This window comes from Pedobacter folensis (genome assembly GCF_056490665.1).
In genome coordinates, this window is the sequence record NZ_JBWJIF010000005.1 from 288,357 (window position 1) to 336,947 (window position 48,591).

At 38.7% G+C, this 48,591-nt stretch carries 38 protein-coding genes; 14 read left to right on the forward strand and 24 right to left on the reverse strand.

What is annotated here, in order from left to right:
* Positions 1-356: 356 nt before the first annotated feature.
* The 12 genes from AC04QZ_RS23835 to hemA form a co-directional block, all read right to left on the reverse strand.
* Complete coding sequence (locus tag AC04QZ_RS23835) at positions 357-1,514, reverse strand: hypothetical protein (RefSeq protein ID WP_478359738.1); 1,158 nt, start codon at positions 1,512-1,514, stop codon at positions 357-359.
* A gap of 190 nt (positions 1,515-1,704) precedes the next feature.
* Positions 1,705-2,265 (reverse strand): CopD family protein, encoded by a 561-nt coding sequence (locus tag AC04QZ_RS23840; RefSeq protein ID WP_478359739.1) that lies wholly within the window; start codon positions 2,263-2,265, stop codon positions 1,705-1,707.
* Positions 2,262-3,005, reverse strand: coding sequence for an ATPase (locus AC04QZ_RS23845; protein ID WP_478359740.1), 744 nt, complete (start codon positions 3,003-3,005; stop codon positions 2,262-2,264). Before AC04QZ_RS23845 ends, AC04QZ_RS23840 begins: the two co-directional genes overlap by 4 nt.
* Positions 3,005-3,238 (reverse strand): hypothetical protein, encoded by a 234-nt coding sequence (locus tag AC04QZ_RS23850; protein ID WP_478359741.1) that lies wholly within the window; start codon positions 3,236-3,238, stop codon positions 3,005-3,007. The genes AC04QZ_RS23845 and AC04QZ_RS23850 overlap by 1 nt, the downstream gene beginning before the upstream one ends.
* Positions 3,239-3,283: 45 nt before the next feature.
* On the reverse strand, positions 3,284-4,309 hold the full coding sequence (gene hemE / locus AC04QZ_RS23855; RefSeq protein ID WP_478359742.1) for a uroporphyrinogen decarboxylase: 1,026 nt from the start codon (positions 4,307-4,309) through the stop codon (positions 3,284-3,286).
* Positions 4,310-4,534: 225 nt separating this feature from the next.
* Entirely contained in the window at positions 4,535-5,050 is a 516-nt protein-coding gene (locus AC04QZ_RS23860; protein WP_478359743.1) for a hypothetical protein, read from the reverse strand.
* Positions 5,050-5,754, reverse strand: coding sequence for a response regulator transcription factor (locus AC04QZ_RS23865; protein WP_025146905.1), 705 nt, complete (start codon positions 5,752-5,754; stop codon positions 5,050-5,052). The genes AC04QZ_RS23860 and AC04QZ_RS23865 overlap by 1 nt, the downstream gene beginning before the upstream one ends.
* Before the next feature lie 8 nt (positions 5,755-5,762).
* Positions 5,763-6,629, reverse strand: coding sequence for a sensor histidine kinase (locus AC04QZ_RS23870; RefSeq protein WP_086547589.1), 867 nt, complete (start codon positions 6,627-6,629; stop codon positions 5,763-5,765).
* 90 nt (positions 6,630-6,719) lie between these two features.
* Entirely contained in the window at positions 6,720-8,090 is a 1,371-nt protein-coding gene (gene hemL, locus AC04QZ_RS23875) for a glutamate-1-semialdehyde 2,1-aminomutase (RefSeq protein WP_478359744.1), read from the reverse strand.
* A gap of 148 nt (positions 8,091-8,238) precedes the next feature.
* Complete coding sequence (gene hemB / locus AC04QZ_RS23880; protein WP_086547591.1) at positions 8,239-9,207, reverse strand: porphobilinogen synthase; 969 nt, start codon at positions 9,205-9,207, stop codon at positions 8,239-8,241.
* Positions 9,208-9,397: 190 nt separating this feature from the next.
* Positions 9,398-10,978 (reverse strand): hydroxymethylbilane synthase, encoded by a 1,581-nt coding sequence (gene hemC, locus AC04QZ_RS23885; protein ID WP_478359745.1) that lies wholly within the window; start codon positions 10,976-10,978, stop codon positions 9,398-9,400.
* A 350-nt stretch (positions 10,979-11,328) separates the two neighbouring features.
* Positions 11,329-12,555, reverse strand: coding sequence for a glutamyl-tRNA reductase (gene hemA / locus AC04QZ_RS23890; RefSeq protein ID WP_086547593.1), 1,227 nt, complete (start codon positions 12,553-12,555; stop codon positions 11,329-11,331).
* A gap of 139 nt (positions 12,556-12,694) precedes the next feature.
* Here hemA and AC04QZ_RS23895 point away from each other — a divergent pair, with 139 nt between their 5' ends.
* From AC04QZ_RS23895 to AC04QZ_RS23905, 3 genes are all read left to right on the forward strand, one after another.
* A complete protein-coding gene (locus AC04QZ_RS23895; RefSeq protein WP_478359746.1) occupies positions 12,695-13,075 on the forward strand; it encodes a DoxX family protein in 381 nt (126 codons plus the stop codon).
* 246 nt (positions 13,076-13,321) lie between these two features.
* Positions 13,322-14,149: an alpha/beta hydrolase family protein gene (locus tag AC04QZ_RS23900; protein WP_478359747.1), complete on the forward strand. Its 828-nt coding sequence runs from the start codon at positions 13,322-13,324 to the stop codon at positions 14,147-14,149.
* Positions 14,150-14,176: 27 nt separating this feature from the next.
* Positions 14,177-14,710, forward strand: a complete 534-nt coding sequence (locus AC04QZ_RS23905) for a hypothetical protein (RefSeq protein ID WP_478359748.1) — start codon at positions 14,177-14,179, stop codon at positions 14,708-14,710.
* Positions 14,711-14,721: 11 nt separating this feature from the next.
* Here AC04QZ_RS23905 and AC04QZ_RS23910 read toward each other — a convergent pair whose 3' ends face one another.
* The 6 genes from AC04QZ_RS23910 to AC04QZ_RS23935 form a co-directional block, all read right to left on the reverse strand.
* On the reverse strand, positions 14,722-15,996 hold the full coding sequence (locus AC04QZ_RS23910; RefSeq protein WP_478359749.1) for a mechanosensitive ion channel family protein: 1,275 nt from the start codon (positions 15,994-15,996) through the stop codon (positions 14,722-14,724).
* A gap of 259 nt (positions 15,997-16,255) precedes the next feature.
* Entirely contained in the window at positions 16,256-18,235 is a 1,980-nt protein-coding gene (gene ispG / locus AC04QZ_RS23915) for a (E)-4-hydroxy-3-methylbut-2-enyl-diphosphate synthase (protein ID WP_478359750.1), read from the reverse strand.
* A 302-nt stretch (positions 18,236-18,537) separates the two neighbouring features.
* Positions 18,538-19,149, reverse strand: a complete 612-nt coding sequence (locus AC04QZ_RS23920) for an RDD family protein (protein WP_478359751.1) — start codon at positions 19,147-19,149, stop codon at positions 18,538-18,540.
* Between the two features lie 104 nt (positions 19,150-19,253).
* On the reverse strand, positions 19,254-20,237 hold the full coding sequence (locus tag AC04QZ_RS23925) for a LiaF transmembrane domain-containing protein (protein ID WP_478359752.1): 984 nt from the start codon (positions 20,235-20,237) through the stop codon (positions 19,254-19,256).
* Positions 20,238-20,242: 5 nt separating this feature from the next.
* Positions 20,243-20,938, reverse strand: coding sequence for a PspC domain-containing protein (locus tag AC04QZ_RS23930; protein ID WP_478359753.1), 696 nt, complete (start codon positions 20,936-20,938; stop codon positions 20,243-20,245).
* A gap of 19 nt (positions 20,939-20,957) precedes the next feature.
* Positions 20,958-21,647, reverse strand: coding sequence for an SDR family oxidoreductase (locus AC04QZ_RS23935; RefSeq protein ID WP_478359754.1), 690 nt, complete (start codon positions 21,645-21,647; stop codon positions 20,958-20,960).
* Between the two features lie 146 nt (positions 21,648-21,793).
* Between AC04QZ_RS23935 and AC04QZ_RS23940 the strand changes: the two genes are divergently transcribed.
* From AC04QZ_RS23940 to msrA, 7 genes are all read left to right on the forward strand, one after another.
* Positions 21,794-22,528 carry an MlaE family ABC transporter permease gene (locus AC04QZ_RS23940; RefSeq protein WP_029275780.1) on the forward strand — a complete coding sequence of 245 codons (735 nt, stop codon included), beginning with the start codon at positions 21,794-21,796 and terminating at the stop codon, positions 22,526-22,528.
* Positions 22,528-23,280 (forward strand): ABC transporter ATP-binding protein, encoded by a 753-nt coding sequence (locus AC04QZ_RS23945; RefSeq protein WP_086547603.1) that lies wholly within the window; start codon positions 22,528-22,530, stop codon positions 23,278-23,280. The genes AC04QZ_RS23940 and AC04QZ_RS23945 overlap by 1 nt, the downstream gene beginning before the upstream one ends.
* Positions 23,281-23,300: 20 nt before the next feature.
* The gene (vapB, locus tag AC04QZ_RS23950) at positions 23,301-23,543 is read left to right on the forward strand and encodes a type II toxin-antitoxin system VapB family antitoxin (RefSeq protein ID WP_086547604.1); all 243 of its coding nucleotides are present in this window, start codon (positions 23,301-23,303) and stop codon (positions 23,541-23,543) included.
* On the forward strand, positions 23,543-23,926 hold the full coding sequence (locus AC04QZ_RS23955) for a type II toxin-antitoxin system VapC family toxin (protein WP_086547605.1): 384 nt from the start codon (positions 23,543-23,545) through the stop codon (positions 23,924-23,926). Before vapB ends, AC04QZ_RS23955 begins: the two co-directional genes overlap by 1 nt.
* Before the next feature lie 4 nt (positions 23,927-23,930).
* On the forward strand, positions 23,931-24,812 hold the full coding sequence (locus tag AC04QZ_RS23960; protein WP_086547606.1) for an RsmD family RNA methyltransferase: 882 nt from the start codon (positions 23,931-23,933) through the stop codon (positions 24,810-24,812).
* 96 nt (positions 24,813-24,908) lie between these two features.
* Entirely contained in the window at positions 24,909-25,958 is a 1,050-nt protein-coding gene (locus AC04QZ_RS23965) for a hypothetical protein (protein WP_478359755.1), read from the forward strand.
* 204 nt (positions 25,959-26,162) lie between these two features.
* Complete coding sequence (msrA, locus tag AC04QZ_RS23970; RefSeq protein ID WP_478359756.1) at positions 26,163-26,705, forward strand: peptide-methionine (S)-S-oxide reductase MsrA; 543 nt, start codon at positions 26,163-26,165, stop codon at positions 26,703-26,705.
* Here msrA and AC04QZ_RS23975 read toward each other — a convergent pair whose 3' ends face one another.
* Positions 26,706-27,797, reverse strand: a complete 1,092-nt coding sequence (locus AC04QZ_RS23975) for an acyl-CoA dehydrogenase family protein (RefSeq protein WP_478359765.1) — start codon at positions 27,795-27,797, stop codon at positions 26,706-26,708.
* 25 nt (positions 27,798-27,822) lie between these two features.
* Positions 27,823-28,443: a nicotinamide riboside transporter PnuC gene (gene pnuC / locus AC04QZ_RS23980; RefSeq protein ID WP_478359757.1), complete on the reverse strand. Its 621-nt coding sequence runs from the start codon at positions 28,441-28,443 to the stop codon at positions 27,823-27,825.
* A 454-nt stretch (positions 28,444-28,897) separates the two neighbouring features.
* Between pnuC and AC04QZ_RS23985 the strand changes: the two genes are divergently transcribed.
* Complete coding sequence (locus AC04QZ_RS23985) at positions 28,898-30,760, forward strand: Xaa-Pro dipeptidyl-peptidase (protein WP_478359758.1); 1,863 nt, start codon at positions 28,898-28,900, stop codon at positions 30,758-30,760.
* 172 nt (positions 30,761-30,932) lie between these two features.
* On the opposite strand, the gene AC04QZ_RS23990 is transcribed toward AC04QZ_RS23985, so the two are convergent.
* The 3 genes from AC04QZ_RS23990 to AC04QZ_RS24000 all read right to left on the reverse strand — a co-directional run bounded on the left by AC04QZ_RS23990 (position 30,933) and on the right by AC04QZ_RS24000 (position 37,607).
* Positions 30,933-33,830 (reverse strand): DNA gyrase/topoisomerase IV subunit A, encoded by a 2,898-nt coding sequence (locus AC04QZ_RS23990; RefSeq protein WP_478359759.1) that lies wholly within the window; start codon positions 33,828-33,830, stop codon positions 30,933-30,935.
* A 973-nt stretch (positions 33,831-34,803) separates the two neighbouring features.
* Complete coding sequence (locus AC04QZ_RS23995; RefSeq protein ID WP_478359760.1) at positions 34,804-36,489, reverse strand: PNGase F N-terminal domain-containing protein; 1,686 nt, start codon at positions 36,487-36,489, stop codon at positions 34,804-34,806.
* Between the two features lie 629 nt (positions 36,490-37,118).
* A complete protein-coding gene (locus tag AC04QZ_RS24000) occupies positions 37,119-37,607 on the reverse strand; it encodes a cytidine deaminase (RefSeq protein ID WP_086547614.1) in 489 nt (162 codons plus the stop codon).
* Between the two features lie 148 nt (positions 37,608-37,755).
* Between AC04QZ_RS24000 and AC04QZ_RS24005 the strand changes: the two genes are divergently transcribed.
* The 3 genes from AC04QZ_RS24005 to AC04QZ_RS24015 are packed head-to-tail and all read left to right on the forward strand — an operon-like array spanning position 37,756 to position 46,076.
* Positions 37,756-42,747 carry a translocation/assembly module TamB domain-containing protein gene (locus AC04QZ_RS24005; RefSeq protein WP_478359761.1) on the forward strand — a complete coding sequence of 1,664 codons (4,992 nt, stop codon included), beginning with the start codon at positions 37,756-37,758 and terminating at the stop codon, positions 42,745-42,747.
* Positions 42,731-45,046, forward strand: a complete 2,316-nt coding sequence (tamL, locus tag AC04QZ_RS24010; protein WP_478359762.1) for a translocation and assembly module lipoprotein TamL — start codon at positions 42,731-42,733, stop codon at positions 45,044-45,046. The genes AC04QZ_RS24005 and tamL overlap by 17 nt, the downstream gene beginning before the upstream one ends.
* 7 nt (positions 45,047-45,053) lie before the next feature.
* A complete protein-coding gene (locus AC04QZ_RS24015; RefSeq protein WP_478359763.1) occupies positions 45,054-46,076 on the forward strand; it encodes a YihY/virulence factor BrkB family protein in 1,023 nt (340 codons plus the stop codon).
* A 155-nt stretch (positions 46,077-46,231) separates the two neighbouring features.
* On the opposite strand, the gene AC04QZ_RS24020 is transcribed toward AC04QZ_RS24015, so the two are convergent.
* Complete coding sequence (locus AC04QZ_RS24020) at positions 46,232-48,103, reverse strand: DNA topoisomerase IV subunit B (protein WP_086547617.1); 1,872 nt, start codon at positions 48,101-48,103, stop codon at positions 46,232-46,234.
* Between the last annotated feature and the right edge of the window lie 488 nt (positions 48,104-48,591).

The window sequence follows — 48,591 nt, forward strand, 5'->3', positions numbered from 1 at the left end:
TTGCATGAGGAGAGAAAAAAAGTTAAATAAAGTTAAAATCAGAATCACATCTATTGATTATCAAATAGATATGATTAAAATATTTTCCAAGAAAGATATAGATTTTTGTTTTGGAAAGCAATGGCAGGCGCATTTTTGAAACGTTAGTCCTGCTATTCGTTACAATCTTTTTTATACTGCTGTCATGCTGAGGCACGAAGCATCTGTTTCATTGGTTGCGGATGCTTCGTACCTCAGCATGACACCATATTGAAGGTTGCTGCAGAAAAAAAGATTTTCACTGCTATCAGGTTTAGGAATTTGAGTTAGTGCTTAAAATTTATTATGAGTTTAATCACCCTCAACCTTTCTACCTTCTACCTTCCCTCCTTTTTCACTTTAAACAATTTAAAATCCTGTTTGTAGGTTAAGAAAAATGAGTGATTAAACTGAAGTTGTTTATCGGTATGATCTAAATCGATATGTGGTTCGAAACGCACATCAAGATATAAATGCGGAATTAATTCTTTTTGGTAAGCATAACGCAGCGAAACAATGTTTCTGGCGCTTTGCTTCAAGCCTGGACTATATAGATTATCAGATACCGATTCGTATAATGGCATCCCTTTAATTGAAATAAAATTATTACCCTTCCAGTAAGAAGCTACCAGGCTTCCCCATTTACTTTCTATACCGGCGTTTAGCCATAAGCCAAAACCACCCTGGTAGGCTCTTCTTTTATCCGGTGAAAAATCTTTATAAACCGCTATGTAGTTATCGGTATATACCTGTTTAATATTGCTATTGATATCTTTATGCAGTTTTATACCCGTTGCGCCATTAAACATGGTCGTAATCGGGATTTCTTTAAGTACATCAATCTGTCCACCCTGGTGGAAAGCCAAAAACTGTGCTGGAATACTCAATTTCCAGTCATCATTTTTAATTAAAAAGCTTTCAGTTGATAAACCTCCGATAATTTCTTCTTTTGCCGGATCGCCTTTATAAATCATTTTCTGCCAGGCTATCCAGGCATCTAAAGTAAATTTTTCACGCTCCACCAATAACTGTGTTCCATATTCAATCGGTGTGGTTATGGTTCTTTCGAAATCATACAGCGGCTCAATATATTTGTGTTGAATGTTGCCTTCTAAACTTCCAAAAATTAAGGTGAGGTTTCTTTTATGGTATTTTACGCTAAACAAAGGTTTCGCATCTGAGACCCCGTTCCGGCCAAAGTCCTTTCTGATAAATGCACCCGCGGTGATGGCCAGATTTGGATGCGCATAATAAACAATTTGTGGCTGCAACTGCGTGCCGTACAAAGTATAACCATCATGAAAATCGTTGGTATACTCGTAATTACGAACGTAGTTTAAATTGTAAAAATTGAAGTGAACCTCGTTGGTTAAGCTGCTATCGGGGCGGATTCTATTTTCAAAAGCCAATTGATTAAACTGAGCCGAAGCGAAATAAGTACTAAAAAGAAAAGATATGAAGAGTAAGGTCTTTTTCAGACCTGTAGATGTAAACATGCGCTTTGATTTTATCGCCCAAATTTAGAATAGTTTTTGGTTTATTTAACCGCAAAGAACGCGAAGTTTACGCAAAGGAAACAAAGTTAATAGGGGTTGATCACTAAGGCACAAAGAACACAAAGCTTTTTTTAATACCTTTAATTAAAAATAATATTCTTGGTGGCTTAGTGACTTTGTGGTACAGAGATTATTCTCCACGTTTCTTACGATAGTTCTTGTACAGTTTAACTGCAATCATAATGGCCATCGCTACCCCCATAATACCAATTAAACCATAAATCCAGTTAATGGCATTTTTAAGAATCACCACAAATACAATAGCAATCATAAATATGGTCGCCAGCTCACGCCACAACCTCAATTGAAAACTGCTTAGCTTATATTGATTGTTTTTAAGCTGTTTAACGAGGTTTTGACAGATGAAATGATAGATGAGTAAGCCAACAACAAAAGCAAGCTTCACCCACATCCAATCGGCCTGCAGCAAGCCCTGATTTAAAGTTAACATAGATGCGCCTGCCAAAACAGAAATAATCATGGCAGGAGTGGCAATAATTTTCCATAAAGTGGCCTCCATTTTAACAAACTGCTTTTGAAGAATACTTTTTTCGGGTTCGGGTTTATCGTTCGCTTCTGTATGGTAAATAAAAAGGCTCAGGATATAAAACAATCCAGCCATCCAGCTAATTACAAATACAATATGCACTGCTTTGAAATATTGGTAATATGGCAGTAAGGCTTCTATCATTTAATCTTATTCAAAATATAATTGTCCAACCAATTTGGAACATTAAGAACTTCCAGATTCAAAATTCCATCTTTAATGTTTCCAACAAAGTCATGTTTTATTCCTGAATTGTCCCAAAGATAAGTTTCATCTGCCTTTTTAAGCATATCGATTAATAAGTCCATTGTCAAAAAGTAACGCTTCTCAATCTTTTCTGCCTCAACTAAATGGCCGCCTTTCAAAATCCTATCCTTTACACGCTCTAAATTCATCTTTGGCGTTTCAGTACCTATAAAATAAAGATAGACCTTATAATTATTACGATGAGCAAAATCAATAAGCTCTAATTTTGAAGGATGTGAAAATACGGTTTCGAAGCTGAATGATTTTTTACTTCTGATTAATGAATATCGAATAAAATCTGCTATAATCGCAAAATGATAAGAATTGTAAACCGTTGCAAATGTTATATTTTTAACAACAACATTTTCTCTAACAATTAAATTCCAACTGTCTTTACTGAAACCTGCTTTTGTAAAAAGTCCACTTTGAAAACAAAATGACTCAAAATCCTCGTTCTTAGCATCTATTTCAAAATCAGATAAGTTGAGAAAATTTTTCTTCTTAAACTCTTCTTCCAATAAATCTGCATTAACAAAAATTCTGGTAGAAAAATAGCTCGATTTTATAGAATCAAATAAAGTAGTTTTACCCGAGCCATTAGGACCGGCAAAAATTCTCAATTTCGGCTGTTGGGGCATTAAAAAAGTTTAATTCTCTTTGCAGAAACCCTTCTTCTATTAAAATTACCTTCTGCTACCTTAACTGTATCACCGTTATTGAATGTTCTATAAACACCATCCGCTTTAACTTCGGTTCTACCTAAATTTAAGGCATCAACAACCCTAAGAACATCTTCCATCTTCTTATTAACTGCTCTAATTAATTGTTTAATCGGCAGCTTATCCTCATCACTTAAAGATTTAACAGTCATATTATTGGAGTTATATAGCTAATATACAAAAATCAAATGATTCGTTTAATACCTAAACTCCTTCACCACCTCAATTGCATACTTCACATTATCGAAAGGAATATCTGGCATAATACCGTGACCTAAATTGAAGATAAAACCTTCCGTACCGCGCATGCGTTCGAATAATTTATGAATCTGTGCTTTAATTACCGCTTTATCTGCGTATAAAATATGTGGGTCTAAATTTCCCTGAACGGCAATACCAGCTGGCAAAGCATTTTTAATGTTCAATAAATCAGCGTTCCAGTCAACTGAAATCACATCTGGTTTAGCTTCTGCCATAATCGGTGCAAAAACCGAACTTCCTTTACAGAAAGAAATCACCGGGATATCTTTTCTGTTCAAGTTAGCAATGATTTCCTGGATGTAGCGGTGAGAAAATTCCTGGTAATCATTCCATGATAAAGCAAGCGCCCAACTGTCGAAAATTTGAACAGCGTTAACACCAGCAGCAATCTGAAGATTCAGGTAATCAGCCGTTACTTTGGCAATTTTAGCTAAAAGTTTATGAGCCAGCTCTGGTTGATTGTGAATAAATAGTTTGGTTAATTTAAAATCTTTAGAAGAACCACCTTCAATTAAATAACTCATTACCGTAAATGGTGCACCTGCAAAACCGATTAATGGAATTCTGCTATCTAATCGTTGTTGAATTACTTTAATCGCATCAGCAACATATTGCAATTCATCTAAACAATCAACATTTAAGTTTTCGATGTCTTTAGCCGTACGTACAGGATTGGCAAACTTAGGTCCTACACCTTGGGTAAAACTCAAATCGCCACCCATGGCCTCACCCGTTACCAAAATGTCACAGAATAAAATCGCAGCATCAATATCCAACAAATCAACAGGTAACATGGTCACATCTGCTGCAATTTCAGGGGTTTTGCACATCTCTAAAAAAGAGTATTTGTTTTTAATTTCCCAATATTGTGGCATAAAACGACCTGCCTGACGCATCATCCATACTGGTGGGCGTTCGGTTTGTTTTGAAAATGCTGCGTCTAAAAATAAGTTATTCTTCATGATTTGTATTTGGTATCTCACTAATCGTCACCCTGAATTCAGTTCAGGGTCTTAATAATAAACAAATGCTGAACTAAATTTACTGCGTAGTTTTCGGCTTCGCGACAGGTCAGCATGACGAGTGGGCTAAAAATTTTAATTTTGCAAAGGTATAAATAAAAAAAAAACGAAGTACCTTTTTATCAAAAACTGGTGCTTCGTTTGTTCAAAATGACAATACTAATATTATAATTTGCTTATTTCTTTTTCAATTTTAACGATAATGTCTTTCGAGCGTTGCGTTTCGGCAAGTTCTTTGGCCAATTTGGTATACGCTTCTGCCCTTTCCTTATCTTTCTTCCGCAAAGCCAGGTTAGCTAAATGGATCAGTACATATGATTTTTCATTTTTACCGCCCACCGGAAAACGGCTGGCCAACTGAAAATGATACTCAGCTTTATCGTAATCTTCTTCCTTTAAAGCCATATTGCCCTGCATAAATTCGTAATAACCTCTTCGGCTTTTGGCCAGGCGTTCTGGCTTAACCACCTCAGCCAATAAAGCTTTGGTTTTGCCGAATTCGTTATTCTTAAAATGCTTCGATGCCATCAAAACCGAACTGTGCTTAAAATGGCTCCAAACAACAAAGGCAAATAACAGCCCTGAAACAGCAGCCAGCTGGTATTGATGATAAAAAACACAAACCAATCCAGCAAGCACAAAAACGGCCATTAAAGCATATCTGCCCTTATTATTGTACATTAATGACTATCAGTAAATTTATAGCCTACACCACGGATAGAGTGGAAATAAACAGGATTTTTTTGATCTGGTTCGAAATACTTACGGAACGTTAAAATAAAGTTATCAATCGTTCTGGTTGATGGATAAACATCATAATTCCAAACGGTTTCTAAAATCTGCTCTCTAGAAACCGCATCGTTTTTACGCTCGATTAATAGTTTCAGCAACATCGTTTCCTTTTTGGTTAAAGGTGTGATGGTACCATCATCATGTTTCAGTTCGAAAGAGTTAAAATAGATTGTTTTATCACCGATCTTGTAAGAATTTAATTCTTTTAAATCATCAGATTTTAAACTGCGTTTAACTAAGATACCTACACGAAGAATTAATTCCTCTAAGTTGAAAGGTTTAACCAAATAATCGTCAGCACCTTTTTTCAAACCTAAAACACGGTCTTCTGAAGTGTTTTTAGCTGTTAAAAACATAATTGGAACTTCTGCATTCTCTAAACGGATTGTTTCGCAAACCTGGAAACCATCCATTTCAGGCAACATTACATCTAAAATAATTAGATTGAAGCGTTCTTCTTTAAAAATTTTAAGAGCGGTTTTGCCATCTTTAACGGCGTGAACTTTATAACCCTCAAGTTCGAGGTTTAATTTGATAGCATCTAACAAGTGATCCTCGTCTTCTACCAATAGAATTCTTAATTTTTGTGACATAATTGAGATTAACTAAATGTTACTTCAAAAATACTTCCTTGAGGCAGATTGTCTTTTACTGTAATATCTGCATCATGGTATTGTAAAACCTCTTTCACAATAAACAAGCCTAAACCTGTTCCTTTCGCTTTTCTGACATTCTCGTTACCAACGCGGTAAAACTTATCAAATATCAACATTTTTTCGGCATCTGAAATACCCGGTCCCTGATCCATCACACTTAATTGAATATGCCCATCAACCTTGTTTAAATGCACATTTATCTCATCACATGGGTTAGAATACTTCACCGCATTCTCAATTAAATTGGTTACTACTGACGATAAGGCAAATTTGTCACCTACCACCTGCAAATTTGGCTGAATTTTGGCATTGATAATCTGTTCGCATCCACAAGAATGAACCTGTAGTCTATCTGTAATTTTATACACTAATTCGGAGAAGTTAAATTCCTCTTTAGGGAAAGTATAGGAACGGTTTTCAATCTTGGTGGCCAGCAACATATTTTCGACCAGATCATCCAAGCGTTCAATATCTTTTAACGAATTGTTCAGCAATGAAGTTTGGCGCGCTTTATCCAAATCCCGTTTAACAATGGTTTGGATAGAAAGTTTTATTGCCGCCAAAGGTGATTTCAACTCGTGTGTAATCGACATCAGGAAGTTCTGCTGCTGTTCCCTTAATTTATCTTCACGTTTTAACGATTGGTGAAGAAAATAACCGCCAATACAGAGCAAAAACAAAAATACCGAACCTTCGCCCATAATCATGGTCATGCGGCTTGGCTGCAAACGCACCACCAATGTTCCCCACGAAATGAGTTGAATCAGTGCATAAAGCAATAATGCGTAAAATATGATAATGGATTTCTTCATTCCCTTCGGTTGATTACACAGATTTTTGGATGACACAGATTATTTTCTCGTCCGTCATTGCGAGGAGGAATGACGATCTTTCAAACAAACTTATTTCTTAAATACCAGATCTAACGCTTCAAAAATAGCACGTTTCGCTTTCTCTAATTCGATCTTAGTATGTGCTGAAGATACGAAACCAACTTCATATCCCGATGGCCCTAAATAAATTCCTCTATTTAATAACTCCCGGTGCATAATTTTAAATTTCTCCATGCTGCCTGCATCAATATCATCAGCCGACTGGATTTTATCTTTATCCGTAAAAGCAAACCAGAAGATAGAACCAATGGTAAATACTTTAAATTTATAATTACGTGCGGTTGCAAAACGCTGAATACTGGCCACAAATTCTTGCGCTTTGGCATTCAAATCTTTGTAAAAGCTTGATTTGTTCAGTTCTGTTAAAGTGGCAATGCCCGCTGCCATGGCCACCGGATTTCCAGATAGTGTTCCGGCCTGATAAACCCCGCCATCAGGAGAGATATGTGCCATAATTTCAGCACGTGCACCATACATCCCAACAGGTAAGCCACCGCCTATAATTTTGCCATAAGTAACAATATCAGGTGTAACACCGTAATGGGCAGCTGCGCCTTCAAAACCTACCCTGAAACCGGTAATCACTTCATCAAAAATCAGAAGGGAACCGTTATCCGTACAGATTTTACGCAAGAAATGAATATATTCTTCATCCTGGATAATTAAACCATTATTTGCCGGAATACCTTCAATAATTACCGCAGCAATCTGATCTTTAAACTGGGCAAAAGCTTGCTCGATAGCCGTTTTATCGTTTAAAGGCACAACAATGGTTTCTTCGGCAAAAGATTTTGGCACACCTGCAGAAGAAGTTTCGCCAAAAGTAACCAAACCTGAACCTGCTTTAACCAAAAGCGAATCGCTATGACCGTGGTAACAACCTTCGAATTTTAAAATTTTATCACGACTGGTAAAACCTCTTGCCAAACGTATCGCCGACATTACCGCTTCGGTACCAGAACTCGTAAAACGGATTTTCTCAACAAAACGGTTGTTTTTGATAATCAGCTCAGCCAATTCATTTTCTAAAGCTGTTGGTGCCCCGAAGCTCATTCCGTTCTGCATTACCTCGGTAACTTTCTCGCGGATTTTAGGATTGTTATGTCCCAAAATTAATGGTCCCCAGCTGCCACAGAAATCGATAAACTGATTGCCATCAGCATCCCATATATAACAGCCGTCACCTTTTTCAATAAAAAGAGGTGTACCGTAAACCGATTTAAAAGCTCTTACCGGCGAGTTTACCCCACCAGGGAAATACGTTTTTGATTTCTCGTATAACTCGGCAGATTTTACCCTCGAAATATCAGGTTTACTTCCTGTATTTACCGGAATATCGGCTTCGTTGCCTGAAAACATTTTTTTTAATGAATCTAACATCTTTTGTTAAGGTATGAGGCAAAAGGTTTAAGGTTTAAGGCACAAAGCCTAAGCTTATAAAACACTAAATACCTATTTATTGTGTATGAAATGGAAATATCGGATTAGCAAGGAAAACCCTAAGCCTTAAACCCTCTACCTTCCACCTCTATAGCCAATTGTTATTTAAAATATCTTTAATGTGATATGTAGTAATAATACTTGCGCCAGCACGGGCAAAGGCATGCATGGTTTCCATCACTACTTTTTGTTCGTCTATCCAGCCACGTTCGGCAGCTGCTTTTACCATTGAGTATTCACCCGAAACGTTGTAAACTGCAATTGGTAAATTGGTATCTTGTTTTAACCGTTGGATAATATCCAAATAGGCTAAACCTGGTTTCACCATTAACACGTCAGCACCTTCTTGTTCATCTAAAGCAGCTTCGCGCAGCGCCTCCAACGGGTTTCTGAAATCCATTTGATAAGCCTTTCTGTCGCCTTTACTTGGCGCACAGTCTGCAGCCTCTCTAAAAGGACCATAATAGGCAGAAGCAAATTTTGTAGCGTGGCTCATAATGGCTGCATTTACAAAACCGTTTTCATCTAAAAGATTACGCATCGCTTCAATCCGGCCATCCATCATATCCGATGGAGCAAACATATCCGCACCAGCTTCGGCATGCGTTAAAGCCATTTTTGCAATTACTTCAACCGTTTTATCGTTTTGAACATAATCGTTTTCTAAAATACCACAATGACCGTGCGTGGTATAAGAACAAACGCAAACATCGGTAATGACATATAAATCATCTCCGAATTGTTTTTTGAGCTCACGAACCGCCGTTGGCACCAAAGAATGATCGTGATAAGCAGACTTCGCATCTTCCGATTTTTCATCACCAACACCAAAAAGCATAATTTTGTTAAGGCCTTTTTTCATTCCAGCCTCAACATCTTTTACCAGCGTATCAACCGAATAGTGGTTCACCCCTGGCATGGCATCGATAGCGTGGGTTACATTATTGCCTGGCACCACAAAATAAGGGTACACAAACATATCTTTCGATAACCGTGTTTCGGCTACCATCTCTCTCACTAAAGGATTTTTCCTTAATCTGCGCGGACGATTTAACATTTTTTCAAGTATTTAGTATCAAGAGCTGAAGTATCGACATTTTTGTATCGAGTATCAAGACTTGAATATCCTATATTTTTTTCTTTCGGATTGATTACACAGATTAGATAATTACACAGATTTTTGGATTTCATAAATGGTTTCCGCTGATTTGTGCCTTTTACCTTACACCCTAAACCTTCTACCTCAACTATCTCATCTCTATCCCAAAAACTGCTTCAGCCAATCCAATTTCATCAGGCGAATATGGCAATGCATACTTCACGCCCATTTCATCAAATTTCTTACCGGTAGAATTTCCGATGGCGATTACCTGCTGGCCGGGTTCTAATAAATTATCAGCGAAATAAGCATCAACATTTGATGGACTGGTAAAAATCAATACATCTGCATAACTTTGATCAATATCATCTTCTATTACCGTTTCGTAAATTGGCAGATCGATTATTTTAGCATCAGCCGGTAATGATTTTTGAATCGATTGTAAAGAATCCTGTGCTCTTGGAAACAATATTTGCTGACCGCCAACCAATTGCGCAAAATCTTCTGCAACTTCGGTAATATCGCCACTCTCGCCAACAAAATCGGCAAAATGACCAAACTTACGCAAAGCATCTTCCGAACCTCTTCCCACTACACCAAATTTCGTTTTCTTTGGCAATACTGGTTTTAAGTTGAAAAAATATTCTACACTATTGCGGCTACTGAAGAAAACCCAATCCACATGTCTTAAGATAAACTGATCTAAAACAGTTACGATCGGGAACGTACGGATTAACGAACGTCCTTCTATTTCAATATTATTATTTTCTAATGCCCTACGGAAATAACTGTGTTCGCCAATCTCGCGCGAGATGAAAACCTTTGCGGGTTTCTTTCTTTCTACATTAAATTTGGCTACAATTTTTTCTGCCAAACCTTCGGTACTTTCTGCACGTAAAAACAAACGCTCAGGAAAATGATCAGCAGTTTCGGCCTTTGAAGTCCAAATTTCGAATTTTCCGTTTTCCTTTTTACAATAACAACCTAAAGGCATGTGGCAACCACCTTCGAAAAGGTTTAAAACCTTACGTTCTACAGTTACAGTCTCTGCCGTTTCCGGATCATGCAGTTTTTGTAGTGCATCAAAAAGTTCGGTATCGTTTTCCCTGATCTGAATAGCCAAGGCTCCCTGTGCAGGTGCCGGTATAAACTCAGTGGTTTCCAATTCTTCCACATGTAAATCGCTCACATCAAGATTTAAGCGCTTCACACCAGCCTTAGCAATTAAGATGGCATCGTAATCTTCATCACGAAGTTTTTGGATACGGGTAGGCACATTTCCACGTAGATCTTCAACTTCTAAATCGGGGCGTAAGCCCAATAACTGCGCTTTACGGCGATTAGATGAAGTACCAACCATCGCTCCTTTTTTTAACGAAAGCTTCTGCGAAACATCTACACAATCTTTTAAAATCAAAAGATATTCACTTGCTTCTTCACGTGGTGGTAAGGCAGCAATAATCAATCCTTCGGGATGTGCAGTGGGTAAATCTTTAAGGCAATGTACAGCCAGGTCAATTGTTCCACCCAAAAGCTCTTCTTCCAGTTCTTTGGTAAAAAAGCCTTTGCCTTCCAGTTTATCTAATCTTAAATTCAGGATTTTATCGCCCTGCGTTTTAATGATTTTTATTTCTGCTTCTATTCCAATTGCAGCCAATTCATCTTTTATATGATTTGCTTGCCATAAAGCCAGGTCGCTACCGCGTGTTCCAATGGTTAATTTCTTCACTATAAAGGTTAAATGAGTTGCAAATTTAATTTAATTAGTGGTTTATACCATGAATTGTTTAAAAATGAGACAGTGAGGTTACAGAATAGGGAATTTAAAGGATTTCTGTGACATTACGCAATCGGTTTGTCATTCTGAGCGCAGCGAAGAATCGCTAAGCGACACACGTTCCCCATAAATAAAATTTAAATGTTATTTATGTTATATGGCAGTTGAACCATATCAAGAATGTAAGATGATTGCAAGAAAGATGCTGAAACAAGTTCAGCATGACGACAAGGGAATTGGTTTCAGGATTTAGCTAAAAGACACAAAAGATATTTGGACTTAGCGTTCTTTGCGGTAAAACCTTAAGATTGATTGACCAGAATTTCTTTGGCCATCACCATCGGAACGCTGATGTATTTTTTCTCCATGTAGTTCATCACACGTTCTAAAACTTCGCGCGAGGCCTCATCCATCTGACTAATTTCGTCGGCAAACACACCGTTTATGGCTGTATTCTTGATTTCTTTAATCTTTCTTGGCACTTCCTGCATCGCCAGTTCGATACGACGTTGTTTTAAAACAGAGAAAAATTCGGTAATGTTGTTGCTTATAATTTCTTCGGCATGCACCAGTTCGTTATAACGTTCCTGGATGTTTTTGCGAGCCACCTCTTTCAGCGATTCTACTTCAATATAATGTACCGGGTTGTTATGGATCACCGCAGGGGTAACATCATTTGGGATCGCCAAATCTACAATTACCTTTTTACCTTGATCGCCATTTAACAGTTTAGCGTATAACGCTTCGGTAATAATCGCCTCGGTAGAACCGGTACAGGTAATGATTACATCAAATCCTTCGTTAAAATCTTCAAGTGCGGCTAAAGGATAAGCCTTACCACCCAGCTCTCCTGCCAAAGCTTCGGCTTTAGAAAACGTACGGTTGAAAATCGAGAAATTAGAGTATTTATGTTTGTTAAGGTATTTTGCAATATTTTGGTTGGTTTCGCCAGCACCAATAATCAAGATACGTGAGTTGCCACACATATTTAACTCTTTTAACTTACGGTACGCCAATGAAACAACAGAAACCGGATTTTTTGAAATATTGGTGTGCGTATAAACTTCTTTTGCGGTTTTAACCACGCGGTCCATAATCATACGCATGTAATCGCCTGTAAATCCTGCATCACGACAGTTTTCGTAAGCTTTACGGATCTGAGCAAGAATTTCCTTTTCACCTACCACCAAACTCTCTAAAGAGCACGATGTTCTCAGTAAATGGTTAAAAGCCTCCTCATTTTCGTAAACAGAAACATTATCAAGAAAACGCTCCATAAATTCAGGAGGCAGTCCCATGTCTAAAACAGTCAGGAATCTGGTTACAAATTCCTTGTCGGTTTTCTCTTTGGTAAGGAAAACAAACTCTACACGGTTACATGTTCCAATATAAAAAATTTCGCTAACGGGAAGTTCTGCTTGAACATTCTTCAACCTGCTATCTAAACTCTGATCACAAATAACTAATTTCCCTAAAGATTTCAGGTCGATGTGGTGATGCGTAAAAGCTATTACTTTTAAATATTCCAAGTGCTTCCGTTATTAACTATTATCGGGATACAAAAGTAACATGGTGAAGGCATGTGACTGTCATTAACCTGTAATTTACATCAATTTAGAACGGTTTTAAATAAAGGACTTAAAGATTAATCAAAGCATATTGATTTACATGAACAAACCAATCCGCATCATTTTTCTTTGGATTTACGCCCTCTTCTACGTTCTGGCTGGATGTAACCACTTTTTATCCACTGCAGTATATTACGTAATTATGCCAAAATGGTTGCCTGCTCCTGGCTTTTTAATTTACTTTTCGGGGATATTGGAAATTGTTTTTGGGCTTTTATTGTTGATTAAGAAGACCAGAAAGCTAGCAGCACTGTTAATTATACTGATGTTGATTGCCTTTTTACCCGCGCATATCTACATGATCCGGATGGCGCCGTTCATATTGGGTAAAATACTGGTCACGCCGCTTATTGCATGGGTAAGATTGCCTTTGCAGTTCCTCTTTATCAGCTGGGCATGGTATTATTACGCTAAAGAATAATTTATAATGTATTCTTTTTTGAAGCGCAATGTCAGTGAGAATAGGAAAGGTTTTGTCCTGCTGTACATTCCAATCCTTTTGGATAAACCTGGCGAAACAACAATTTACCCTATCCAAAAGGGATTTCCATTTCCATCAGGGCTATTATTCTCACAGTTGTGGTCAATATGCTTCTGTTTTAAACACAAAAAATACACAACAAAATAAGATTTCGTAGGTTTATAATCTATACCAATTCCTTAAATTATGATTACACAAAGCAATTTTAGCCTGAGTGGTGCTGACGGAAAATTAATTATCGGCGATATTACTTTCGATGAGAAAAACCCTAATACCCCCATTGTACTTTTTGTACATGGCTTTAAAGGCTTTAAAGATTGGGGTGCACACAATTTAGTGGCCCGGTATTTTGCCAGCAACGGTTATCGCTATGTTAAGTTCAATTTATCGCATAGTGGAGTTCCGGTTGATGATCCGAAAGATGTAACTGATATGGATGCTTTTGCCAGCAATACCGTATCGAAAGAACTATTTGACCTCAATGCGGTGCTCGATTTTATCGAAAAAGCCTATGGTAGAGACACCAAGGTGAACCTGATAGGCCATAGTCGTGGTGGTGGATTATCAATCATCGAGGCTGCTAACGACTTAAGAATTAACAAACTGATTACCTGGAGCGCCATTGGCGATTTTAGCAGTCTGTGGAAAAAAGAACAGGAAGCTGAGTGGAAAAAGAATGGCAGAATATTCGTTACCAATGCCCGTACCAAAGAGCAGATGCCATTAAATGTTACCTTACTGGAAGATTTTAAAGAAAATGCAGCAGCACTGAATATTTTAGATGCAGCAAAACGTGTAAACATTCCCTGGTTAATTGTTCATGGCGATGATGATGTGAATGTGCCTTTTGAAACTGCACAAAATTTGGCAGAGGCCAACCCAAATAGCAGACTAGTTAAAATTGAAGGTGCCAATCACGTTTATGGTGCTACGCAGCCCTACACCAACGAAACTTTGCCATCGCTTTTATTTAAGGTTTGCGAAAAGGTAATCACTTTTATAAACGAAGAATAAATTAATTATCTTGGGCTATTATAAATCATGGCTCAAGATAAAATTAACCTCTCAGGCTTTAATCAAGCCATATTTAAGCAGATCTTAATTGGATTAACGTTATCTTTCTGTTTTATTATTTCTTTTGATAGTAATTTTTCACCTGTCAAATTAAAAGCCGAGCTTATTAATGATTCTGAAGGGCATCGCTCAAAAAACGGAAGAGCACATATTTTTACCGCACAAACCTCTAATAAAAAATACAAAATCCCAGCCCAGCTTTTTAATATCATAAACGAAAATGATTCGCTGTTAATCTATAGGTCAAAAATAACCGGCATTATCTTATATTATGGTTTGCGGAAACCTGATGTAATTATTGTTTGTAAAGCTCGGTTTTTTAAGGATGATTTTTTTGGACTAATCACCAGTACTTTGGGCATTTTACTTGCGATAATTCTTTATTTCAATAATAAATTAGCACAAAACGTTACACTTCAGGGAATTTTAGTCTTTTTGATTATCATTTCTTTGGTTTTCCTAAGAAACTACTTCGGTGGAAATTATTTATGGGAGTTCTAATTTTTTCAATGTTAATCATCCCCTCTTCTCACAAAATTACGCATATCACTTCCGCTTGGGCTTTGGAAGATTTCGAGATCAAAATAAGGCACCGCAGCCAGCAAGTGATCAAAGATATCCGCAGCAACTTCTTCAAAACGTTTTAAGCCTTTTTCTTTTGAGAATACATAAATCTCAATGGGAAGACCGTTTTCTGTAGCCTGTAACTGACGCACCATGAAGGTTAAATCGGTATTAATATGCGGATTGCTCTCCAGGTATTTTTCTGCATACACCCTGAAAGTCCCGATATTGGTCATGTGGCGACCGTTAACCAAATTGTTCGGGTTTACCGTATTTTCAGCATTGTATCGCTCTATAAATTGCTGTGTTTCTTTCAGGTAATCTTTCAGAAAATCGATGCTTTGCAGCCTCCCAATCAATTCTTCATCGCAGAATTTAATGCTCGAAATTTTAATATTGATGTGGCGTTTAATCCTCCTCCCCTCACTTTCTTCCATCGCACGCCAGTTTTTGAACGACTCACTTACAATGGCATAACTCGGTACAATGGTTACCGTTTTATCCCAGTTTCTTACTTTAATGGTAGTTAAATTAATTTCGGTTACCTCGCCATCGGCACCATATTTTTCTACGGTAATCCAGTCGCCTACCCTCACCAGATCGATAGCACTCATCTGTACTGAAGCCACAAAACCTAAAATCGGATCCCTGAAAATCAAAATAAAAACAGCTGTAACGGCTCCAAATCCGCCGAAAACATATAACGGCGATTCGCCCAGGATAATCGACAGGATGAGCACAAAACCAACAATGTAAAACACAATTTTGGCTACCTGTTTGTAACTCCGAACAGGTTTATCGGCATATTTCTTTGATGATTCCATGATGGAAACCAAAGCATTCAGAAATGCATTTACGGCAAACATCACCGCTAAAACCATGTAGATTTTAGCAAATATTAAAGCATAAAACAGCCAGTTTTTAAAATCGATAAAAAGATAGGGAACAACATTATAAATGATGTAGGCCCCAAATATTAAAGCAAAAGCCCTGAAAACCCTAAACTCAAACAAAGCTTTTTGCCAGTCTGACTTTGTTTTGGCACTTTTTACCACACCGATAAAAACCTGCCGGGTTAAAAATATGGTGATGAACAGAAATAAAACAACCCCAATAAGGCCTATAAAAAAATAAGAATAAATGAGTTCGCCACCGGCAAGGCCTTTGCCAGCGAGCCAGTTTCTAAGTTCGATAAAAAGGGATTGAAACTCCGGGATATTCATTAAGGCAATTTAGGATTTATTGGTCAGAAATTAAACGGCATAGCATTGATTGCTTTTCGAGTGTCATGTTGAGCTTGTCGAAACACATTTTACAAAACTTAAGGTTCTTCGACAAGCTCAGAATGAGATATAGCATCATTATACGAAACTCCTCGATCTGTGTCCTCACAGATCAAGGAATAAGTGTTTCTACAGATTCTTCGCTGCGCTCAGAATGACAATATTGTGGTTTGTGGGAACACAAACCACGGCATGCATTTTAAACTTTTTCTACCCAGTTGCCGTCATCTTTGATAATGTCGATCAGTTCGTCTAAGGCATAGGCAGTCGTTACATTTTTCTTTACCACTTCTTTACCGCGGTATAAAGTAATTTTATCGGGGCCAGTACCCACGTAACCGTAATCGGCATCAGCCATTTCGCCCGGACCATTGACGATACAGCCCATGATACCGATTTTTATTCCTTTTAAGTGGTCGGTGCGGGAGCGGATCAACTGTGTGGTTTCCTGCAAGTCGAAAAGTGTTCTACCACAGCTTGGACAAGAGATGTATTCCGTTTTACTGATACGGGTACGCGTAGCCTGCAAAATTCCAAAACTGGTTGAATTAATCAGCGAAAGGTTTTGACCTTGTGCATCAATCCACACGCCATCTCCAAAGCCATCAGTAAACAAAGCGCCGATATCAGTTGCAGCATAAAGCATTAAATGATCGGCATCTACATCCTGGTAAGTTCTTTTTACTATAACCGGAATCTGGATGTTTTTCTCCTGTAAAGCAACAAAAAATGTTCTTTGCTCGGCCATGCCGTGTGTTGCAGAAGTCTCTAAAATTAAAACAACCGTACTATCTAACTGTGCAATTGTTGCATTGCTAAATTGTTTTGCATCAATCTGGATGAAATTCAAAAATTCATCTTTATGATCAGCGCTGTTAAACTCTTCAAAAGAAAATAAAGGGTGGCAGTTATTTTTATCTTGAAGTTTTAACCAGGTTTGGTAATTGTAAATTTGCTTTAAATTCCCCGGAAAAGAAAAAGATGGCAAATTATCTCCTAAAAAGGCTAAATCGCAAGCCTGATCAGCCAAATTATACTTGTCTAAACCTGCGCTGTAATTGTAACCGACAGCACTTAAAAAGTAAGGGTCTTTTAAATTTTCCTTCGAAACATCGATCATCACTACCGGATGATGATGGCCGCCAATGTGCTGAACAGGGCTAGTAATACGGCGGTTGTATTCGTAAGGATTGTAAGTTGGGCGTGGAGCGTTTAGTGTAAGGCGTATATTATTCGACTCCGGACTTCCGACTTCAGACTTCGGACTCCTTAAAGCATAACGGTCTGCCAAAGCCTTAGCTACTGGTGCTTCAAATTCAGGATCTTCGGTTAACGAAACACGAATGGTATCGCCCAAGCCATCTTCTAATAGGGTTCCAATACCAACGGCTGATTTAATACGGCCATCTTCTCCATCACCGGCTTCAGTAACGCCTAAATGCAAAGGATAATTCATCCCCTCTTTAGCCATGGTTTCTACCAGCAAACGATAGGCCTGAACCATCACCTGGGTATTGCTGGCTTTCATCGAGATCACCAGGTTATAATAATTCTGGTCTTCGCACATGCGGATAAATTCCATTGCCGACTCAACCATTCCGCGCGGCGTATCGCCATAATGGCTCATAATCCTGTCTGAAAGCGACCCGTGGTTGGTGCCGATGCGCATGGCAGTGCCATACTCTTTACAAATTTTTACTAAGGGAATAAACTTTTTGTAAATCCGGCTTAGTTCTGCATTATAGGCATCCTGCGTATATTCTATATTCTCGAATTTCTTTTTATCTGCATAATTGCCTGGGTTAACCCTTACCTTTTCTACTATACGCGCGGCCATTTCGGCTGCATTAGGCGTAAAATGGATATCGGCAATTAATGGCACATTATAACCTCGGAAGCGTAGTTCTTTTTTAATATTGGCCAGATTTTCAGCTTCTTTAATGCTTGGTGCAGTGATGCGCACATATTCGCAACCTGATTCTACCATGCGGATCGTCTGCTCTACGGTACCCAAAGTATCCATGGTATCGGTAGTCGTCATCGATTGGATCCGGATTGGATTATGCCCACCTAAGGCGATATCACCGATGTTCACTTCACGGGTTAAATACCTCGAATAAGCGGTTAAACTGTTGCAATATCCGCCAGCCAGATCATGTTTTGCCAATATATTTTCCATCTGTTTGCAAAGATAAGGATTGTTGGAATGTTTTAATGTTGGAATGTTGTAATTAAATCGACCTGATCTTATAACAAAAAATCAAAGTTTTTTTTTGGAAATGAAAGAGTAGCAGTACTTGGCAATTGCAGTCCCGCTCCCGCTTTGATCGGGTTTATTTTTTAGCGGTAGATGGGTTTGGCACCATTGCACCAGCCCAAGTTTAATAAACGGGATGGCAGCGGCATCCTCCGATTTTTCATCGGAGATAAAGCGTACAGCCCGACTAACGAAAATAACTGCATTGACTTTGCTTTTCTAACTTAGATCAACCTGTCTTTGATCACCAAAGTATTGGCAGCAATATCGTGCCAGCACTGGTTTTTCTTATTCAAAAAGCTATACAAATAACCAAAGAAAACAGGAATTACAGATAATATTTTAGAAAAATTCCTGACCAGAGAAATACCAAACGAAACCCGGCTGCCCTCTAAATCGGTTACTTTAATATTGAGGAGTTTTTTACCAATGGTGGCCTGACTGGCTGATGCTTCGGCAATACTGCCATAAATAAGTTTAATGATAAATATGGATGGGAACGGAATGAGAAAAGCCATAATCCGCTGATCTTTGCCTTCGATAAAAATATAGCTCGTTAAAATAATGATGCTATATATTCCAAAAATAATAAAGTGATCTATCACCGATGCCAGCAGCCTTTGATCGAAAGCGGCAAAATATTGAGGCGCAGTTTTTTGATAGCTAAAACCCAAAAGCTCACGCAATTCGGGAATTGCATGAGCTTCTTTATAATCGTCCATTCCGGGTTTACGTATAAAAGTATTCGCACTGATGTTTAAATCTTTCAGTTCGGTTAAATTATACGGGCCTTGTGGCTTTCCATTAATTACTACAATATATTGATCAGGATTCATTAGATTGGATCAGGATTATGAGATTCTAGGACGGTAAGATCAGCATTTTATAAAGATTCCGTTAATGAAGCCTTACGCCTTCTACCTTCTAACCTTCAACCTTTCTAGTATCTGCTTACTTCAAAGTTACTCAATCCACCATCTAAATTAATAAAGATTTTTTTTGTCGAGGCTTTATAATTCGAGGTTTCATAAACACCATCGCTCAATTTTTCGAAACCATCGAAATCTTTAGCTGATAAACCGGTTTTGGTTTTAATCCGGCAACCTGAGTTGGCAGGCACCTTAATTTTTACATCGGCCACACCAGATTTCACTATTACATCGGTTATGGGCAATAAATCTCCGAATTTAATATCTAAAGCTGCTGCTCCCCCATCAAAACGGAAGGTGCGTACTTTGTAACTGGCAAAATCGAAGTTTGCTTCGCCAGCGCCCAGTTTCATTAAAATATCCCAGTTGGCCTCTTTATTTAATTTAAAGTTAACATCGTTATCACCATCGCCAAAGTTCCATTTGTTCTTTTTATCATCCATCTGGAAAGTAAGCACGGTAGCGCTATCCGTAAGCAATTTCTTTAAAGAGAAGTTACCATGTTTTTTCTTTACATCGGCATTGATCAACTCAGTGGTTTCGCCATCCAGATTAAATGAGATGCCTCCTCCAGAAATATTTAATACCGTTTTTTTCGCATTATCTGCAGCTACAAAGGGCTCGGATAAACTCAAATGATTATACGAAGTGTCGTTATCATTATTGTCATCATCGTTGTCGCCATTATTGTGTTCGATATTAATGTCGACATCTTTTTTAAAATGACGTCCCCACCAATTGCCACGCTCCGGAACCTGCTGTCCTTTATAAAAAAGAAACGACAAGGCCACCACTAAAACGCCAATAGAAATGATACTGCCTGTTTGCGAATTGTTTTTATTGAACAGGATATTTAAGCCTGCAATAATTAAGAATACCGGCCAAAAGCTCCAAACATTGCGCCAATAAAAATTGATTACGCCAAAGTTTTCGAGTAGAAGTACACCGCCAATAAAAAGCAGGATAATACCCCAAATTAATCTATCTAATTTCATTTTATTTATACTTGAGGGTTAGCGGATGTTGAATTATCGTCTTTATTAACAGGTGTTGCAGGTTCATTTTCTACAACAGTTTCTGTAAAATCGGCAGTTTTTTTCTGCTCAGCTTCCTGTTGGTTCTGAAAGGCCGCCCAATCGTTTTTTCTTTTTGATTTGGCAATAATACTTACACCCAGTGCAATAAATATCAATGGCCACATGTACCTGAATAAATTGCGGATACTAAACCAATCGGGTATAAAATCCATTTCGCGCATTAGGAAAAAACAGCCTATTACTAACAATACTAATCCACCTATCGTGCGGCCAGTATCACTAGATTTGTTGAATTTATCGAAATTGGGCTGGGTTTCGAAAGGTGTTTTCTGCCCGCCATCAACAGGTTGCGTCCAATTTTGATTTCCTGCATTAGCAGGTCCGGCAAAAGGATCGGCCGTTCCAAATGGTTGTGCATTTGGATTTTTATTACCGAAGTAATCGTTAAACTTTGAGAACCTTGCTGCCGGATCGTTATTAACCGGAACAATAATCCACATAATTATATAGGCTATTAAGCCGCCGCCAGCCATAAATATAGCCGATAATGCAAACAATAATCTAATTATGGTAACCTCCACCTGCATGTAATCTGCAAGTCCTGAAGCTACACCGGCAATCATCTTATCGTGTTCGTTTCTAAAAAGCTTCTTTTCCATAACGTTGTTCATTTTGTGTTTAAAAATCAAGCGGAGTAATCAAAACCTCATCTACATTTACCCCTTTACTTAAGTTTAAAATGGTAAATAAAGTTTCTGCAATATCTTCAGGCTGTACAAATTTTTCATCCGGAATTGTTGTTCCTTCCCACGATGAAGTTTTGGTAGAGCCTGGCAAAAAAGCAGTGACTTTAACATTGTGAGGTGCTAACTCTTGCCGCAATACATGATTAAGACTTAACATCGCTGCTTTTGTTACACTATAACTGCCTCCATTTTTTACAGGTGCTTTACTGGCCACCGAACAGATGTTGAATATATGGCCCCGCTTCGCTGAGCGCATTTTTCTGCCAAAAAATTTACTGATGTAATAACCGGCATTCGTATTTAAATGTTGTTGCTTTTCGAATGTTTCGTCATCCTCATCAAGCAGGCAGCCGGGTAAAAAGATCCCCACATTGTTTACTAAAACATCTACCTGATCTAAATTTATAGCTGTAGAATTTAAAAAAGCATACACTTCTTCTTTAACTGAACAATCGGCTGCCTGAGTAAAAACAGCATTCCCATAAGGGGTTAGTTCTTGTTTTAACTTTTCAAGTTCGTTTAAACCCCTTGCTACCAAAACTAAATCGTATCCATTTTGGGCAAATTTAATCGCAATAGCTCTACCAATTCCTTTAGTTGCTCCGGTTATTACAGCTTTCATTATTTATGGTTTAATTTTTGTTAACAAAAAACCATATTTATATTCAAAACCACGAATATTTTTGCAATTAGCAAAGAGCGACAAATTTTTATCGTTTCTTTGTAGTAGTATAGAACGATCATTTAAATTAAGCAAATACATACGGAATGAATTTTACCAATTTCGGCAGATACATCCTGCTACTCAAGTCTGTATTCAGAAAGCCGGAAAAACTGAAAATATACCTGAAAGAAATCGCCAAACAAATGGATTATGTTGGTGTAGGCTCTTTAGGTTTAATTGCGATTATCTCTACTTTTATCGGTGCGGTAATGACTTTACAAATTGCTTTCCAACTGGTTAGCGATTTTATTCCAAAAACAATTATTGGTTCTGTAAACCGCGACTCCAGTATATTGGAGTTAAGCCCAACCATTAGTGCAATTGTACTGGCAGGAAAAATCGGATCGGCCATTTCATCAGAAATTGGTTCAATGCGTGTTACGGAACAGATTGATGCCTTAGAAATTATGGGTATAAATGCACCTGGATATCTCATCCTCCCTAAAATTATTTCAGGCATAACGATGGTACCCATGTTGGTTATCATTTCTATGTTCTTAAGTATTACCGGTGGATATATTGGCGGTTCTATTTCTGGTGCTGTTACTCCGGCTGAATATATTCAAGGTATAACTACTGATTTTAATCCTTACACCATTACCGTGGCTTTGGTGAAGGCATTTGTATTTGGTTTCATTATTACCTCAGTTCCGGCTTACGAAGGTTTTTATGTTCGTGGTGGTGCTTTAGAAGTTTCGCAGGCCAGTACCAGAGCAGTTGTAATTAGCTGTATCTCTATTCTTGTTTGCGATTATTTAGTTACTCAACTTTTATTGTAATGATCGAAATTAAAGATATTTATAAATCGTTCTCCGGAAATGATGTATTACAAGGCATTTCCGGAAAGTTTGAAGAAGGTGTAACCAATTTAATTATCGGTGGTTCCGGATCAGGAAAAACAACTTTACTGAAATGTATGGTGGGTTTGCATCAGCCAGATTCGGGCTCGGTACTTTACGATGGTCGTGATTTTACACCCATGACCTACGAGCAACGTATCGAGGTACGTAAAGAAATTGGCATGTTATTTCAAGGCTCTGCCTTGTTCGATAGTATGACAGTTGAAGAAAACATCATGTTTCCTCTAAATATGTTTACTGATCAAAGCAGAAAAGAAAAGCTTGAAAGAGTTGATTTTTGTTTAGAACGCGTAAATCTTGCAGGTAAAAACAAATTGTTCCCGGCAGAGTTATCGGGTGGAATGAAAAAACGTGTAGGTATTGCGCGTGCCATTTCGATGAACCCGAAGTATTTGTTCTGTGATGAGCCAAACTCGGGTTTAGATCCAAAAACTTCAATCGTAATTGATGAGTTGATCCAGGAAATTACAGAAGAATATAAAACCACTACAATTGTAGTAACACACGATATGAACTCGGTAATGGGTATTGGCGATTATATTTTGTTCCTGCATGAAGGAAAGAAATTCTGGGAAGGCAGCAACAAGGAAATTGCACATACCGACATTAAAGAATTAAACGATTTCGTATTCGCCAGCCGCTTCATGAAAGCTGCAAAAGATAAATTTTAAGAAAATTCTTATATTTGTATATGACTACGGCCACAAAAAATATCATTCACAAATTGGAAACCTTACCAGAAAGCATGGTAAACGAGGTAGAAGATTTTATTGATTTTTTAAAAGCTAAACATTCGAAGAGTTTTCCAAAGTCAAAAAGCGAACAAAAAAACATTGTTGAAGAACCAAAAAGCTTATACGGCGCTGCAAAAGGCCTTTTTATTATCCCTAAAGATTTTAACGAGCCATTAGATGACTTAAAAGAGTATATGTAATGCGGCTTCTGCTAGATACTCATATTTTTATCTCCTTAATTAATGAAGATAATGGTCTTGAAGTATCAGTAATAAACAGCATTGAAGATACTAAGAATGATAAGTTCATAAGCATTGCCAGTTTATGGGAAATCATTATTAAACTTAATATAGGAAAGCTAATTGTTACCAGAGACTTGGATGAAATGTATGCAGTAATAGATCAATTTAACCTGTCTGTTTTAAACATACAAAAACACCACTTCGACAAATATTTAGCCTTACCGCTAATTCACAGGGACCCTTTTGACAGATTGATTATTTCACAAGCATTAGCAGATAAGCTAATCCTGATAACTGATGATCAATACATCAAAAATTATCCTAATTTAAAGCTATTTTAAATACATGATACAATTACTTGCCCCAACCCACTGGAAAGATTATGAACTGATAGATTGCGGGGATTTTGAAAAATTAGAACGTTTTGGAAATGTAACCCTTATCCGTCCTGAACCTCAGGCCGTATGGAAAAAAACATACTCCGAACAGGATTGGAAAAAAGCGGCCAATATTACTTTCAGGGGGCGCTCGGCTACTTCTGGTGAATGGGTTAAAAAAAATCAATCAATCCCAGATCGCTGGCATGTAGAATATAAAAACAACGAAGTGGGTATTAAACTCCGCTTAGGCTTAACCTCTTTCAAACATGTAGGCGTATTCCCTGAGCAGGCTGTAAACTGGGACTTTATTTCTGCTTCGATTAAAAAATTTAAAACGCCACAGCCTAAAGTTTTAAATCTTTTTGCCTACACTGGTGCGGCATCACTAATTGCCAATGCGGCAGGTGCCGAAACTACTCACGTAGATTCAATTAAACAGGTGGTTACCTGGGCAAATGAAAACCAGGAACTTTCGGGATTGAAAGATACCCGGTGGATGGTAGAAGATGCTTTAAAATTTGTTAAAAAAGAGCTTAAAAGAGGCAAAAAATACAACGGAATCATATTAGATCCACCTGCTTACGGCCACGGGCCTAATGGCGAAAAGTGGAAACTCGAAGATCATATCCAGGAAATGATGCAGGATGTAGTACAACTGCTGGATGAAAAAGAACATTTCTTAATCTTAAATACTTACTCTTTAGGTTTTTCGTCGGTAATTGTAGAAAATTTAATCCGCACATCATTCCCATCTGTTAAAAACCTCGAAACAGGAGAACTGTTTTTACAGGCCACATCGGGCATTAAATTGCCTCTGGGTGTTTTTGGCAAATTCTGCAATGTGTAAATGTTGATTACTTTATTTTAAACTACCAGATTTCCACCCTACTTTCATCAAAACAGATTCGGAAAACTGTTTAAACTTTAATTACTTATAATATCTATGAAATTCCCTCAATTAGCAGGCACACTAATACTTGGTTTTGCCGCAATCAGCTTATTTGCCAACTGTAATTCAGATGGTAAGAGCAGTGGCGGTATCGGTAAAATCTTTTCATCTGATTCAACCAAAAAGAAAACAGACTCAACGGTTAACGTAATGAAACCGGTTGATCCAAAGCTTTACGATTCGCTGGTAAAGAAACTGGCAAACGGAGATACTACCGGAAGATGGCCGGTAAAAAAACAACCTTATCCTTTAGCCGGAGCGATTTTACCTTTTAAACGCATTGTTGTTTATTACGGAAACCTGCATTCGAAAAAAATGGGTGCACTTGGCGAATATGCACCTAAAGAAATGTGGCAGCGTTTAAATGCTGAGGTTAAACATTGGGAAAAAGCTGATCCTTCTACGCCGGTACAACCAGGCCTGCACTATATTGCTGCAGTAGCCAGCGGAACACCAGGTAAAGATGGAAAATACATCAACAGAATGGGTAATAAACAGATTGATTCTGTTTTAAAAATTGCCAAAATGCAACCTAACACCATTGTATTCCTGGATCTTCAGGTCGCTTTAAGTACCATAAAAGCTGAGTTGCCACACATTGCAAAATACCTTGAACTGCCATATGTTCATTTGGGTATTGATCCGGAATTTTCAATGAAAGACGGATCATTACCAGGTAAAAAAATTGGCACCTACGATGCTGCCGATGTTAATTATGTAACCGGCTATTTAGCAGATATTGTTAAAAAATACAATTTGCCTCCAAAAGTTTTTGTATTGCACCGTTTTACAAAGAAGATGGTAACCAATTCGCCTAATATTAAATTACGTCCTGAGGTGCAGGTGGTAATGCATATGGATGGATGGGGCGAACCGGAATTAAAAAAAGGTACTTATCGCCACTTTATACAGAGCGAACCAGTACAGTTTACCGGCTTCAAGCTATTTTATAAAAATGATTTAAAGAAAGAGCCTAAGCGTTTGATGACTCCTGAAGAGCTATTAAGGCTTACGCCAAAACCGATATATATCCAATATCAATAAATTTGAAAGCCTGTAATAACCATTACAGGCTTTTTATTTGCCTTCTGCATAGATACATTTCTTAATGTATTATCCTAAATGGTTATCCAAACAGCTTCTACTTAAAACTTACAGGAATAATCGGTAAGCAACCAATCTTTAATATCAAAAAAATGTCTTTTTTTGATTGATTAAAAATTGGATTAGATTTTATATACGTAGGATATGCAAACAGCAACATTTGGCGGAGGCTGCTTTTGGTGCACCGAAGCCGTTTTTCAGACGTTAAATGGGGTAAGCCAGGTTACATCGGGCTACATGGGGGGAGATTTAAAGCATCCTACCTATATGGAAATTTGTAATGGCGATACCGGTCATGCAGAAGTGATTCAAATCGAATTTGATGAAAATGTCATTTCGTTCAATGAACTTCTATTGGTATTTTTTAAAACCCATAACCCAACAACCTTAAACAGGCAGGGAAATGATGTTGGTACACAATATCGCTCCGTGGTTTTTTACGAAAATGAAGATCAGAAAAAGCAGACGGAAGAAATGATAGCAGATTTAACCCGCCAGCAGATTTTCGACAAACCTATTGCAACAGAAGTTTCGCCCGCAGTTGAATTTTATGAAGCTGAAGACTATCATCAGAACTATTTCAACCACAATCAGGGGAAACCTTATTGCGCATTTGTGATACAACCAAAACTGAATAAGTTCGCTACTGATTTTAAAGATAAAATTAAGCCAGAGCTTTTGGAATAGTTAAATTTCGAAGGTAAGTAAGGCATGCTGACTTGCAGTATGGATATCTCTCCAAACCCTATTAATTTCTGATTCTTTTTTTGCTGCCTCTAGACCGCAGTATGGAAATAAAGTAGCTGCCGACTTCCAGCAGGCATGGGCCAGTTTACGACTAATTGAACTCACCTCAATTAGCTTGTCTTCATCGATTTCGCCATCATCCATTAACTGATCCCAGGATTCATCAAAGGTATGGTAGAATTTTGTACGAAGATTTAACACTTCTTCTTTACAACGGTTAAGCTCACCGTTAAAAAACAAAATTTGTGCATCACTATATCTCCCTAATCCAGAACGCGAATAAAAAGATTGTTCTACCAGTTTAATAAAATGATTGGTCATGCCTAAACTATTTACCGTTAAAGTAGTTTCTGCCAGCTGTAAAAAGGGATAATCAAAGCCGGCATCTTTCACCTCGATGTGCTGGTTAATTTTAAAGGTCCTGTTTTCATCAACATTCAAATCGCAAACTTCGAAAGCATGACTTCCTGTGGCTATTAAACCGAAGTACGACCAACCCGGCAAAATATTTACTTCCTCTTTTTTAAGGATGAATGATGTAATTTCAGGTTCTCCGTTTTCATCCAAAATATCATCACCATTTTCATTTTTAAGTGTGCAGTTGGCAGTAAATATGGTTGCGTGCAATGCACCGCTGGCATAACTCCATTTTCCGTTAAGCAGATAACCCGCTTGTGTTTTAATGGCTACCCCACCCACAGCACCACTCCCCGCAAAACAAACTTCACGGTCGGCAAAAATCTCTTCAGCCAGTTCAGGATTTAAGAAGCCGGCAAACCAACCTGCACCGGCACAAAGTGTGATGGTCCAGCCTAAACTGCCATCGGCTCCAGCCAATTCTTCTTCCAGCCTTAAAATTTCGGGCAGTTTTTTGTTTGGTCCTCCGTAAATTTCGGGTACAAAAAGTTTAAACCAATTTTCCTGATATGCCAGCTCCAGAATTTCGGGATGAAGTTTACCCATTTCTTCTGAACGTGCAGCATAAGTTTTTACTTTTTCCTGCCAGGTGGTGCTTAATGTTTCTTGCATGATTTTTTTGCTTTGGGTAAGAAGATAATTAAGCCAGTTTGAGTTTGCTTTTGTTAATGATCTTCTTCCAGTCTAAAAACCCAAATATGGCTACGGTAAACAAAAACGTAGTTAAACAGGCCATGAGTGGAAGCTTTTTATGAAACAGCAACGGAATGGCCACAATATTAGAAATATTCAGGAAAATCCAGTTTTCGATTTTACGCTTGGCTAACAGCCACATGCCTGCCCAGGCTGTAGAAGATACAAAGGCATCAAAAACAGGCACATCCGAATCGGTATAATGCCTCAATATAAGGTAAAGCACCCCGAAACCAATAACAGAAATTAAAACGGCAATGGTTAATTCGTTATTGCTCGACCACGAAACCTGGTTTTCTCCATCCTGTTTTCTTTTTTTCCAGATTATCCAGCCGTATACGCTCATCACCAGATAATAAATACTGAGTAAGGTTTCTGCGTACAGCTTTACATTTAAGAGTAGAAACATCGATAACAGGATCGAAATTATTCCGGTTGGATAAAGCCAGATACTATTTTTCTTCGCCAATAAAACCTCAGATACCCCAAAACCCACAGCCAGCCATTCAATTAATGAGGTGTGTAAAATCTGCTCCTGAAAAAGCTTAAACCAATCTTGAAAATTCATTTACAATAATTTGCTTTGCAGCCGGTAAAATAATTAGATACCGTTTTCGGGGCGAAACAGTTTTGTAAATTTTAACCTCTTCCTACGGCGGCATTACCCGCATCAGGTTCATTAGAAGGTGTAAGGTTTGAGGTTTAGGGCCTAAGGGTTAAACCCTATACCTTAAACCTTTTGGCTTAAGCCTCTAAATGGGTATAATCTCAGCAAATTGATGGCAACAGACATTGCAACATCAAAAAGCACCCCTTTGAGCAAGGCAAATATAAGAAATAATAATCAGTGACCACCTATCTGTTCTTTTTCATCCAGATGATTAAATATCACGGGCTACATTTAAAAATAACACTATCTAACCATAATTAATTAATTTCGAAGCAGCAAGTTTCAAAAAAAATCTTCTTTTTTGTTTTTACAACACAAAAGAACACCAATAAACTATTTAAATCTTAAAACCATGATAAACCTTAATTTTAAAAAAGGTAAATTATTCAAACTTCCTATTTTATTATTTCCACTGGCTTTTTCTGCTTTTGCACAAGAAAAAAACGAAACTGCTAAAACCCTTCCTGTATTTAAAGATGGTGAGGCACAGGTTGTAACCTTATTTGATACACCCGACAAGTGGATCCGAAATGATTTATGGGTAGAAACTACTTTTGATACCGATGGCGATGGAAAACCTGACCGTATGCATATTGATGTAACACGTCCTTACCAAACCGAAACAGAGGGCTTAAAACTCCCTGTTATTTACGAATCAAGTCCTTATTATGCCGGAACCGCCGGAAATGAGAAGGGCGTGTTTTGGGATGTAAAACACGAAATTGGCGAAAAATCATCCGTAACTCGTGTACACCCGGAGGTAATACGTACAGGTAAAAGACCAATTATATCGAACTCCTTAATCAGGGAATGGGTGAAAAGGGGATTTATTGTGGTACACTCTTCATCACCCGGCACCGGACTATCGCAAGGATCGCCAACAGTAGGTGGAATAAACGAGTCGCTGGCTCCAAAAGCCGTTATCGAATGGCTGGGCGGAAAGGATAATGGTTATACTACTGCAGATGGAAACGAAAAAGTTAAAGCTTACTGGAGTACCGGAAATGTTGGAATGACAGGAACTTCGTATAACGGAACCATACCGCTAGCCGCAGCAACTACCGGAGTTGATGGGTTAAAAGCAATCATTCCCATTGCACCAAACACCTCCTATTACCATTACTACCGCTCAAATGGCTTAGTAAGAAGTCCGGGTGGATATTTAGGAGAAGATGTTGATGTGTTATACGATTACATACACAGTGGCGCTGAAGATAAAAGAGCCTATGGAAATAAAACGATAAGAGATGGCGAGATGGCCCAGGGAATGGATCGCATAACTGGCGATTATAATAATTTTTGGGCAGGTAGAGATTATTTAAATGCCATGAAACCGATGAAAGCAGCCTTACTGATGTCGCACGGTTTTAACGACTGGAATGTAATGCCTGAACATAGCTATAGGATTTATAAAGCAGCCGAGGCCAAAGGTTTACCTGTACAGATTTTTTATCACCAGCAAGGACACGGTGGTCCGCCACCTATGAAAATGATGAACAGGTGGTTTACCCGTTATTTGTTTGGAATCGAAAATGGTGTAGAGAAAGATCCCAAAGCCTGGATCGTAAGGGAAAATCAACCCAATTCGAATCCAACACCATATGCCGATTACCCAAACCCAGATGCCAGTAATGTAAAACTTTACCTGGGAGCTGGCGGAAAGAACCAAGGAAGCCTATATACCGCTAAACAACAGAAACAAGCCGCTGAAATTTTGACAGATGACGTTTCTTTTTCAGGTAGCGACCTCGCAAAAGCCGAGAATTCAGAACACCGCTTGCTTTATGTAAGTCCTACATTAAAAGAAGCTGTTCACCTATCAGGCTTAACACAATTTACTGTTAAGCTGGCCAGCAATAAACCAGCCGCCAATTTCTCGGTTTGGTTAGTTGCTTTACCCTGGACGGAAGGAAACGGCGTAAAATTAATGGATAATGTAATTACACGTGGCTGGGCCGATCCTCAAAACAATAAGTCGCTAAGCGAAAGTGCACCTTTAACACCCGGAAAGTTTTATGAACTCAAATTTAATCTTCAGCCAGATGATCAGATTATACCTGCAGGTAAGAAAATTGCCCTGATGATTTTTTCGAGTGATAAAGAATTTACGCTTTGGCCAAAAGCCGGAACACAGCTAACCATTGATTTAAATGCAACCACACTTACTTTACCTGTAGTTGGTGGGATTAGTGCATTTGAAAAAGCGATAAAATAGTAACGATTAATTAAAATAAGTTTTAGCCAATATAGCACCATAAATCACATGATTTCGGATGCTATATTGGCTTTTTATTATCTCCTGATGGCCATCAAACGATGTTAAGCTTAAAGAGCTCACCGCGAAGGAGTTCCCTTGGAACATACGGGCTGAATGAGGATCTAATTATTTAAAATAACCCCAGCTGCCCTTTATCGTCAATATCGATATCATCCGGATTGGTGATCTCGAAATCTATTTTTTTAACAGGTTTTTCTTCTGCCTCGGGTTTATCTTCCGTTTTAACTTCTTCTTTTTTAACAGGTGCAGGTTCTGGCTTAGGTTTTTCCTCCACTGGCTTTTCTACCGCAGCAGGTTTTTCTTTTACTTCTGGTTGATCAGCTTTAACTGCAGGCACTTCTGCACGTTCGAATTTTGGCTTTGGCTGCACGACAACAGGTTCATCCTTAATTATTGCTTCAGGCTGCTCGTTATCCGTTACCGTTTCTTCATTGCTCACTTCTTCATCAGCCGCTGGTTCCTCATCCTCACTTTCTTCAACCGTTTTTTCTTCTGGTTCTTCAATGGCTACCTCAGGCTCTTCTAACACCACTTTTTGTACATCATGTGGCGATAGCCGATTGCCATTTGCTTTTAAACCTTTAACATCAATCAGTTCTGCCAGGGTTAAATCCAAAGTTTCAGGAATTTGGGTTTTGCCTTTTAAAACATCAACGATAATTTTCGCTGCCGGATTAGAGGTAAGGAACAATAGCCTCGATTTCTGCTCCTCGCTGATGAAAATGGTTTTTCGGCCAACGGATTGCAGTTCAAATGCAAAACGTTTGATAAAATAGTTCTGCGCCTTGCCTTCGAAATGAACAGCCGCAAAAATCCGCTCCGGATCAAATTTCTGAATCAAAATCAGTCCATCATCAAAGTGATTGCTAAGTTCGAAAGAACTTAATTCATAGTAACCATCTTTATGAACCTGTAAAATACGATCATCGCCATCAAATTCACCCAGGTATTTTCCACGGCCATCCACATTTAGGCGTTTTAATAAATCATCGTACCAGATTTTCAGACCTGATAAAGTAGAAACGCCTTTACTCTTCAAAATGATTTTTTTGACCGGATATTTCGAAATGATATTTCCCTGCGATCCACGCCCTTTAATGGCCACTTCTGCAAAATCCTGATCGAACTGAAGCTTGCGCAGTTTAGAATGCGGTTTCAGGGCAACGTTCACCACCTCAGCCTCACCATTCGGGTTCGCGGTAAAATATAAAACCTTCGAACCTTTCGATCCTTTGGTTAAATCGTATTCCTTATCGCGTGTTACCCCAACTACGGCAAACCTTTTTATATACGATGTACCACTTGCACCATCTTTATAAATCATGTTATAAATGGTACGCTCATCGTTTTTCTTAAATACCTGGGCGTGAATAATGCCTTTGCCCACAAAGGTTTTATCGGCTACCTTGGTGATGATGCATTTACCATCTTCACGGAAGACAATTATTTCATCGATATCCGAACAATCGGCCACAAATTCATCCTTACGTAAACCCGATCCGATAAATCCATCCTCCCGGTTCATGTATAGCTTCACGTTGGCCAGTGCCACCTTCGAAGCCTCTACCCGATCAAACAAACGGATTTCGGTTTTACGTTCTCTTCCCTTCCCGTATTTATCTTTCAGTTTCTGGTACCAGGCAATGGCGTAATCAGTAAGGTGTTTTAAATGATTTTTAACCACCTTAATCTCATCTTCCAGATTTTTCATCTGCTCATCGGCCTTTTTCACATCAAAACGGGTGATGCTACTCATGGGTTTATCAATCAGCTTCTTAAAATCCTCAGGTAAAATTTCGCGGTAAAGCGAAGGTTTAAACGGATCGAATAAAATGTGTAATACCTCAACTACGGTTTCAAAATTGGTTGAGTTTTCATATTCAGGATTTTTATACATCCCCTCCTGAATAAATATTTTAAGTAATGAACTAAAGAAAATTTTCTCCTGCAACTCGTGCAGGCGAATCTCCAGCTCTCTTTTTAATAAATTTTTAGTGTGTTTTGTATTTTCAATCAGGATATCGTTTACACTCAAAAAGAGTGGCTTATCACCTTGAATAATACAGGTATTTGGCGAGATCGACACCTCACAGGCCGTAAAAGCATAAAGTGCATCAATGGTTACATCAGGTGAAATACCCGGTGCCAGGTGCACTACAATTTCTACATTGGCCGCCGTGTTATCCTCAATTTTTTTAATCTTGATTTTGCCTTTATCATTGGCCGATAAAATACTATCGATAACCGAACCGGTGGTGGTACTGAACGGCACTTCGCTAATCACCAATGTCTTTTTATCTTTCTCGGTTATTTTTGCACGCACGCGGATTTTACCTCCACGCTGTCCTTCATTATAATTCGAGAAATCGGCCATACCACCCGTAAAGAAATCGGGCAATATATTGGGGCGCACGCCTCTCAGCGCATCTATCGAAGCATCAAGCAGTTCGATAAAATTGTGTGGCATTACCTTGGTCGCCAAACCCACCGCAATACCTTCAGCCCCCTGCGCCAATAACAAAGGGAATTTTACCGGTAAAGTTATCGGTTCGTTGTTACGCCCGTCGTAACTGAGTTGCCATTCGGTAGTATCGGGGTTAAACACCACATCGTTGGCAAATTTCGATAAACGTGCTTCAATATAACGGGGTGCCGCAGCACTATCGCCAGTAACCGGATCACCCCAGTTACCCTGCATATCAATCAATAAATCTTTCTGACCAATCTGCACCATGGCATCACCAATAGAAGCATCACCATGCGGGTGATATTTCATGGTGTTACCGATTACGTTGGCCGCCTTATTAAAACGCCCATCATCCATCTCCTTAAGCGAGTGCATAATGCGTCGTTGAACAGGCTTTAGTCCATCGTTAATGTGCGGAACGGCCCTATCGAGAATTACATAAGACGCATAATCGAGAAACCAGTTTTCGTATAAACCGTTGATTGGGGTTATGGTATGTTTGTGCTCTTCGTTTACGTTTTGATCTAATTCTTCACTCATTTATTTACAAAAATTGGCAGCCGTAAATATAATAAAAATGATTTCATAGAATGAAGAGAGGTTATTCACATTTCAAGATCGAAAATTTGTTAAAAAACAAGGGCAAGCTGCGTTTTCCTTAGCGCTTGCTGTCATTCCTGCGCAGGCGGGAATTTAATGTTTGGATATTATAAAATGATTGTTCATCCTGTCGACTGGTGTCTCATCTGCCGAAATCTAAACTTGTTTGTGTCGATTTGGAAAGCAGGGTTCCACAGGTTTTGTGAATGTTTCCACCGGCTTTCCGATGCGATCTTTTTTGCCCCCCTGCTCAGCCCGGCACAGCAAAAAGGATCTCCTCTTCAATCCGGTTTAGCAAAATCGTTTGTGCTCCTATTGCGGGCTGAAGGATGTATAGAATGCCCCCAACTCCTCTTAAATATAAGGAGGAGCTGGATTGCGTGATAAATTTTAATGTTGGCGGCATTCCCGCGCAGGCCTATTGTGTGAATACATTTTTAGGGTTAGATTTTATAGGGCGTTGTGCTAAGCTAACCTTAATAGCCCATAGCTTTAACCGAAGAACGCCGTCAATCCCAAGTGGCAGGAGAATCAAAAAAACAGGTGCACAAATAATATAGTCAGCATTACCAAACCTGAAACGCAGTGGTTTTGTGTTCAACAATCATGATTCCAAGGTTAAAAGGTATTGAACACAAAACGAAGTGCCGCTGTTTTTTTGATGAGCCTGGGGCAGTGAGAAGCCACCTTGCTGGATTGACAAAGCGCTTTGGGTACTTTGGCGCTCCAAAGTAGCATGCCCCTGCGGCATAGAGCAGAAAAAACTTTATATTATCTGTGTCACGACGGTAGGAAGCTGATCGGTAGTGTGATCTGCAAAATAACGCTTTAATTATAGATTTCTCGACTGCGTTGCACTCCGCTCGAAATGACGATTCGCATGAGGGTACTCATCTCCCGAAAAAATATTGCACTACTCCTCCCCCAACAACACACCCGAAACGTTCCATGCGCTTGAGCTCGAACCTTCAGGCTTACCCATCGGGATGGTTACTTTTATGGTGTGTGGCCCGGCTTTTAAATCACCCAAACTGATCCATTCAGGGTTCGTAACGGTTCCCGGGCACCAGTTCGAACGGCTTAAATCTGATGAAGAAAGACCAGTTTCGAAATTACCAGAGGCAGGGTTCGATAACCGGTACGAACCACAATCCTGTCGCCATGGCGTAAAAGCGAATGCTTCCTTTTCATCCAGCCAGATGGTATTTTTTCTAGGCACAAATTCGTCGCCATTCCCCCAGCCACCATGACCAGTTGTAATGTAACGCAATTTGGCATCTTTTAAGTCTTTTGCTAAGGTAAAGGAAACTTCCAAACCTTTATCGCTGCTAAACATGGTTGCATACTCCTGACCAGCCATTTCCATTACATTGGTCGAATTAAACAAGGGCAAAATCACTTCTTTGGCTTCTTTTTGTCTTCCACCATTGTGCAGTGTAATATTTAAAGAAACTTTATGGCCGCCCTTATCATAGTTACCAACAAAAACCGCAACCCAAACTTCCTTGCCATTGACCAGCGGAAACAATTCTGAAACATCCTGCCTGTAGTAAACTTTCTCCGCCCAGTTTTTATCCTTCAATTTTAAAGTATTGTATTTGCCCACACCAAAAGGAGTAAAAAAGCGCATCAATTCTATAACCGGGTTATAATTTGCGGTGGCCACAACGCCCTGGTATTTCTTTCCATTGCCATTATCGTAAACAGGCAGGTCTTTAACAGAATTTTTAAGCGCATCCATTAAACTGATCTGTTTGTCTGTCGGGATGATAAATACCGAGCCTGTTCTATCATAGGCATCGCCATTCGATTGTTCAGTTAAATCCACAAAAACATTGGGTTTGGACTGCAGCTGCGGAAATTTAACTTTCCTCGCAATCACTGTTCCTCCCGCAAAACGGAATACAGAATCGTTAGATTGTGGTTTATCAATAAAATTAACGGTTTCGTTATTAAAAATACTTAGTGTGGTAAACCTGCTTTTCCAAAGTAAATCTTTATAGGTTAATCCATCAGTAAGCTTAGCACTTACTTGTTGCAAATCGATTGGTTTCGAATTTTTAACTGCTTCGATTTTTGTAGCCGTTACATAGCTGCTTCCATTACGCACCTGCTCTAAAACCAAACCAAGGTTCTGGCCCAAACTGGTTGGCGCAGCTTTTATCCCCGCATCGGTGGTATACCACAAGTCTATTCTATTGGAATTGACTACCGTTGTGGCCTTTTTACAGGTATAACCCAAAATCACTTTGGTTTCGCTGCTCAATTCAAAGGTTTGCTTGCCAATTGCTGTACTATCGGCGGTTGCAATCTGTTTATCCGCACTTAAATCGGCCACCTGAAACAAAATTTGAGCAGGTTTCGCAACAATGCTCTGTTCGTAAGGGTATTTTGCTTTATGATCAAGAATAGCAGCATTGCTGATTAAATTCTGATTTACCGAAGCCAGTATCACTGTAGCATTCCGGTCTTCTTTCGGTTTGCCATCAGAAGATCGGAAATAAACTATTTTATAAACTACGTTACTTTTAAGTAAGACCTGGGCGTTTGCACCAAAAGAAATAAAAAGGAAAAATGTAAGGATGTAGAGATGTTTCATTGTGGTTAAAAAACCAAATATAGAAAATAAGTCGGAGGTCCGGGGTTGGAGGTCAGAAGAAAGAAGTATGTCAATCCGGACTGAAGCAAAGTTCCGAATATTTAGGAGACAGATCTATCTGGAAATCTGATTTCAATTACTGGTTTGCTTTGTAAAATTTGAACGACTTTTTTCTAAAAGGGTCGTCGCCCTGAATTCATTTCAGGGTCTTTCATGCTAAAAAGATGCTGATCCCGAAGCTTCGGGACAGCATGACAAATTGCGTTACTCCGCTCAAAATAACAGCCTGTTCTACATCCGTGGTCTGTAATTCCCCACACTACTCTTAAGTTTATTTACTTCAGTGCAATACTCATATCTATTACAACTGAAAATTGTAAATACCAAATCGATTCTGCGTTGATCACCTTAAATCAGCGGGAATAAATGTAAAAAATACCCCGCAGATCACACAGATTTCCGCAGATTTTAAAAATCTATTACACAGTTTATTCAACAGATGCCGGCACGCTCAAAATTACCAGCTCCACGCTCAAAACTCTCAGCCGTACGCATTAAATTCGAACTGCTGACTGAAACGACTAACTAAAAACTGATAATTGCCAACTAAAAACTGCCAACTGAACTAACTATCTTTCCAATCTATCCTCTACAAAAGCAAAAGGCAGTAAACTCTTTACACTGGGCACTTTTAGTATTTCTCCGTTTAAGCAATAAAAAATCACTTCAATCGGTGCATTTTGTTTACGTTCAAACTCTGCCATCACCTGCAAACAACCACCACAAGAGGTAACGGGTTTCAAAATCTCAAAGTTATCCGTCTGGGCGGTTATGGCCATACTTTCAATCACCGCATTTGGATAGGTAGCGCCAATGGTAAAAAGGGCAACGCGCTCTGCACAAAGTCCTGAGGGATAGGCTAAATTTTCCTGATTGCTTCCCAGTACCGTTTCGCCAGAGGCCAGGCGGATTGCCGTACCCACCCTAAATTTAGAATAAGGAGAATATGAAGTATTTAAAGCCTGTTCGGCAAGTGCACAAAGCGTTCTATCTGCCAATGTTAATTCTGCAATACTTTCGTATTGTTCAAAAGATATATTTAGATTTATTGAATTCATTTGTAACTAATTATGAAACCGCCAATGTTAAATTTTTATAGCGGGCGAACAATTTAAGTTATTTTTTGTATTATTTAGTAAAAAGTGCCTTAAAATTAATTTTAGTGGCATGCTTTTGGCATTTATCAAACACCAAACACGCTTAGCTTTGAATAGATACGTACGTAAAAGTCTCAAAATTTTATTGTGGGTAATTGCTTCCATCATCATCCTGGTTGTTGGTTTAGCACTATCTTTAAATATTCCTGCCGTTCAGAATTTCGTTAAGGGTAAAGCCATAAACTATCTTAAAAACAAAACCAAAACAGAAGTCAGTTTGGAAAGCATTAAAATTGCCTTGCCAAAAGACGTAGTTTTAAATAAATTTTATATCGAAGACCGCAAAGGCGATACCTTGTTATATGCCGAAAAACTGGCCGTTGATATCAGTCTGTTTAAACTGTTAAAAAATACGGTCGAGGTCAATAACATCGAACTCAAAAATGTACGTGCAAATGTGAAACGTATCAGTCCTGATACCACCTTTAATTTTTCTTTCCTGGTTGATGCTTTTGCAAGTGACCAAAAAAAGCCAGAAGAGAAAGTAAAAAAAGACACGACCTCTACCCTTAAATTTTCTGTTGATAAAGTTTCTTTCGAAGATATAGGCATCAACTATCGTGATGATGTGGCTGGTAACGACGTGAAATTATACCTTGGTGCATTTAAAACTAAAATCAAAGATTTCGATTTAGCCAATCAGCATTATGTTATTAAAGAGTTAAGCCTGGTCAATACCTCATTACGTTATTTACAGCAAAAACCCTTAGTCCATCTGGTACAACACCTTACCAACAGTGTTGATAGCAGTGAGAAGGAACAGGGCAAATTACCATTAATTGAAGTGCAGAACTTCATTTTCAGTAAGGTAAAGGTAAATTACGACGATCAGCTATCCACAACCAAAGCTGTTGCCGATGTAAACGATCTGGGTTTGGTGAACCTGAAAGTAGATTTAACCAATAGTAAATATGCTGTTGATGATGCCCATTTAAACAAATCGAATATTCTCTTTGCTTTTAAACCTGCGCCGACTAACGATTTAAAGAAAGTTAAGGATACCGTAGTGCCCGAAAAATCGCCTCTGGGTTTGATTATTAAAAGTATCAGTCTGGCCGATAACAATGTTCAGTTCGATAATCTTGGGGCAAAACCTGCTGCCAAAGGCATGGACTTTAACCACCTCAAAATTACCCAGCTTAATTTAGGTGCTGGTGATGTAGCTTATAGTGCTGCAGGTATAAAAGCGAATGTTAAAAACGGATCGTTAAAAGAGAAAAGTGGGTTCGTATTGGATCAGTTGCGGGGTGATGCAGTGTATAACGATAAACAGATTAAACTGAGTAATTTCATTTTAAAGACGCCAAATACTTCAATCGAAAATGCGACGGAATTAAATTTTACCTCAATGGAGGATTTAACCAAACATCCCGAACGTGTAAAATTAAATCTGGCCTTTAAAAACACCAGCATTGGGTTAAAAGATGCCAGTTTTTTCAGCGATGCCATTCCAGCCAATTACCGCAACGAAAAAATAAAACTGAATGCTGATGTTAATGGCTATCTGAATAACCTGAACATTCCAAAACTGCAGATTAGCGGATTGAAAAATACCCAGATTGATATCAGTGGAAAAGCAAAAGGTTTGCCCGACATCAAAAAAACCTATCTCGATTTAAATATTAAAAAACTTCATGTTACCAAAGGGGATATTTTGGTGGCCGTACCTAAAAAATCTTTGCCTCCAACCATCGAATTGCCAAATGTAATTGATGCCAAAGGTAATTTTAAAGGTTCGATGACCGATTTTAATACCAATTTAAATATCCAGACCGATATGGGTGGCGCTATTTTGGTGGCCGGGATGAAAGGTCCTAAAGGTAAAGAAAGTTATAAGGCCGATATCAGTTTAAACAACTTTAATGTAGGCAGGCTTTTAAAAATGCAGCCTAAATTGGGCAGGGTTTCGGTTAAAGCAAATGTTGCAGGTACAGGACTCGATCCTAAAAAGATTAATGCAAAATTTAACGCTAAGGTGATTAGTGCTTACTATAACAAATATACCTATCGTAATTTAAACCTTGCCGGCAATTACAGCAACCAGAACATCAGCATTAAAAGCAGCATGCCCGATAGCAATGCCAACTTTAATTTAGATGCGAAAGTGAATCTGGCAGGAAAATATCCAGCCGTAAAAGCCGATTTAAATTTGAAGCAGGTAAACTTGCAGGCTTTAAACTTTAGTCCGACGGTATTAAGTGCAGCAGGTCTGGTTAAAGTAGACCTGGCTACCGCCGATGCCGATTATTTGAACGGTTCGGTTGATATCACCAGCCTGCAACTGGTAAAAGACAAACAAAAGATTAATGTGGATACGATTTCCATCCGTGCAAGATCAACCACTACTGAAAATGAATTGACCTTAAAATCTGAAATATTATCGGCAAAAATTGATGGCAAATACCAACTGACCAAAGTAGGCGATGCCATCATCAACGAAATTAACAAATACTACGCTTTCGGTACGGTTGCTAAAGTTCCCGACCAAAGGCTAAGGTTTTTTGTGCAGGTATACGACTCTAAATTATTAAAGGAATTTGTACCGGAATTAACCGTATTCAAACAATCGCAGTTTTACGGATTAATTGATACACAAAAAGACAGCTTACAGATTAAGGGTAATTTCCCTCAGGTGGTATATGGCGATTTTAAAGTAGATACCACAGTTTTAAACATCAATAATGACAATAATAAATTAGCCTATAGCTTAACGGTTAAAAGTCTTCAAAGCCCGTCGATTGCACTTTTCAATACAGAAGTAAGTGGCGATGCAGCCAATAACAACTTAGGGGTTAATATCTTCCTTCGGGATAGGCAGCTTAAAAACAAATATGTAATTGGTGGTACTTTCCAGTCGATTAACAAGGATTTTAAATTCACTTTAGATCCACAAAAACTATTGCTCGATTATCAGAAGTGGGTGGTTTCGCAAGATAATTACATTCAGTTTGGCGCATCAGGCATATTGGTTAATCAATTTCAGATCAGCAACAGTGGTCAGTCGCTTTCCATCAACAGCAATCCTACTGAGCCAAATGCACCGCTAGCCGTAGCGTTTAAAGATTTCCAGCTGGAAACCTTAACCAAATTTGCAGAAACCGATACCACTTTGGTTGGTGGCCGTTTAAACGGAACGGCGAATGTTAAAGACCTGGCCGGTACACCAAAATTTGAGGCGAACTTAACCATTGATCAATTGCGTTATCAAAAAGATCAATTAGGTACCTTACGCCTCGCCGTAAACAACAACACCGAAAATGCTTTCGAGGTAAATGTTGCCTTAACCGGCGTGCATGAGTTGAGGGTTAATGGCTTTTATTATACCGCTCCGGAAAGTGCTTTAGATCTTACCGTAAATATTGATAAGATTGAAATGAAAAACATCGAAAGTTTATCTGCAGGCCAGCTTAAAAATGGCACAGGTACCTTAACCGGAGCGCTTACCGTTAAAGGTGCGTTAACAGCGCCCAAAATACTCGGCGATTTAACTTTCAATAATGCAGGCATCAAAGTGGCTTATGTAAATTCGTATTTCCGTATGCCAAATGAGAAAATATCGTTTACAAATGAGGGCATCAGTTTTAACAACTTTACACTGATCGATTCCTTAAATCAAAAAGCAACCATAAACGGAAAGGTTTACACCACCGATTTTAAAAACTACCGCTTCGGTTTAGATATCAGAATGAACAATTTCAGGACGATTAATTCTACTGCAGCCGATAATGATATGATTTATGGAACGGTATTTTTAACCAGTAATATCAAAGTACGCGGAGATTTAAACCAGCCGGATGTAAACATGAATATCAATGTAAACAAGGGTACTAAATTTTTCTTCGCTTTGCCTTCAAGTGATCCCGCGATTATTGATCAGGAAGGTATCGTGCAGTTTATTGATGCCGATGCACCTCCCTTTAACGGACAAAAAGCTTTAAAAGTTGACAGCATCAGCAAATCGCCAATTAAAGGCTTAAATCTTGTGGCCGATGTAAAAGTAGATCCTGAAGCAGAACTGAATGTGGTTGTAGATCCATCTACTGGCGATAACTTAAAAGTGAGGGGCAACGCCGACTTAAATGTAACGATGGATCCTAGTGGTAAAATCAGCATGACCGGTCGCTACGAAATAGTTGACGGTTCATACAATTTAACGCTGGCTGTAGTAAAAAAAGAATTTAAACTGGTTAAAGGAAGTACCATTATCTGGACGGGTGAACCTACTTCAGCAACTGCCAATATTACGGCATTGTACGAAGTTAACGCAGCGCCTATCGATCTGTTAAATCAACCGGATCTTTACGAGGCCAGAACAAAACTACCTTTTCAGGTTTATTTAATGATAAAAGGCGAATTATTAAAGCCAACCATTTCATTTAAACTCGACTTACCAGAAAACGAACGTGGTGCTTTAAATGGTCAGGTTTATACCAAATTGATTAATGTAAACCGCGATGAAAGTGAGTTGAACAAACAGGTTCTTTCTTTACTTGCCTTAAACAGGTTTATTGCAAATAATCCTTTCCAAAGTCTGGCCGGTGGTGGCGGTGGGGTTTCTACGCTTGCCCGTTCGAGTGTAAGTAAACTGTTAACCGAGCAATTGAATAATTTAACTTCCGACTTAATTCAGGGCGTTGATCTTAATTTTGGCGTAAATTCGTCTGAAGATTATTCAACCGGTTCAATGCAGCAAAAAACCGACCTGGAAGTTGGCTTATCTAAAAAACTCTTAAATGATCGGTTAACCGTTAGCGTAGGAAGTTCATTTGCTTTAGAAGGACCACAGGCGCCAGGAGAAAAATCGACCAATATTGCCGGAAATGTGAACGTAGAATATGCGCTATCTGCCGATGGAAGATACCGGTTAAGGGCTTACCGCCGAAACCAGAACGATATGATTGTACAGGGGCAAATTGTTGAAACAGGCCTGGGCTTTACGCTGGTGGTAGATTACAATAAATTCAGAGAAATTTTTCAGAAGAAAAGAATAAGAAGAATAAGAAACATTGAACAGAAAGCACAAGATGAGAAAACTAATTAGACCTCTTTTATTTTTATTGGCCTGTTTAGTTTGGGCGGCTTGCAGCAGTACCAAATCCTTAAAACCAGGACAAATTTTGTATACCGGTGCTGAGGTAAAAATCAATCCTGATTCATCAGGAAAAATTGATAATGAAAAACAGATTAAAACCGATCTGGAGGCTAAAACAAGACCACGTCCCAATAAGTCGATTTTGGGTATAAAATTTAAACTGGGCATTTACAATCTCGCTGGCGAGCCCAAAAAGCCTAAAGGTTTTAGAAACTGGCTGCGCCGGCAAGGGGAAGCACCTGTATTATTGAATGATGTAAAGCTGAAATACAATAATGATGTATTATCCAGTTACCTTATTAGTGAAGGCTATTTACAGGCAAATGTTACTGGCGATACCGTTGTGAAAGAAAAAAAGGGTAAAGCCATTTATACTGCAGTTACCGGACAACGCTATAAAATTAACAAGATTAATTTCCCGCCCGATTCTGGGGTGCTTACCAAAATCATCAATGCCAACAAAAACAAAACTTTGCTAAAAGTTGGCGATTATTATGATATCGATACCTATAAAAATGAACGGATCAGGATTGATAACGACCTGAAAGAAAATGGCTACTTTTATTTCAGTCCCGATTATTTAATTATGCAGGTGGATAGCACCATTGGCAAAAACCTCGTTAACGTTTCGGTTAAGGTTAAAGATATTGCGCCAGATGCAGCATTAAAACCATACACCATCAAAAACATTAACATATATCCTAATTATTCGTTAAGGAGAGATACGACACTCAGAAAATTAAAGCCGTTACAGTATAACGATTTCAATATCTACGATGACCGGAATACGTTTAAACCAAAACTTTTCGACCGTTTGGTATTCTTTCAAAAAGGCGAACCTTATAACCGTAAAGATCATAACCAATCGTTAAACCGCATGGTAAATGTAGGCGCCTTTCAGGATGTAAGGGCTGAATTTTTACCGGTTGATAGTTTCAGAAATAATCAGCTCGACCTGAATATTTATTTAACGCCTTTAAAGAAAAACTCACTGACCTTTTCGGTTGTCGGAACGAGTAAATCGAACAATTTTGTGGGTTCGGAAGTGAAAGTAACCCAAACCACCAGAAACCTGTTTAGAAATGCAGAACAATTAGACTTGAGTGTTAGTGGTGGTTTCGAAACGCAAACCAAAGGAACTTCATTAGGCAAAAACTCCTTGTCGTTAACGGCCGAAGGAAAATTAACCTTCCCCAGGTTTATTGTGCCTTTTTACAAACCAAATAGCACCAATGCTTTCATCCCGAAAACCATTGCTTCGCTGTCTTACCAGATGCTAAACCGTGGTTCTGAATATACTTTGCATGCAGTTAAAGGACAGTATGGTTACAACTTTAAAGAAAACCTGTACAAAGAGCATAATTTTAATCCGATCTCGATTAGTTATGTTTCTACTTCTTTCCCATCTGATACAACTGAAGAGAGAATATATGCACAAAACCCATTGCTGAGAACGACATTAGAAAGTCAGTTTATTATTGGCAGTAACTATAATTTCACCTATACCAACCAGATGGAAGATAGCCGCAGAAATAACACCTATTTCTTTGGCGGGTTAGAAACGGGTGGTAACGTTTGGGGCCTGTTTACCCCGAAGGATGAAAATGGCCAGCGATCTATCTTTAACAAAGCATTAACGCAGTTTATTAGGGTTGAAGCCGATTTAAGAGATTATTATAAAATTACCAGAAACTTAATCTGGGCAAACCGCTTAAACCTGGGTTATGGGTATGCCTATGGAAACTCAACTTCACTCCCATTTGTAAAACAGTTTTTTGCCGGGGGTAGTAATGATATCAGGGCTTTCCCGGCCAGAACCTTAGGCCCGGGAACTTACAAAGTTCGAGATGATGCTCTTTTTGCCGATCAGGGTGGTGATATTAAGTTAATGCTCAACTCAGAACTAAGGTTTAAGATCGTAAGTGTACTCTATGGTGCCTTATTTGTTGATGCCGGAAATATCTGGCTAAGAAAAGAAGATCTTGGAGAACCTGGCAAACCTGAGACGGCAAGACTTGGATCAGGCTTTAAATTAAAAAACGCTTTTAACGAATTGGCGGTGGGTACTGGCGCAGGCTTAAGGGTAGATGTCAGCATTTTTGTAGTCCGTTTAGATGTGGCCTTCCCTGTGCGTAAACCTTACTTACCAGAAGGACAAAGATGGGTGTTTGATGATATTGCCTTCGGTAATAAGGATTGGCGTAAGCAGAATTTAATTTTTAACATTGGGATAGGATATCCGTTTTAATTTTTCGATGAGAGTACTTCATAAGATCAAATATTTCTTCATTGCGTTATATCATCTTTTCGTTGCTGCCGGAAAAGGTTTTGTAGAAGATAGGGTAACTAAATTAAGTGCTTCGCTTGCTTATTACACTATTTTTTCACTTACACCGCTTATTATTATCATGTTATCCGCCGCTACCCTATTTTTTGGCGACAAAAGAAATGAGGAAACAAGAGTTCAGTTTTATGGACAGGTGACCGAAATGGTTGGCAAAGAGGCAGCTACACAAATTCAGGGTTTTGTAGAACATGCCAATAAATCAGGCCAGTCTACCCTTGGTTTAATTATTGGGATAGGCACATTGATTATTGGTTCAACTGCTATTTTTATTGAGATACAAGATAGCATCAACATGATTTGGAAAGTAAAGGCTGTGCCCAAAAAAGGCTGGATAAAAATGCTTTCTAACAGGTTATTGTCTTTCTCTTTAATTGTTTCGATGGGCTTTCTATTGCTGGTATCGCTGGTGGTTAACACCGTTGTAGTAGGTCTGGGTTCTAAATTGGGCAACCTACTCTCGCAAAGCAAGATAGACGAAGTAATCCCCGTTGCAAACGACACCATGGCCATTCTGATTTACATTTTAAACAATGTAATTACGCTTGCTGCCGTTACCGCTGTATTTGCGGTTATATTTAAAGTATTACCCGATGTAATTATCCGTTGGAAATCGGCAATAATTGGTGCACTGTTTACTGCGGTTCTTTTCAGTTTGGGTAAATACCTGATCGGGATTTATATCGAAAAGGGGAACCCGGGCTCGGCCTTTGGAGCAGCCAGTTCGATTATTGTTATTTTATTGTGGATTTATTATACCTCGATTATACTCTACTTCGGCGCTGAATTTACACAGGCTTATGCCGAAAAATACGATAATGGCATCTCTCCAAGTAAATATGCGGTGTTTACCAAAATCACTATTGTTGAAAAAAAGGTAGATGTATTACCTCCGCAACACCCTGAAGATACGGTGAATGTACCTAAAGAATAATTAACCGTTAGTATGATCATGACAAGTTTTGGCAGATCGTCATTCCCAACTTGATTGGGAATCCTAATGCAATAAGCTTTAAGATTCCCGCCTGCGCGGGAATGACGACCAATCCTTTACAATCTGTCATTGGTAATTAAACTTGACTTCTTTTTTTATGCTACTTCGTCAGTAATCACTTTAGGTTCCTCCGTTACTTCATCCTTCTCTACCCTCAGGTTACGGATAATGTGCTGCTGCCTGTCGGGTGTATTTTTGCCCATATAATATTCAAGCAAACTTTTTATTGTTTGGTCTTTCAAAATAACCGGGTCTAACCTGATATCTTTTCCGATAAACAAGCCAAATTCATCAGGCGAAATTTCGCCTAAACCTTTAAACCGGGTAATTTCTGGTTTATTGCCGAGTTTTTCGATCGCATTTTTGCGTTCTTCATCGCTATAGCAATAAATGGTTTCCTTTTTATTCCTAACCCTGAAAAGCGGTGTCTGTAAAATATAAACATGGCCTGCTTTAACCAGATCGGGGAAAAACTGAAGAAAGAAAGTCATCATCAACAAACGGATGTGCATGCCATCCACATCGGCATCAGTTGCAATTACAATATTGTTATAATGTAAACCTTCTAAACCATCCTCGATATTTAAAGCGTGCTGGAGCAGGTTAAATTCTTCGTTTTCGTAAACTACTTTTTTGGTTAATTCATAACAGTTTAAGGGTTTACCCTTTAAACTAAATACCGCCTGGCAATCCACATCACGTGATTTTGTGATGGAACCCGATGCCGAATCTCCCTCGGTAATAAACAAAGTGGTTTCGTAACGTTTCTCGTGTGTGGTATTAAAATGCACCTTACAATCGCGCAGTTTTTTATTGTGTAGCGAGGCCTTTTTTGCCCTGTCGTTTGCCAGTTTTTTAATACCTGCAATATCTTTACGCTCGCGTTCCGATTGCATAATTCTTTTCAGCAGCGCATCAGCCACATCCGGATTTTTATGCAGGTAATCATCAAGTTCTTTTTTAACAAAATCGTTAATAAAAGTTGCTACAGATGGGCCTTCCGGTCCCATGTTTTGCGAACCCAGTTTTGTTTTGGTTTGCGATTCGAAAACCGGCTCCTGTACACGTACAGAAATTGCCGCGATAATGGATGAACGCACATCGGCCGCATCAAACTCTTTTTTGAAAAACTCCCTAACAGTTTTCACTACCGCCGCCCTAAAAGCCGCCTGGTGGGTTCCACCCTGTGTGGTGTGCTGTCCGTTGACAAACGAGTGGTAATCTTCGCCATATTGCTGCCCGTGGGTCATTGCAATTTCGATATCTGGCCCAATCATATGGATAATCGGGTAACGGATTTCCTCTGGCTTATTAAATTTAGAAAGCAAATCGTAAAGACCCCGCTCCGAAAAATATTTCTGGTTATTGAAATTTACCGTTAAACCGGTATTTAAGAACACGTAGTTCCAAACCATACTCTCCACAAAATCAGGAATATAGTGGTAGTTCCTGAAAATGGTTTCATCCGGATAAAAAGTAATGGCTGTACCATTACGCTGAGTAGTATCGATAACAGGTTGCTCGGTTACAATTTCCCCTTTAGAAAACTCAACTTTCTTCGTTTTTCCATCACGATACGATTGTACGGTAAAGCTGGTAGAAAGCGCATTAACGGCCTTCGTACCCACCCCATTTAAACCTACCGATTTTTGGAAGGCATTACTATCGTATTTACCACCCGTATTAATTTTGCTTACACAATCGATCACTTTACCTAATGGAATACCACGGCCATAATCGCGTACATTTACTTTTTGCTCCGAAAGCGTAATTTCGATGGTTTTTCCAGTGCCCATCACAAACTCATCGATAGAGTTATCTACAATTTCTTTTAGCAAAACGTAAATACCGTCGTCCTGAGCAGAACCATCGCCAAGTTTACCAATGTACATCCCCGGACGAAGCCTGATGTGCTCTTTCCAATCTAATGAACGAATACTGTCGTCGTTATAAATTACTTCTGCCATACTGTGTTTATCTGTTCATCACTTGAAAACTCTGCATTTTTTTGACTTGCAAAGCGACAAAACCGAGCGATTTCGGTGCATGCCTTAAATCAACATGACAAATTTGTAGAAATAAATCCGATCTCAAAAACATGAAAAGCTTAGAATAGCTAATTTCAAATCTCCTGTTCAGAAATATCATACAATAATAGATTTATTCCATGAGGCTAGCAAAAGAAAGTTTCCACAAAAATATGGAGGAGGTATAATGTAAGATGGATGATGGTGATTCATGAATTCATTGGTTCATTTGATTACCTGATTAATTCCTGTTGAGAACTGCTAATTGTCAATTGCAACTGTTTAATAATATGGAGGAGGTGTAATGTAAGATGGATGTTGGTGATTCATGGATTCATTGGTTCATTTGATTACCTGGTTAATTCCTGTTGAGAACTGCTAATTGTCAATGGCTAACTGCTTAAAAATATGGAGGAGGTATAATGTAA

Excerpts from the sequence above, each read along its gene's own strand:
- AC04QZ_RS23945 (WP_086547603.1), top strand. The coding sequence starts at position 22,528 with ATGATCGAAATTAAAGATATTTATAAATCGTTCTCCGGAAATGATGTA.
- vapB (WP_086547604.1), top strand. The coding sequence starts at position 23,301 with ATGACTACGGCCACAAAAAATATCATTCACAAATTGGAAACCTTACCA.
- AC04QZ_RS23865 (WP_025146905.1), bottom strand. The coding sequence starts at position 5,754 with ATGTCACAAAAATTAAGAATTCTATTGGTAGAAGACGAGGATCACTTG.
- AC04QZ_RS23910 (WP_478359749.1), bottom strand. The coding sequence starts at position 15,996 with ATGAATATCCCGGAGTTTCAATCCCTTTTTATCGAACTTAGAAACTGG.
- ispG (WP_478359750.1), bottom strand. The coding sequence starts at position 18,235 with ATGGAAAATATATTGGCAAAACATGATCTGGCTGGCGGATATTGCAAC.
- AC04QZ_RS23995 (WP_478359760.1), bottom strand. The coding sequence starts at position 36,489 with ATGAAACATCTCTACATCCTTACATTTTTCCTTTTTATTTCTTTTGGT.
- AC04QZ_RS23900 (WP_478359747.1), top strand. The coding sequence starts at position 13,322 with ATGATTACACAAAGCAATTTTAGCCTGAGTGGTGCTGACGGAAAATTA.
- AC04QZ_RS23925 (WP_478359752.1), bottom strand. The coding sequence starts at position 20,237 with ATGAAATTAGATAGATTAATTTGGGGTATTATCCTGCTTTTTATTGGC.
- hemL (WP_478359744.1), bottom strand. The coding sequence starts at position 8,090 with ATGTTAGATTCATTAAAAAAAATGTTTTCAGGCAACGAAGCCGATATT.
- AC04QZ_RS23940 (WP_029275780.1), top strand. The coding sequence starts at position 21,794 with ATGAATTTTACCAATTTCGGCAGATACATCCTGCTACTCAAGTCTGTA.
- AC04QZ_RS24000 (WP_086547614.1), bottom strand. The coding sequence starts at position 37,607 with ATGAATTCAATAAATCTAAATATATCTTTTGAACAATACGAAAGTATT.
- pnuC (WP_478359757.1), bottom strand. The coding sequence starts at position 28,443 with ATGAATTTTCAAGATTGGTTTAAGCTTTTTCAGGAGCAGATTTTACAC.
- AC04QZ_RS23850 (WP_478359741.1), bottom strand. The coding sequence starts at position 3,238 with ATGACTGTTAAATCTTTAAGTGATGAGGATAAGCTGCCGATTAAACAA.
- AC04QZ_RS23920 (WP_478359751.1), bottom strand. The coding sequence starts at position 19,149 with ATGAATCCTGATCAATATATTGTAGTAATTAATGGAAAGCCACAAGGC.
- AC04QZ_RS23960 (WP_086547606.1), top strand. The coding sequence starts at position 23,931 with ATGATACAATTACTTGCCCCAACCCACTGGAAAGATTATGAACTGATA.
- msrA (WP_478359756.1), top strand. The coding sequence starts at position 26,163 with ATGCAAACAGCAACATTTGGCGGAGGCTGCTTTTGGTGCACCGAAGCC.
- AC04QZ_RS23835 (WP_478359738.1), bottom strand. The coding sequence starts at position 1,514 with ATGTTTACATCTACAGGTCTGAAAAAGACCTTACTCTTCATATCTTTT.
- AC04QZ_RS23870 (WP_086547589.1), bottom strand. The coding sequence starts at position 6,629 with ATGAAGAAATCCATTATCATATTTTACGCATTATTGCTTTATGCACTG.
- hemB (WP_086547591.1), bottom strand. The coding sequence starts at position 9,207 with ATGTTAAATCGTCCGCGCAGATTAAGGAAAAATCCTTTAGTGAGAGAG.
- hemE (WP_478359742.1), bottom strand. The coding sequence starts at position 4,309 with ATGAAGAATAACTTATTTTTAGACGCAGCATTTTCAAAACAAACCGAA.
- AC04QZ_RS23935 (WP_478359754.1), bottom strand. The coding sequence starts at position 21,647 with ATGAAAGCTGTAATAACCGGAGCAACTAAAGGAATTGGTAGAGCTATT.
- AC04QZ_RS23840 (WP_478359739.1), bottom strand. The coding sequence starts at position 2,265 with ATGATAGAAGCCTTACTGCCATATTACCAATATTTCAAAGCAGTGCAT.
- AC04QZ_RS23965 (WP_478359755.1), top strand. The coding sequence starts at position 24,909 with ATGAAATTCCCTCAATTAGCAGGCACACTAATACTTGGTTTTGCCGCA.
- AC04QZ_RS23905 (WP_478359748.1), top strand. The coding sequence starts at position 14,177 with ATGGCTCAAGATAAAATTAACCTCTCAGGCTTTAATCAAGCCATATTT.
- AC04QZ_RS23845 (WP_478359740.1), bottom strand. The coding sequence starts at position 3,005 with ATGCCCCAACAGCCGAAATTGAGAATTTTTGCCGGTCCTAATGGCTCG.
- AC04QZ_RS24015 (WP_478359763.1), top strand. The coding sequence starts at position 45,054 with ATGAGAGTACTTCATAAGATCAAATATTTCTTCATTGCGTTATATCAT.
- AC04QZ_RS23985 (WP_478359758.1), top strand. The coding sequence starts at position 28,898 with ATGATAAACCTTAATTTTAAAAAAGGTAAATTATTCAAACTTCCTATT.
- AC04QZ_RS23860 (WP_478359743.1), bottom strand. The coding sequence starts at position 5,050 with ATGTACAATAATAAGGGCAGATATGCTTTAATGGCCGTTTTTGTGCTT.
- AC04QZ_RS23955 (WP_086547605.1), top strand. The coding sequence starts at position 23,543 with ATGCGGCTTCTGCTAGATACTCATATTTTTATCTCCTTAATTAATGAA.
- AC04QZ_RS24020 (WP_086547617.1), bottom strand. The coding sequence starts at position 48,103 with ATGGCAGAAGTAATTTATAACGACGACAGTATTCGTTCATTAGATTGG.
- AC04QZ_RS23930 (WP_478359753.1), bottom strand. The coding sequence starts at position 20,938 with ATGGAAAAGAAGCTTTTTAGAAACGAACACGATAAGATGATTGCCGGT.
- AC04QZ_RS23990 (WP_478359759.1), bottom strand. The coding sequence starts at position 33,830 with ATGAGTGAAGAATTAGATCAAAACGTAAACGAAGAGCACAAACATACC.
- tamL (WP_478359762.1), top strand. The coding sequence starts at position 42,731 with ATGAGAAAACTAATTAGACCTCTTTTATTTTTATTGGCCTGTTTAGTT.
- AC04QZ_RS23895 (WP_478359746.1), top strand. The coding sequence starts at position 12,695 with ATGAACAAACCAATCCGCATCATTTTTCTTTGGATTTACGCCCTCTTC.